58 protein-coding genes (2 of these 58 cut by a window edge) are annotated in these 57,671 nt (G+C 47.6%); 50 read left to right on the plus strand and 8 right to left on the minus strand.

What is annotated here, in order from left to right:
* Positions 1 to 595, plus strand: the 3' portion of a protein-coding gene (locus tag CPY98_RS08415) for a magnesium transporter (protein WP_025801717.1). Its footprint begins 419 nt before the window's first position; only the last 595 of its 1,014 coding nucleotides appear in the window; its start codon lies off the left edge, out of view; its stop codon occupies positions 593 to 595.
* A gap of 102 nt (positions 596 to 697) precedes the next feature.
* Here CPY98_RS08415 and CPY98_RS08420 read toward each other — a convergent pair whose 3' ends face one another.
* From CPY98_RS08420 to CPY98_RS08430, 3 genes are all read right to left on the minus strand, one after another.
* Complete coding sequence (locus CPY98_RS08420; RefSeq protein WP_025801718.1) at positions 698 to 1,132, minus strand: hypothetical protein; 435 nt, start codon at positions 1,130 to 1,132, stop codon at positions 698 to 700.
* A 162-nt stretch (positions 1,133 to 1,294) separates the two neighbouring features.
* The gene (locus CPY98_RS08425) at positions 1,295 to 2,284 is read right to left on the minus strand and encodes an aldo/keto reductase (protein ID WP_025801719.1); all 990 of its coding nucleotides are present in this window, start codon (positions 2,282 to 2,284) and stop codon (positions 1,295 to 1,297) included.
* 65 nt (positions 2,285 to 2,349) lie between these two features.
* Positions 2,350 to 3,201, minus strand: a complete 852-nt coding sequence (locus CPY98_RS08430) for an aldo/keto reductase (protein WP_096387298.1) — start codon at positions 3,199 to 3,201, stop codon at positions 2,350 to 2,352.
* 456 nt (positions 3,202 to 3,657) lie between these two features.
* Here CPY98_RS08430 and mqo point away from each other — a divergent pair, with 456 nt between their 5' ends.
* From mqo to CPY98_RS08550, 23 genes are all read left to right on the plus strand, one after another.
* Entirely contained in the window at positions 3,658 to 5,310 is a 1,653-nt protein-coding gene (mqo, locus tag CPY98_RS08435) for a malate dehydrogenase (quinone) (protein WP_096387301.1), read from the plus strand.
* A 190-nt stretch (positions 5,311 to 5,500) separates the two neighbouring features.
* Complete coding sequence (locus CPY98_RS08440) at positions 5,501 to 6,814, plus strand: serine hydrolase (RefSeq protein WP_096387304.1); 1,314 nt, start codon at positions 5,501 to 5,503, stop codon at positions 6,812 to 6,814.
* Between the two features lie 610 nt (positions 6,815 to 7,424).
* Positions 7,425 to 8,015, plus strand: a complete 591-nt coding sequence (locus CPY98_RS08445) for a transcriptional regulator (protein ID WP_096387306.1) — start codon at positions 7,425 to 7,427, stop codon at positions 8,013 to 8,015.
* A 173-nt stretch (positions 8,016 to 8,188) separates the two neighbouring features.
* A complete protein-coding gene (locus tag CPY98_RS08450) occupies positions 8,189 to 8,425 on the plus strand; it encodes a Flp family type IVb pilin (RefSeq protein ID WP_025801724.1) in 237 nt (78 codons plus the stop codon).
* Between the two features lie 84 nt (positions 8,426 to 8,509).
* Positions 8,510 to 9,016, plus strand: coding sequence for a prepilin peptidase (locus CPY98_RS08455; RefSeq protein WP_226929952.1), 507 nt, complete (start codon positions 8,510 to 8,512; stop codon positions 9,014 to 9,016).
* A 19-nt stretch (positions 9,017 to 9,035) separates the two neighbouring features.
* Positions 9,036 to 9,857, plus strand: coding sequence for a pilus assembly protein CpaB (locus tag CPY98_RS08460; protein WP_096387310.1), 822 nt, complete (start codon positions 9,036 to 9,038; stop codon positions 9,855 to 9,857).
* 83 nt (positions 9,858 to 9,940) lie between these two features.
* The gene (locus CPY98_RS08465) at positions 9,941 to 11,263 is read left to right on the plus strand and encodes a type II and III secretion system protein family protein (protein ID WP_369828318.1); all 1,323 of its coding nucleotides are present in this window, start codon (positions 9,941 to 9,943) and stop codon (positions 11,261 to 11,263) included.
* Complete coding sequence (locus tag CPY98_RS08470) at positions 11,260 to 11,754, plus strand: hypothetical protein (RefSeq protein WP_172863839.1); 495 nt, start codon at positions 11,260 to 11,262, stop codon at positions 11,752 to 11,754. Before CPY98_RS08465 ends, CPY98_RS08470 begins: the two co-directional genes overlap by 4 nt.
* A gap of 12 nt (positions 11,755 to 11,766) precedes the next feature.
* Positions 11,767 to 12,894 carry a tight adherance operon protein gene (locus tag CPY98_RS08475; protein WP_043492864.1) on the plus strand — a complete coding sequence of 376 codons (1,128 nt, stop codon included), beginning with the start codon at positions 11,767 to 11,769 and terminating at the stop codon, positions 12,892 to 12,894.
* Positions 12,895 to 14,175 carry a CpaF family protein gene (locus CPY98_RS08480; protein WP_025801730.1) on the plus strand — a complete coding sequence of 427 codons (1,281 nt, stop codon included), beginning with the start codon at positions 12,895 to 12,897 and terminating at the stop codon, positions 14,173 to 14,175. It begins immediately after the preceding gene.
* Positions 14,176 to 14,178: 3 nt separating this feature from the next.
* Positions 14,179 to 15,051, plus strand: coding sequence for a type II secretion system F family protein (locus tag CPY98_RS08485; protein WP_043492866.1), 873 nt, complete (start codon positions 14,179 to 14,181; stop codon positions 15,049 to 15,051).
* Positions 15,051 to 15,890, plus strand: coding sequence for a type II secretion system F family protein (locus CPY98_RS08490; RefSeq protein ID WP_096387313.1), 840 nt, complete (start codon positions 15,051 to 15,053; stop codon positions 15,888 to 15,890). The genes CPY98_RS08485 and CPY98_RS08490 overlap by 1 nt, the downstream gene beginning before the upstream one ends.
* Complete coding sequence (locus CPY98_RS08495; RefSeq protein ID WP_025801733.1) at positions 15,877 to 16,614, plus strand: lipopolysaccharide assembly protein LapB; 738 nt, start codon at positions 15,877 to 15,879, stop codon at positions 16,612 to 16,614. The genes CPY98_RS08490 and CPY98_RS08495 overlap by 14 nt, the downstream gene beginning before the upstream one ends.
* Positions 16,614 to 17,105: a TadE/TadG family type IV pilus assembly protein gene (locus tag CPY98_RS08500; protein ID WP_096387316.1), complete on the plus strand. Its 492-nt coding sequence runs from the start codon at positions 16,614 to 16,616 to the stop codon at positions 17,103 to 17,105. The genes CPY98_RS08495 and CPY98_RS08500 overlap by 1 nt, the downstream gene beginning before the upstream one ends.
* Positions 17,068 to 17,655 (plus strand): tight adherence pilus pseudopilin TadF, encoded by a 588-nt coding sequence (tadF, locus tag CPY98_RS08505; protein ID WP_043492871.1) that lies wholly within the window; start codon positions 17,068 to 17,070, stop codon positions 17,653 to 17,655. Before CPY98_RS08500 ends, tadF begins: the two co-directional genes overlap by 38 nt.
* 347 nt (positions 17,656 to 18,002) lie before the next feature.
* A complete protein-coding gene (locus CPY98_RS08515) occupies positions 18,003 to 19,253 on the plus strand; it encodes a TadE/TadG family type IV pilus assembly protein (RefSeq protein ID WP_096387319.1) in 1,251 nt (416 codons plus the stop codon).
* Between the two features lie 357 nt (positions 19,254 to 19,610).
* Positions 19,611 to 20,153 (plus strand): hypothetical protein, encoded by a 543-nt coding sequence (locus CPY98_RS08520; protein ID WP_025801741.1) that lies wholly within the window; start codon positions 19,611 to 19,613, stop codon positions 20,151 to 20,153.
* Positions 20,154 to 20,206: 53 nt separating this feature from the next.
* A complete protein-coding gene (locus CPY98_RS08525; RefSeq protein WP_043492881.1) occupies positions 20,207 to 20,722 on the plus strand; it encodes a hypothetical protein in 516 nt (171 codons plus the stop codon).
* Positions 20,723 to 20,738: 16 nt separating this feature from the next.
* Positions 20,739 to 23,303 carry a TcfC E-set like domain-containing protein gene (locus CPY98_RS08530; RefSeq protein ID WP_096387322.1) on the plus strand — a complete coding sequence of 855 codons (2,565 nt, stop codon included), beginning with the start codon at positions 20,739 to 20,741 and terminating at the stop codon, positions 23,301 to 23,303.
* Positions 23,290 to 24,003 carry a hypothetical protein gene (locus CPY98_RS08535; protein WP_043492888.1) on the plus strand — a complete coding sequence of 238 codons (714 nt, stop codon included), beginning with the start codon at positions 23,290 to 23,292 and terminating at the stop codon, positions 24,001 to 24,003. Before CPY98_RS08530 ends, CPY98_RS08535 begins: the two co-directional genes overlap by 14 nt.
* A gap of 3 nt (positions 24,004 to 24,006) precedes the next feature.
* Complete coding sequence (locus CPY98_RS08540; protein ID WP_096387325.1) at positions 24,007 to 24,900, plus strand: hypothetical protein; 894 nt, start codon at positions 24,007 to 24,009, stop codon at positions 24,898 to 24,900.
* A 12-nt stretch (positions 24,901 to 24,912) separates the two neighbouring features.
* On the plus strand, positions 24,913 to 25,425 hold the full coding sequence (locus CPY98_RS08545) for a hypothetical protein (protein ID WP_025801751.1): 513 nt from the start codon (positions 24,913 to 24,915) through the stop codon (positions 25,423 to 25,425).
* Positions 25,426 to 25,569: 144 nt separating this feature from the next.
* The gene (locus tag CPY98_RS08550) at positions 25,570 to 26,205 is read left to right on the plus strand and encodes a LuxR family transcriptional regulator (protein WP_043492895.1); all 636 of its coding nucleotides are present in this window, start codon (positions 25,570 to 25,572) and stop codon (positions 26,203 to 26,205) included.
* Between the two features lie 63 nt (positions 26,206 to 26,268).
* On the opposite strand, the gene CPY98_RS08555 is transcribed toward CPY98_RS08550, so the two are convergent.
* The 3 genes from CPY98_RS08555 to CPY98_RS08565 form a co-directional block, all read right to left on the minus strand.
* Positions 26,269 to 26,769 carry a YbjP/YqhG family protein gene (locus CPY98_RS08555; protein WP_096387328.1) on the minus strand — a complete coding sequence of 167 codons (501 nt, stop codon included), beginning with the start codon at positions 26,767 to 26,769 and terminating at the stop codon, positions 26,269 to 26,271.
* Positions 26,769 to 27,137, minus strand: coding sequence for an NlpC/P60 family protein (locus CPY98_RS08560; RefSeq protein ID WP_025801757.1), 369 nt, complete (start codon positions 27,135 to 27,137; stop codon positions 26,769 to 26,771). The genes CPY98_RS08555 and CPY98_RS08560 overlap by 1 nt, the downstream gene beginning before the upstream one ends.
* A 235-nt stretch (positions 27,138 to 27,372) precedes the next feature.
* Positions 27,373 to 28,707, minus strand: a complete 1,335-nt coding sequence (locus CPY98_RS08565) for an AppA family phytase/histidine-type acid phosphatase (protein ID WP_046449965.1) — start codon at positions 28,705 to 28,707, stop codon at positions 27,373 to 27,375.
* A 395-nt stretch (positions 28,708 to 29,102) separates the two neighbouring features.
* Here CPY98_RS08565 and eutS point away from each other — a divergent pair, with 395 nt between their 5' ends.
* From eutS to CPY98_RS08675, 22 genes are all read left to right on the plus strand, one after another.
* Positions 29,103 to 29,438, plus strand: coding sequence for an ethanolamine utilization microcompartment protein EutS (gene eutS / locus CPY98_RS08570; RefSeq protein WP_025801761.1), 336 nt, complete (start codon positions 29,103 to 29,105; stop codon positions 29,436 to 29,438).
* Positions 29,439 to 29,440: 2 nt separating this feature from the next.
* On the plus strand, positions 29,441 to 29,902 hold the full coding sequence (gene eutP, locus CPY98_RS08575) for a EutP/PduV family microcompartment system protein (RefSeq protein WP_046449964.1): 462 nt from the start codon (positions 29,441 to 29,443) through the stop codon (positions 29,900 to 29,902).
* Positions 29,902 to 30,654, plus strand: a complete 753-nt coding sequence (gene eutQ / locus CPY98_RS08580) for an ethanolamine utilization acetate kinase EutQ (RefSeq protein WP_096387331.1) — start codon at positions 29,902 to 29,904, stop codon at positions 30,652 to 30,654. The genes eutP and eutQ overlap by 1 nt, the downstream gene beginning before the upstream one ends.
* Before the next feature lie 37 nt (positions 30,655 to 30,691).
* Positions 30,692 to 31,546, plus strand: coding sequence for an ethanolamine utilization cob(I)yrinic acid a,c-diamide adenosyltransferase EutT (eutT, locus tag CPY98_RS08585; RefSeq protein ID WP_096387334.1), 855 nt, complete (start codon positions 30,692 to 30,694; stop codon positions 31,544 to 31,546).
* Entirely contained in the window at positions 31,536 to 32,591 is a 1,056-nt protein-coding gene (gene pta / locus CPY98_RS08590; protein ID WP_051874126.1) for a phosphate acetyltransferase, read from the plus strand. Before eutT ends, pta begins: the two co-directional genes overlap by 11 nt.
* Positions 32,592 to 32,665: 74 nt before the next feature.
* A complete protein-coding gene (gene eutM / locus CPY98_RS08595; protein WP_005189879.1) occupies positions 32,666 to 32,959 on the plus strand; it encodes an ethanolamine utilization microcompartment protein EutM in 294 nt (97 codons plus the stop codon).
* A 136-nt stretch (positions 32,960 to 33,095) separates the two neighbouring features.
* Entirely contained in the window at positions 33,096 to 33,383 is a 288-nt protein-coding gene (eutN, locus tag CPY98_RS08600) for an ethanolamine utilization microcompartment protein EutN (protein WP_025801770.1), read from the plus strand.
* A 58-nt stretch (positions 33,384 to 33,441) separates the two neighbouring features.
* Positions 33,442 to 34,869 (plus strand): aldehyde dehydrogenase family protein, encoded by a 1,428-nt coding sequence (locus CPY98_RS08605; protein ID WP_046358977.1) that lies wholly within the window; start codon positions 33,442 to 33,444, stop codon positions 34,867 to 34,869.
* A gap of 11 nt (positions 34,870 to 34,880) precedes the next feature.
* The gene (gene eutJ, locus CPY98_RS08610) at positions 34,881 to 35,723 is read left to right on the plus strand and encodes an ethanolamine utilization protein EutJ (RefSeq protein WP_096387337.1); all 843 of its coding nucleotides are present in this window, start codon (positions 34,881 to 34,883) and stop codon (positions 35,721 to 35,723) included.
* Positions 35,716 to 36,930: an iron-containing alcohol dehydrogenase gene (locus tag CPY98_RS08615; RefSeq protein ID WP_096387340.1), complete on the plus strand. Its 1,215-nt coding sequence runs from the start codon at positions 35,716 to 35,718 to the stop codon at positions 36,928 to 36,930. Before eutJ ends, CPY98_RS08615 begins: the two co-directional genes overlap by 8 nt.
* Positions 36,931 to 36,964: 34 nt before the next feature.
* Positions 36,965 to 38,212 carry an ethanolamine utilization protein EutH gene (gene eutH / locus CPY98_RS08620; protein WP_025801779.1) on the plus strand — a complete coding sequence of 416 codons (1,248 nt, stop codon included), beginning with the start codon at positions 36,965 to 36,967 and terminating at the stop codon, positions 38,210 to 38,212.
* Position 38,213: 1 nt separating this feature from the next.
* On the plus strand, positions 38,214 to 39,626 hold the full coding sequence (gene eutA / locus CPY98_RS08625; RefSeq protein WP_096387344.1) for an ethanolamine ammonia-lyase reactivating factor EutA: 1,413 nt from the start codon (positions 38,214 to 38,216) through the stop codon (positions 39,624 to 39,626).
* A gap of 12 nt (positions 39,627 to 39,638) precedes the next feature.
* Positions 39,639 to 41,000 (plus strand): ethanolamine ammonia-lyase subunit EutB, encoded by a 1,362-nt coding sequence (locus CPY98_RS08630; protein WP_096387347.1) that lies wholly within the window; start codon positions 39,639 to 39,641, stop codon positions 40,998 to 41,000.
* 18 nt (positions 41,001 to 41,018) lie between these two features.
* The gene (eutC, locus tag CPY98_RS08635; RefSeq protein WP_096387350.1) at positions 41,019 to 41,900 is read left to right on the plus strand and encodes an ethanolamine ammonia-lyase subunit EutC; all 882 of its coding nucleotides are present in this window, start codon (positions 41,019 to 41,021) and stop codon (positions 41,898 to 41,900) included.
* 11 nt (positions 41,901 to 41,911) lie between these two features.
* Positions 41,912 to 42,571: an ethanolamine utilization microcompartment protein EutL gene (gene eutL / locus CPY98_RS08640; RefSeq protein ID WP_025801786.1), complete on the plus strand. Its 660-nt coding sequence runs from the start codon at positions 41,912 to 41,914 to the stop codon at positions 42,569 to 42,571.
* A 12-nt stretch (positions 42,572 to 42,583) separates the two neighbouring features.
* Positions 42,584 to 43,150 (plus strand): BMC domain-containing protein, encoded by a 567-nt coding sequence (locus tag CPY98_RS08645; RefSeq protein ID WP_096387353.1) that lies wholly within the window; start codon positions 42,584 to 42,586, stop codon positions 43,148 to 43,150.
* A complete protein-coding gene (locus CPY98_RS08650; protein ID WP_046449956.1) occupies positions 43,143 to 44,495 on the plus strand; it encodes a 4Fe-4S dicluster domain-containing protein in 1,353 nt (450 codons plus the stop codon). The genes CPY98_RS08645 and CPY98_RS08650 overlap by 8 nt, the downstream gene beginning before the upstream one ends.
* Positions 44,496 to 44,501: 6 nt before the next feature.
* Positions 44,502 to 45,089 carry a BMC domain-containing protein gene (locus tag CPY98_RS08655; protein ID WP_046449955.1) on the plus strand — a complete coding sequence of 196 codons (588 nt, stop codon included), beginning with the start codon at positions 44,502 to 44,504 and terminating at the stop codon, positions 45,087 to 45,089.
* A gap of 26 nt (positions 45,090 to 45,115) precedes the next feature.
* Complete coding sequence (gene eutR / locus CPY98_RS08660; RefSeq protein WP_046449954.1) at positions 45,116 to 46,165, plus strand: HTH-type transcriptional regulator EutR; 1,050 nt, start codon at positions 45,116 to 45,118, stop codon at positions 46,163 to 46,165.
* Positions 46,166 to 46,337: 172 nt separating this feature from the next.
* Positions 46,338 to 46,811, plus strand: a complete 474-nt coding sequence (locus CPY98_RS08665) for an adhesin (RefSeq protein ID WP_096387356.1) — start codon at positions 46,338 to 46,340, stop codon at positions 46,809 to 46,811.
* 106 nt (positions 46,812 to 46,917) lie between these two features.
* Complete coding sequence (locus tag CPY98_RS08670; RefSeq protein ID WP_369828319.1) at positions 46,918 to 47,319, plus strand: formylglycine-generating enzyme family protein; 402 nt, start codon at positions 46,918 to 46,920, stop codon at positions 47,317 to 47,319.
* A gap of 496 nt (positions 47,320 to 47,815) precedes the next feature.
* Positions 47,816 to 49,039 (plus strand): hypothetical protein, encoded by a 1,224-nt coding sequence (locus tag CPY98_RS08675; RefSeq protein WP_096387362.1) that lies wholly within the window; start codon positions 47,816 to 47,818, stop codon positions 49,037 to 49,039.
* Positions 49,040 to 49,345: 306 nt separating this feature from the next.
* Here the strand turns inward: CPY98_RS08675 and CPY98_RS08680 are convergent, their stop codons facing one another.
* Both CPY98_RS08680 and CPY98_RS08685 read right to left on the minus strand, forming a co-directional pair.
* Positions 49,346 to 50,665, minus strand: coding sequence for an HdeD family acid-resistance protein (locus CPY98_RS08680; RefSeq protein WP_043492921.1), 1,320 nt, complete (start codon positions 50,663 to 50,665; stop codon positions 49,346 to 49,348).
* Between the two features lie 38 nt (positions 50,666 to 50,703).
* Entirely contained in the window at positions 50,704 to 51,972 is a 1,269-nt protein-coding gene (locus CPY98_RS08685) for an MASE1 domain-containing protein (RefSeq protein ID WP_096387365.1), read from the minus strand.
* A 235-nt stretch (positions 51,973 to 52,207) separates the two neighbouring features.
* Between CPY98_RS08685 and CPY98_RS08690 the strand changes: the two genes are divergently transcribed.
* From CPY98_RS08690 to CPY98_RS08705, 4 genes are all read left to right on the plus strand, one after another.
* A complete protein-coding gene (locus CPY98_RS08690; RefSeq protein WP_025801799.1) occupies positions 52,208 to 52,543 on the plus strand; it encodes a multidrug efflux SMR transporter in 336 nt (111 codons plus the stop codon).
* A 978-nt stretch (positions 52,544 to 53,521) separates the two neighbouring features.
* Positions 53,522 to 55,801 (plus strand): FdhF/YdeP family oxidoreductase, encoded by a 2,280-nt coding sequence (locus CPY98_RS08695; protein WP_096387368.1) that lies wholly within the window; start codon positions 53,522 to 53,524, stop codon positions 55,799 to 55,801.
* Positions 55,802 to 56,020: 219 nt separating this feature from the next.
* Positions 56,021 to 56,776, plus strand: a complete 756-nt coding sequence (locus CPY98_RS08700; RefSeq protein ID WP_051874128.1) for a helix-turn-helix domain-containing protein — start codon at positions 56,021 to 56,023, stop codon at positions 56,774 to 56,776.
* Positions 56,777 to 57,009: 233 nt separating this feature from the next.
* On the plus strand, positions 57,010 to 57,671 hold the 5' portion of the coding sequence (locus tag CPY98_RS08705; RefSeq protein ID WP_096387371.1) for an EmrA/EmrK family multidrug efflux transporter periplasmic adaptor subunit. The gene runs 490 nt beyond the window's last position; the window shows 662 of its 1,152 coding nt (coding positions 1–662); its start codon is at positions 57,010 to 57,012; its stop codon lies off the right edge, out of view.

Genomic DNA, 57,671 nt, shown 5'->3' on the forward strand with positions numbered 1-57,671 from the left:
TGAAGTGACTGAGGATGCGCAGCGTCAGGGTGCCAGTTTGCCATTGGAAAAACCGTATCTAGAAACCAGCCCAATAACGCTGTGGAAGAAGCGTTCGGTGTGGTTGTTACTGCTGTTTGTTGCCGAAGCTTACACCAGCAGCGTGATCCAACATTTTGAAGAGGCGCTGGAATCTGCCATTGCGCTGGCTTTCTTTATTCCGTTGCTTATTGGCACGGGAGGAAACAGTGGTACACAGATAACTTCAACCTTGGTGCGTTCGATGGCGCTAGGTGAGGTACGGTTACGCGATCTGGGCAAAATTATCCGTAAAGAGATGACGACGTCGTTGATGATCGCGGCGACCTTAGGGCTTGCGGGGTGTGTTCGCGCATGGATGATGGGGATCGGCCCCGAAATTACGCTGATTGTTAGTTTAACGCTGGTTTGTATTACGCTGTGGAGCGCCGTAGTTTCTTCCGTTATTCCGATGGTATTGAAGCGCGTGGGCATTGACCCCGCGGTAGTATCTGCACCGTTTATTGCCACGTTTATCGATGGAACCGGCTTGATTATTTATTTCAAAATTGCGCAGTACACCTTGGGAATCAATTAAAGGCGAACCCGCTGTAGATTAAACGAAGTTCGAAAGAGAGTGACGGTTACAAATATCCCTTCCCGTAGGGGAAGGGATAGTCATTAGGTTATGCAGGCGAGATTAGGAACAGAATGAACCGAATCTACCGACCGGGCACGGTAGCATATTGATATGAACCGAGTCGGGATGCAGGTTATACATGCCGCCCCAAAAAGGATCGATCAGCCAGCCTGCACCTAATGTGGTTAAGTTACCGAATATATACCAGGCATTAGGGCGCGTTTTGAGCGGCATGATAACAGGCTGGAAGTCAGCCCTGGAAAAAGTAATCTGATAGTTCAGCCATCCCAAATAAGTGCCATCAGATTTCGGCAGCGTAACCGTTGAGGGCGTGGTTCCTGTGGCGGCAATTCGTCCGTAATTATCAGAAATAACGAACAGAGCCTGAGACGGGGAGCTGTCTACATAAACAGTTTGAGCTTCATCACCAACGATGGCGGCACATCCCGTCAGTGATAATACGGAGCCTAAGGCGAGAGCGGATAATTTTTTCATGTCAGGGCTTATTATCAAGTGGGTACTGAACTAAGAGCGACACATTGCGTGGCAAACTTTAAATGTTCAGACCGCAGGTTTTACCCGACATAATCAAATGGCGTGAATGATTGGAATATTGAATGAAGGCAGGCAGCTCAATGGCCGCCTGCCATTAATCCCTTATCGACCGACGCGCGCCATCAATGAAGCAGGGTAGCGATCGCCCACGATTTTCACGGTTTCGAGAGCGTTGGCGATTTTACGCAAATCTTCAGCGTTCAGCACCAGATCGGCTGCGCCCAAGTTTTCTGTTAAACGATGAAGTTTGGTGGTGCCAGGAATTGGCACAATCCACGGTTTCTGCGCTAACAGCCACGCCAGTGCGATTTGTGCTGGTGTGACATTTTTCTCTGCGGCTAACGCAGCAAGCAGAGACACGAGTTTTTCGTTGGCTTCTATGGCTTCGGCGGCAAAACGCGGCACTTTACTTCTAAAATCGTCAGCTCCAAAGGTGGTTTGTGCGTTTATTGCGCCAGTCAAGAAACCTTTGCCCAGAGGGCTAAAGGGAACAAAACCAATGCCCAATTCCTCTAACAACGGCATGATTTCTTGCTCAGGTTCACGCCACCACATGGAGTATTCACTTTGTAGCGCCGTAACGGGCTGAACGGCGTGTGCGCGGCGAATAGTTTGAACCCCGGCTTCAGATAATCCAAAGTGCTTAACTTTACCTTCTGCAATCAAATCCTTCACGGTTCCAGCCACATCTTCAATAGGCACTTCGGGATCAACGCGGTGCTGGTATAGCAGGTCAATCACGTCTGTTTTTAACCGGCTCAGAGAGCCTTCAACGGCGGCACGAATATGCTCAGGACGACTGTTTAAAATTTGCTGCTTATTATCATCACCGAAGGTAAAACCAAATTTCGTGGCAATAACCACGCGGTCACGGAAAGGCGCAAGTGCTTCGCCAAGCAGCGATTCATTTAAATAAGGGCCGTAGACTTCAGCGGTGTCAAAAAAGGTCACACCTTGTTCAACGGCGGTGCGGATCAGTTCTATCGCTTGTTTGGTGTCGGTGGCAGGGCCATAACCGAAGCTCAGCCCCATGCAGCCCAGACCCAGTGCTGACACTTCTAGCCCAGACTTACCGAGAATACGTTTTTGCATTTTAATAGCCTTATTATTGAGGTCATTATTTTATTAAGGTAATTGTTGCTGACAAATGAGCGGGATTACACGTCAAGTTTGCGCTGGGTGAGCCACTCCACCATCGCCGGATCGCGATGAGAAAAAAAGGCGCTGGTCGCGGTGTCTAACGCGGCGATCTGCGTCATGTCCGCATCAGAAAGTGCAAAATCCAGAATATTGATATTTTCTTCCATTCGCGCTTTGCGAACGGATTTCGCCAACGACACAATGCCTCGCTGATATAGCCAACGCAGTACCACCTGTCCGACGGTTTTGCCATACTGGTTGGCGATAGCCGTCAGCGCCGGATGTTGAAACAGACCATTTTTGCCCTCGGCAAAAGGTGCCCAAGCCTCTGGCTGAATATGGCGGCTGTTCATCCATGGCACGGCGTGAAGCTGTTGGTTAAAGGGATTGACCTCTACCTGATTTACCGCTGGCACAACACGGTTAAACGCCATTAGATCGGCAAGTCTATCGGGGTGAAAATTACTTACGCCAATGGCACGAATTTTCCCCGCCAGCTGCAACTCCTCCATCGCCCGCCACGCACCGTGTACGTCGCCATATGGCTGATGAATTAAATAAAGGTCAACATAATCAAGCTGTAGGCGATTGAGTGAACGCTCGAACTGCGCTTTTGCACCTTCATAATGTGTATCTTGCAGCCAAAGTTTGGTAGTTACGAAAAGCTCATCGCGAGCAATCCCGCTTTGCCTCAGGGCATTCCCCACCTGAGTTTCGTTTTGATAAGAGGCCGCGGTATCGATGAGACGATAGCCCGTTTCGATAGCGTCAATCACCGCACGTTCGCATTCGGCTGCGTCCGTCATCTGAAAGACGCCAAAGCCGAGTAAAGGCATTTCAATACCGTTGTTGAGTGTGACCGTTTGCATGATGCAGTCCTCCGTTTGTTGCGATGGAGGAAGCATAACGCAAACAGGTTTATTCGATTAGATACCTAAATCCGCTAACCTTTATGAGTTTAATTCATTAATTGAAGGTGATGTGATTGACGTGAGACGGGCAAGGATAACAGCCTGTTGTTAGGGGGCTTTATTCATAATATCTGCAAGCAAGGGAGTGAAATAGGAAACCCATTTGCTTTATCTCCTCAAAGATATATATCCAGAGCAGCGATGCTCAATAAGAGAAAACTGTACGTACAGCTCGGTGGTTGATTTATACCCTTATTAAGATTGCTACATTTATCAATGAGCCTTTATTTCGTGAGTTTAAAAACGTGTAGAAACCCTATGGGTAAATAGAAATGTGAATGCAATTTTAAATTAAGGTAAAAATGGAGTAGCATGTGTTCACTGAATATATCTTAGAAATGTAAAATTATTATTATGCCTGCACTAAATAAGACTATTGTTTCTCTAACCGCGGTCGCGCTGTTTGTCAGCACGGCTACCTGGGCGAAAGACGATGCGACGCAAAAGACCGATTTTCTCCTGATCGGCGGCGGCATCATGAGTGCTTCACTGGGCACTTGGCTACAAGAGCTACAGCCTGAATGGAAACAGGTGATGGTTGAGAAACTCGACGGCGTTGCGCTTGAATCTTCTAACGGCTGGAATAATGCCGGAACGGGTCACTCAGCTAATATGGAGCTGAACTACACGCCGGAGCGCGCAGATGGCACCATTGATGTCAGCAAGGCGTTGGATATAAACGAACAGTTTATGATTTCTCGCCAATTCTGGTCTGCTCAGGTTAAGCGCGGTATTTTGAAAGATCCTCACGCTTTTATTAATTCTACGCCGCATATGAGTTTCGTTTGGGGTGATAAAAACGTTAATTATCTGCAAAAGCGCTACGATGCCTTACAGCAAACCACGCTATTCCAAGGCATGAAATTCTCGACCGATCACGCACAGATCCAGCAATGGGCACCGCTAGTGATGAACGGCCGCGATGCCAACCAAAAAGTGGCTGCGACTTGGACTCCGGTGGGAACCGATGTTAACTACGGTGAAATCACTCGCCAGCTGATCGGCAGCCTAAAGAAAAACAGTAACTTCTCTCTGCAAACCTCGGCAGAAGTGACCGAATTCAAGCGCAATGAGGACAATTCATGGCATGTCACGATCAAGGATATCAACAACGGCAGTGAACATGCGATTGACGCTAAATATGTATTTATCGGTGCGGGCGGTGGTGCACTAAAACTGCTGCAAAAGACGGGGATTTCTGAAGCGGAAAACTATGCCGGTTTCCCTGTCGGGGGCTCTTTCTTGATGACGGAAAATCCTGAGGTTACCAAGCAGCATTTAGAAAAAGTGTATGGTCAGGCATCAGTCGGCGCACCGCCGATGTCAGTACCGCATTTAGATGCTCGCTTTATTGATGGTAAACGCGTGGTATTGTTTGGGCCATTTGCGACGTTCTCGACTAAATTCCTGAAAAATGGCTCCATCTTTGACCTGCTGAGCACCACCACAACCAGCAACTTTATCCCAATGACGGATGTCGGGTTAGATAATTTTGATTTGGTGAAATACCTCATTAGTCAGGTCATGCTGAGTGATGATGATCGCTTTGCTTCGCTGAAAGAGTACTACCCACTGGCGCAAAAAGCCGATTGGAAACTCATTCAAGCGGGTCAGCGTGTACAGATCATCAAAAAAGATCCTGAGAAAGGCGGCGTACTGAAACTGGGTACGGAAGTGGTCGTCGATAAACAAAGAACGATCTCTGCGTTATTGGGCGCTTCACCTGGTGCCTCGACTGCCGCACCAATCACGTTGAATGTGATTAAGCAAATGTTCCCAGAACAGTTCAATTCCCCAGAGTGGCAGAGCAAAATTCGCGATATCGTACCTAGCTATGGTCAGAAGTTAAACGGTAACGCGGCTTTAACGCAGAAAACATGGGATGACACCGCGGCAGCGTTGCAATTAACGAAACCACCGGTGATTCAAATGAACGATCATGGCCACATGGCGATAGAGGCGGAAGAAAAACGCCAAAATTCGCCACAGCACGATATGGCGCTGTAAATCGAGATGCCCCCGGTGCTAGCCGGGGGCGTTTATCTGCAAAAAATCTCACTCTATTCCTTTCCAAACCTCATCGAATTCAAATACGTTTTTGTGTGGGGTTTCCCCTCACTATCCGCCTCGGTACATTCCTGAACTCGTCATAAAGTGGTCTTACAAACAAGACCATGACCGAAACTAAGGGAACACCATGACGAAAATTAAAACCGGTATTTGCCTGCTGGCACTATGTTTGGGAGCTGCGCTACAGGTGAATGCTGCGCCAGCGGCTAACGACTGCCATAGCTTGAAACTCGCGGTTTGCCCTGCACCGACAGACACACAGCTCCCCGATGTTAAAAACATGCTGACGTGGGATCAACACCAGCGGGTCGTCGGATTTCGTAACGACTACCGCTCCTATGAAGGTGACGTTTTCAAAGCCGGAAAAGCGATGCCCATACCGCGTGCGGCTCAGGATTTATCCGGTGTCACTTATCAATATCACGGCGTGAACATTGCGCTGAAAGATTACCTCAAGCGCAACAGCGTTACGGGCATGATGGTGATTAAAGATGGCAAAATAGTGTGGGATTATTACGGTCAGGGGAATACGCCGACCACGCTGTGGACATCGCGCTCGGTGGGGAAATCCGTGGTATCAACGCTGGTGGGAGTAGCGCTGAAAGAAGGAAAAATCACCTCGTTAGACGATGAGGTGGTTAAATACAATCCTGATGTACGCGGTACGGCGTGGGAACATGTTACGATCCGCCAGCTGTTACAGCACACTTCGGGCGTTACCTGGGGCGAGGATTACACCAATCCTAAATCTGACTTTGCGCAACTCACCCAGTGTGAAGCCAACAGTGACACTTACCATTGCGTCAATAAATTGGTGAAAGATCCACAGCGTAAAGCTTACGCCAAACCGGGACAGGCATGGTCATACTCGTCTGGTGGGGCATGGCTGCTGGGCGATACGCTAGAAAAGGCGACCGGAAAATCGCTGGCACAGAACCTTCAGGACAAAATATGGCAGCCCGATGGAATGGTCCACGACGGTGTCTGGCACAGTTATCAAGTGGGCAAGCACGATGTTGGCGCGCATGGATTCAACGCCACGCTGGAAGATTGGGGTAAGTTTGGCCTGTTTATCATGAACGACGGCGTTCTGCCTGACGGAACTAAAATGTTACCCGATCATTGGGTTGCGGATGCGCGAGCATGGAATCGAGCAGAGAAATCGGTGACCGCAGCTCATCCTGATGGCAGCTACGGTTACGAGTGGTGGAATAATAGCGTACCAGCGAATGCCGTTAACGTAGGGCCGAAACATGGGTTGGAAAGCCAAGATACCCTGTGGGCCTTGGGCATTTTTGGTCAGATGATCGTTGTGAATCAAAAAGAGAAGCTGGTTATCGTGCAGTGGTCTACATGGCCACAGGCGGAACCGTCCTTCAGTGCACAGCCACTTGAGGCTTCGCTGATGTTTAATGCTATCGCGAATCATTTAGCCAAATAGTCAAACACATGTTTAGATGTTTAAACCACGCCTCGGCGTGGTTTTTTTATACTTATAACCCTTTGTATTTGAGCCGTGGGAGTGGGCTAGAGACGCGGAGTAAGGGCTTCAGAACGTCGCTAAACCTCGCAGGCAGATATCAATAACTCTCAGTAAATAATTATAAATCTCGCAAAGTTCAGTATTTTCTTATTAATAAGTTTTTTCTAAGCGTATAGGTTATGCCTGATGGTAAAACAATCCCTCTGAAATTAATAACTCTATTTAAATTCCTAAGAAATATTATTATTTATAATGGTTATATTTTTTATCAACATGAGGTTATTTATGGTTATTTTAAAACAGTACTAATGATTAATCTTTCTTTTGTATTTCTCGCGATCTGACATCCTTTAAAAAAAGGCGTAACGGTATAATATCCGCTATATTATTCTTAATTTTTATGAATGAGATCAAATGAGGTATATAGGGTTTATTCGATTATTTCTCTCTTGTATAATTCAATCTTAAATAGGCTATTCGATAAGATAGATGAGGATAATGAGATTCTATTTTTAACTGCGAAGGCTAATAATAGTGAAGATTGAAGTCACACTGGAGCTTACGGCTAATGAATGATGTAAGTAAGGATGACACGATATTCATCCTTGGGGATGGCATTCGGTTTGAGCCTGAAAAGCGCTGTCTGATTAACGACTTTGGAACAGTGATTAACCTGCCAGAAAATAGCTATCGATTCTTACTTCTTTTATTAGAAGGGGAGACCGATAAACAAAATATTATCAATCAGGTATGGCATGAGCAGCGCGGTTCAGTGAGTGACAGTAGCTACTATGGCCAAATCTATATGTTGAGAAAGTCATTTGATCAGATTGGACTTTCAAGCGCATTTATAAAAACGATACCCAGAAAAGGGGTCAAGTATATGGGGAATGTGCTGCGTGAGAAAAAATATCTACCCGATAGTGGCCAAGAGGATAAAGTGCCAGCACTCTCTTTGGCGACAACGGTTGGAATGAATGAAGAGCTAGCGTCTCCCTTAGAGGCCATGGGATATGCTCACCACAAGGAGCCATCGAATAACGGAAAAGAGTGGTATCACTCACGTCGCTGGAATGTATTTATCTCGATATTATCGTTGCTAGCGGTGTGCTGGATATCAACACTTGTTGTGGTAGTCATTCTATTTTTTGCTAAATAATTCTCAGCGTTGTTTATCAATCATAAATTATAAAAACAAATATGACCTCAATAAGGACTCCTGAGGCGCAATAGATTCTAATGGCTCCGTCGTTACCTATGGGGCATCGGCAACAACAAGATGGTTATTAACACGCCACCGAAATGGCGGATTTAAATTTACAAGGAATATCGATGAACACTTTTTTAACTAAATGTTATGTGGCTGCTCATGTTCGTTTTCATGAGTTTGGTAAAGATCAACGCGGCGTGACTGCGATTGAATATGCATTAATCGGCGTCGCTATGGCGACTCTGTTGGCATTTATTCTTGGTGATCAGAACTCCGGCTTCTTGGGCGCATTGAAAGAAACGTTTGATAAAATTGCTGAAGCAATCAAAAGCGTTACTATCAGCAAGACTACGCCGTAACGGAATACACTACCGTAACGCGATAACAATAAGTTAGAACGTATTTATTGTAAGGCTCTCTGTTTAGCAGCAAGAACATCATGGATGATTTTCTTGCTGCATTTTGTTGTGCATTTTTCTAATAACCGAAGTGGAATAGGTGTGGAAATAGACATGGTGTGGTTAATCAAAGCTAATTTTATTGTCACCTGCATGATTTTGATTTTTATTATGTGGCAGGACATTTTTTTTAGAAGGATCACACACACGAGTCTTGTATTACTCGCCATATCGCTATTGTCATTGATTCTTTTACAATCACATCTGCCAAATATTTTGTTTGGTCTTATCGCCTTAGTGGGAGGATTTACCCTTTTTGTCGCCCGTCTATGGGGTGGCGGTGATGCCAAGCTAGTAACCGTATTAGCGCTCTCTTTTCAAAGCAACGCATTTTATGATTTCTTGTTTTTAACTGCGTTTATTGGCGGCATTGTCGCTATCGGCGGTCTTATTTTTTTTCGTAATAATTTACTAAGTCACGGCGTGCCATACGGTGTCGCTATCTCTTTGGCATTTATCCTTATTTACCCCGTGGCGTCTTTTTATTATTAATCCTGCTTAGGACATCTTAATGAACCATCGCATGCTTTTTTTTCTTTCAATAATCGTTATTGCAGTCGGCATCGCCGGCATTTTTGTGCAAAAGAAAACGCCAGAGGTTACTGAGGTAAAGCCTGTGCCTCAAGCAAGCCATACCATCATGGTTGCGGAAGCGATAAGGGAACTAAAACCTTATGACATCTTAAATCGTGATGATTACAAAATAACGTCGATTGAGATCTCCAAAGAAAGCAAAGATCGCCGTGATATTTCCTCATTAGATAACGGAGATCTTCAGGGATACTTAATTAGGCATAATATTTCAAAAGGCAGCATTATTTTACCTGAAATGGTGGAATCACCAACGAGTCCAACCTTCTCAGCTCATTCACTGAGAAGCAATGAGACGCCATACAGCTATAAAATTAAACCAGAGGATGAATATCTACTTTCCTCTCTTTCCATTGGGAATGAAGTTTCACTCTACATCCGATTAGTTGAGGTGGATAAAAGTAAAAAAAATAATGTCGGTCTGGTAACGGAAGGCAGTAATAGCCCTGACAAAAATATGAAGCGCTATGCGATTAGTCGCGTAATGGGGCCTATCTCTATCGTAGATATTAAAAAGGCGCCTAAAGCAGTGACTAAGAGTTATAGCGGTGATGATTCGGTGGGAACGGTGGTATTGAGATTAGACGCGCAGCAGTTGGCCGAACTCAAAGTCGTAGAAAAAGCTGGTGAAATCTTATTATTCCCGTTCGATCAGTATGAGGACGAGAACAACCAAAAAATAAGAATGGATGAAGTATTGCCCCAATTTAATTCCGTTAAAGAGTTGAGAGGTGGAGAGTGAGTTTTTGTTTAGCGAAGCAGCAAGGTCAGCGTCAAAAAATAGGGCGAGTCCGAGCCAATATCGGCGCGTTATGGCTACTGGGTATGACGGGATTATTTCTCTCTTATTATGTGCATGCTCAAGAAGTCTACATGGAAGCCGGGGAGTCACAGGTTATTCAGGTTGATGGAAATATTGACACTATTTTTATCTCTGCTCCCAAAGTAGCCGACTATGAAATTATTGGCGAGCGTGGCGTCATGGTTTATGCCAAAAGCGACGGCCAAACCGATCTCATTGCTTTTGACAAAAATGGTGACCAGCTCATTAAAACTACGCTGGTGGTTGATCCCGTTTTAAGCGCGGTGCAAAAAAAGGTGGGGCAGTTGGTGCCGGATAGCCAAATTTCGATTCAGAAAGTGGGTAAAACCTACATTCTAAGCGGAACCGTGCCCACAGAAGAAGACCGCGACCGTGTTTATCAAATTGTGGGTGAAGGCGTGGGCGCTAAACGCACGGCGAATAAAAAAGATGTGCCAAGCATGAGCGGTGGCAGCGGTGGTGGAGGTGAAAGCAACAATGCCTGGCTTGATGAGGTGGTGTATCAGGAAGTGATCAACAAGTTGAAGCTGCCGATCACAAATCAGGTCAACGTAAAGCTTTCGGTCGTTGAGGTGACCAAGACATTCAGCGACAACGTGGGCATTGATTGGGGAACCATCAGCGGCACCGGCGGCAATATTACGCCCGGCACGTTTCGCTTTGTGAAATTCAACGCCGACACGCTGAGCTCGCTGGTGCATGCCATCAGCAACGACTCGGTGGCTCGCGTGCTGGCTGAGCCGAATCTTTCCGTATTGTCGGGTGAGTCCGCTGAGTTTCTGGTCGGAGGCGAGGTTCCAGTGGTCACCAGCTCTGCCAATGGTTCCAATGTCCAATACAAGGATTTTGGTATCAAGCTGAACGTGGGCGCTAAAGTCAGCAGCAGCAAGCGCATCCGTGTAACGCTGGGGGAAGAGGTTAGCAACGTGGATAGCACTTACAGCACCAACGCCGGTGACTCGTTTCCTGCATTCCAAACGCGTCGTGCAAAAACCACCGTTGAGCTTGCCGACGGAGAAAGTTTCCTACTCGGCGGCCTTATTAGCAACAACGAGCGCGAAGATTTATCTCGCTTACCATTTATTGGGGATGTGCCGATTCTCGGGGCGCTGTTTAGAAATGCCAAAACCGAGCGTACGCGCGGCGAGCTGGTGGTGGTAGCCACTGTTAATCTCGTTAAACCCGTCACCATGCGCGATATCGTTTTGCCTGATTTTCAACGTACCTCAACGCTGGCTCGTTTTATGAATTTCGAGGGGATTAGCAATCTACGCGATCGAAAACTGGCTGAAGGATTTGTGGAGCAGGGAGGATTTATTAAATGAGGATCTCACATCTATTTCATGGCGTGCTTTTATTCATAACGCTGGCATCGTTTTCCGGTTGGGCTAGCCAATTAGAAAAGCACGGCTCACCACAAATAACCGAACAGATCATCGCACTGACTGCAAGCGATCAAATTTCTAAAGAAATTGCGATTGGGAAAATTTTTAATCAGGCCAGCGGTGGGTTTAACGGCTATATCCGCCTTGAATGGTTTGATGATGATTTTTCGGCTACGGCTAAGCAGGTGAGGCAAGACCTGATTGCCAAAGGCATCACGCCGGAGAGGATCACTTTATCCTATCAGGGCGGCGGCTATCGCACTCAAGAAACCTCGGGGATTCAGGTTCATATTCAAAAAATCATTCTGCGTTTACCCGAGTGTCGCTATATGACACAGAATTATAAGTTTGATCTTTATGACGATACGGGATGTGCCATTAACAACAATCTCGCTTCCTCATTGGTTAGCCCATACAAATATTATTTCTGAGGAAGAGCAAAAATGCTGTTATTCCCACAAAAGGACGATGCTAAATCAGCGCAAAATGAGAAGGCATTTTATGTTTTATCCTCGCGCAAGGTCATTAATGAAGAACTAAGCCAATTACTACGATTAGCCGGTTTTAATCAGGTCACCAGCGTCCTGCAAGATTTGGATTCGAGCCATAATCTTGCTATTTCTGAAAAAGACTATGGCATCGTTATTGATATAGGCCGCCAAGAATATATCGATAATATTGTGCCCGCTATTTTAGCCATGGTGCCGCGAGGCGTATGGTGCTGCGTAGTCGGTGACAGCGATTCAATCATGCTGGCACAAGCCTTCTTGCGTGATGGCATCCAATATTTCAATTTGAACTCTCAGCGTGAGCTTTTTGTTCAGTCGGCTATTTCGAGCACCAATCTGAAATCAACGCGCTGGGCGGTAAGCATTAGTATATTGGGCTGTAAAGGTGGGGTTGGAAATAGCTCTATTGCCTACCAGACCATCAGCAATATTGTGCAGGCCAAAGAAATGCCGTCGCTCTTTGTTCAGGGCGCGACCGGTTCGCGCGACCTTGATTTGCTTACCGGCAAAAAAATGGTGCAAGAAATTGTGGCTGGGCAAAAGAATCTTGATCTTATGAGCAGCAGTAGCTCGCTCTACCCCGATCTCTCGTTAGATGGCTTCCAAAAATATAACTTTGTGCTGTTTGAAGAGGCTATTAATACCGCCAACAAAGAGACGCTACGCCAGTTGGTTGAAAGCTCATCCTGTTTGGTTTTAGTTATGGATCGCTCAATGGCGTCAGTGCGGGTTGCGCGCGGCATGATTGAAGTGGTTGAGTCGCTTAATCGCTCTCAGCTCGCACCGCGTAGGCTATTTATATGCCTCAACGACAGCCGCCCATTCAGTATGAATATGCTGAGTATTGAAGATCTGCAATCGCTATTAGGGCGACCGTTGGATGTGGTATTTCCCTATAACAAACAAAAAGACGGTATCACGCGTTTCGTTGGGCTAAATCGAAAAATTGCGCCTATCGACCAGCTCACTCGCTTAATTCTCGGCGGGGCACCTATCCATAAGGGATCGCTCATCAATCGCTTGATGAAGAATGGGCGTTTGAAAAAAAATCAGGTGGCGTAAATGGATATCAGCGTTGAAATTCAAGAAGCGCTACGCGATGGCGTATTACAAAATATCGAAATTAACACGATTGAAGCATTAGTTGACGACCGTATTCAGCTATTAGCTGAAATGAATCGTGTATTAGAACGCGTGGCTGAACAGCAAAATATCTATTTAAATTCCCAAAACCAAAATAGTTTTGCTGAAATGATGGCGGATGAAATCTTAGGGTACGGCCCATTAAGACCTTTGCTTGAAGATGAAACCGTCAGTGATATTTTGGTTAATGGGCCGGAGAATATTTATATTGAGCGAGCCGGTAAGTTGGAGCTCACAAAATGCCGTTTTATTAATAATAATCAATTAACAGATATCGCCAAGCGTCTGGTGCAAAAAGTGGGCCGCCGTCTTGATGAAGGACGGCCGCTGGTGGATGCCAGATTACATGACGGTAGCCGTTTAAACGTCGCGATCCCGCCCATTGCGTTAGATGGAACTTCTATCTCCATCCGTAAGTTTGGTAAAAGCAATATTGAACTGTCAGACCTTATCCGCATGAATGCGATGAGCGGACAGATGGCTAATTTCCTGATCATTGCGGCGCGGTGTCGGGTCAATATTATCATTTCTGGCGGGACGGGCTCGGGGAAAACTACGCTGCTCAATGCACTGTCAAAGTATATCGATCCCAGCGAACGCATTATTACTATGGAAGATGCGGCAGAGCTACGCATGATGCAGCCGCATGTTTTAAGAATGGAAACGCGCTTGGCGGGTGTGGAAAACACCGGCCAAATTACCATGCGAGCATTACTGATTAACTCACTCCGAATGCGTCCTGACCGCATTATTGTTGGGGAGTGCCGTGGCGAAGAATCGTTTGAAATGCTTCAGGCTATGAATACCGGGCATGATGGGTCTATGTCAACGCTACATGCGAATAATCCTCGAGACGCAATTTCGCGTTTGGAAAATATGGTGATGATGGCAGGAATGAATATTCCTATGGAGTCAATTCGTCGAAATATTGTCTCGGCCATTAACATCGTTATTCAAGTATCGAGATTAAATGATGGTAGCCGAAAAGTAATGAACATTAGTGAGGTTATGGGGATTGAAGGCGATCGCGTAATTCTGCAGGATATTTTTACTTTTCAAAGCCAATCTGACCGTGATGAAAATGGAAAAATTAAAGGCGAGTTTATCAATCATGGCCTGTTAATGCGTTCAACGGTGATGCGCAATGCGGTGATGTTCAACGTGAGTGATGACCTAAAGCATATATTTGGTATGGAGTGAGAAATGTCGTTTCTGATTCTATTTATAGGTTTGGCGGTGTTTAGCCTTAATTTTTACAACTGGCGAAAGCTGACCAAGATAGCCTCTAAAAGTACGTTTAATCCCAGACAATCCCTTGTCTTTGGCTATATCAAAAATACGTGGCAAGAGTGGAAGCTCTATGCGCTGGGAGATTACAGCCTGAAAGGCATGAAGGGCGGCATCATAGCTGTTTCGCTACTGTTGGTATTGCTGTTTCTGAATGCTAATTGGCTGCAGTTTGACGTGGCCTTTTTTCTACCCGTGGCGCTAATTGTAATGTTTATTGCACAGCTGCGGATCGGACGCAGCCTGCATCGACGCTATTTCGAAGATCGTTTTCCTGAAGTGCTATCGGTGGTGAATGCGGCGGTATCGGCGGGAAATAGTATTCATCAGGCGCTGCACCGCTGTGGTGAAGGCATTGATGGCGACTTAGGCGCAACGTTTCATCGTATTGATCGGCGTTTAAATCTTGGAGAAGAACCCGAGCGTGTTTTTAATGATGCGTGGCAAAACTATCGCTATCGGGAGTTTTATTTCTTCGTGGTGGTGATGCTGGTGAGCCTGCAACACGGTGGGCAACTACGCACCTTAATTGGCCGATTATCTCGGATCGTGAATAACAGTAAAAATATGGCGCGGCGTAAATCAGCCATGACCTCAGAGGCCAGAACGTCGGCCAAAATAGTGGCATCTATTCCGTTGCTATTTTTCTGTGGCATGAAGTATTTCAGCCCGCAAAACTTTGATTTCGTGGTTCACGATCCCGTTGGTCGCCTGATCCTTTATTACGTCATTGCCAGTGAAGCCATTGGCATGATCATTATCTGGATCTTATTAAGAAGGGCGCTCTGATGACGATGTTTTATTTAACGATGCTACTTCTCGGTATTTTGCTGGTGCTGATGGCTATACGCCAGCAGCAGCACTGGAAGAAACAGCGAGACATCATTGAGCCAAAAAAAGAGGGCAAACAGCAGAATCAGTTTTCTACTATCGACTATCGTGCATTGATTATTAGTAACAGCCCTTGGCTGACATTTCTCAATGAATTAGAGAAAAGCCTTCCCCTCAAAGCGCGTATTTGTGGCGCAATTGGCGGCGTATTGCTGGTTCTTACGGTTATCGGTGTGCTTTCTATCAGCATGAAAGCCTTAGCCATGATTATGTTGTTCGTATTCATGATTGTTTTAGTGCTACCGGCCATGATGCTGAATCCGGCGATTAATACGCGTATCAAGCTAATGATGGATGCGCTGCCCTATTTTGTTGATTTGATCGCCGTTTGTGTTCAAGCAGGGATGACGGTGGAGAGTTCGGTGAAATTTATTGCCGAACGCTCGGATGATTTGGACAAAAATTTGGCTGATTTAATGTCGCATCTCGTCAGGCGAGCCGAGGTGAGCGGTTTAGAGGAGGGACTCATGGATCTTTACCGCTCAATGGACATGACTGAGATGCGTATGTTTTGTGCCACGTTGCAACAAAGTGTCCATTACGGAACCTCGTTGTATGAAAACCTGATGGAACTCTCTAAAGACATTCGTGATATGCAGCTGCTGAGCTCGGAAGAAAAAATAGGCAAGCTGTCAGCCAAGATGAGCGTACCTCTTATTCTTTTTATTATGTTCCCGATTACTATTTTAATTGCCGCACCAGGTATTCTAAGGATTATGCAAAATGCACATTTCTAAAAAAATCACGATGGGACTTCTGTGTGTCGCCTTATTAAGTGGATGTGTGCAACGAGCACCGACTTCTACCCGTGATATGAATTATCAAGAGGATATTTTACTTAAGGCAAAAAACTATAACGGCCTGATTAATCTTTATCGCAGTTCGCTGAAGAAAAAAGAAGATCCTGCCGCACGTCTAAAACTCGCCCGTTATTACTACCAGTCTGGCGATTACAAATCGTCGATCTATTTTATGCAGCCGCTATTTAAAACGCCGGACTTAAATGTTTATACCTTACAGGCTCAGAATATGATCGCCTTAGGCGATTACCCTCAGGCTATTCGCGTGACCGAAAAGATGTTACAGCGTGAGCCGCAGAGTGCAGAAGCTTATAACCTCAAAGGAATCGCACTGGCACAGTCAGGAAAGCTAACGGAAGGCCTCGCCGCTATTGAGAAATCACGTAGCTTATTCATTGCGGATGATGTTGCTATCAACAATATGGCGATGGTGGCCATATTAGACCACCGTTATCAGGATGCGGTGAGTTTGCTGCTGCCACAGTATTTACGCGGACGTAAGCAGTCTCAACTTCTGCATAATCTGGTTTTATCTTTGGTTAAGGTCGGCGATCGTCGTTATGCCAGAGATATTATTCAAAATGAGAGCTTATCAGAAAAAGGCGATGAATTAATTGATGCGTTGGCCATGATTAATCCCGCAGAAAAAGGATTAGGATAATGAAACGATGTAGACATTTTGTCAGAGATAATAAAGGCGTTGCCTCCATTGAGTTTTCTTTAACGGTCATATTGTTTATTGCCTTAGTGCTGTTTGTCGCCGAGATTGCGAGAATGGCCTATATCTCTTCCGTCATTGATTTGGCGGTTTCCGAAGCCGCGAAAGAATCTAAGAATGCATCAGCCTCCGATAATGGCGGCTATGACAGCCGCTTTCAGGCGCGGATCACACAACAAGGTGGCGCGATATGGGGATTTCTGACACGCCCTGATGCTGTGACCATGGATATTACCTATGCCGACTCAATTACCGACATGATTAATACCGGTGGCAGCGCAGGAAATTCTCGTTACAAGCCATTAGCACGTTATCACTTGGAATATAAATATACGCCAATGTTTTTCCCATTCCCCGGATTTTGGGTCAATAACTTATTAAATAGGGAGGTGATCTTTGTTCAAGAATATGAACGTTCCAAATTTATGGACTGATAAACGCGCTGCGGTTTCCGTCGAATTTGTTCTGATTTCCATTGCGCTGATCTTTTTTATTTTCTTTCTCACCGATCTGGTTGTCCGTCAGGCAACGGTCGGAAAATTAGACCGCGTATCGTATTCGGTTGCCGGTATTTTACGTGAAAGGATCCAACTGTTTGACGCGAGAGAAACGCTGAATCAGCAGGATGTGGATTCAGCTGCTGATTTGGCCAAGAAAATACTCACGGATATGAATAGCACCATCGATCTTTCTCAAATGAGTTTGCACGTTGAGGAGATGCATTTTGAAGACCCAATTCGTCTGGGTGATGATAGAAAGCAGATCAAACTGTATAAATCGTGGGACAGCGGCAGTGCTGGGCAATGTTTGCCACCGCAGCCGCTCAACCAACTTCAGCAGCTCACACCGCGCGGCAGTTATGGACGCTGGGTTCCGCTGTATCAGGTGACCGTATGTTTGCCGACCTTCAGCTGGTTCACGCGGTTAACGTCGACGGAAGAAACACCGATGATGTCTTCATTCGCCATCGTGATGCTGCGATAAATGAAGCGATACGGACTTTTATTTAGCTTGCTGCTGCTATTTCTTCCTGTTCACGCGGCAAAAAATCAGGCAGTTATTTTTATTGATTCATCCAAGGTAAATCAGCAGGCGTTAATTGGTGAAATAAACCAAATGCTTTTTTACAGCCCAACGCTGAGAGCCAAAATCAGTATTAATGTTTTTGATATAAACCCTGATGGGCCCGAGTTTATCGGTGAGATTAAATATATCCATGACCGAACTGGACGTGCTGTCGCGCAATATCGTCCGGGGCCGCTGCCTTTTTTAATTTGCCAAACGGGAAAGAAAGCCAGCAGTCGTGGAACCTTGAATACTAAGGAGCAACTATGTTTGTGTACCAACCATTGTTAGCCAGTATCCGACGCTTTAAACAGGATCGTAGTGGGGCATTTGCGATTAGTTTTGTCATGATGTCTGGCTTTTTACTCAGTATGGCGGCTTTTGGGCTGGAAGGATCGCGCTATATTACCGAACGTGCGCGTCTTTCCGACGCGATGGAGCAAGCTGCTCTGGCATTAACCGCAGAGGATAACGGCGACGGCGCGCAGCGAAATTATGATCTGTCGAGTGACTATTTTCGCGCCTATATGCGTCATGACGTTGACGTGTTTAAACCCAAGGTCATTGTGAAAAGTGGTATTTCATCCAATAACCAAAATCTGTCCTACGTAGAATATCGCGTCAGCGGGCAGACGTTGCAGGACTCTTGGTTTTCCTCTAGTTTTTTTCCTAGCTTTGACGATCAGGTCGTGATCGGCGACAACGGCGCTGCGCGTAAATTTCGTTCAAACATGGACGTGATTTTTGTCACTGACTTTTCAGGTTCAATGAATGAGGGATTTGGCGGCAGCACAAAGCTGACTGAGCTCAAACGAATTGTACTGAAACTCTCCGATGAACTCTTTTCCTACAATATTGACAATAAAGTGGGATTTGTTCCTTTTGGTTGGGGCGGCAAAGAGGGCGCAAACTGTGATTTTCCTTTTGTCAGTAATGGCCCAGTGCCATCAGATGTCCTTTCCGGGGGTAATTACAAAGCGTTAGAACGCTATGTGAATATTGCGGGCAGCGTCGCAGCCATTCCGAACCCAGTGCATGATATTCAAATCCCGCTTTCGGCCGTGAATGCCAGTACCTGTCTTCAGCAGAGCTCTTCGTGGAAAGTACCGCTGACCAGTAATCCAAGTGAAATAAACCAGATTAATAATATGACGGCCTTAGGTGGTACCTTGGTCAGCTCTGGTGTTCTGCTCGGGGTGCCTTATTTAGCCTCAGGGACAGCCTCAAGAAAAGTTATGGTGATTGTTTCTGATGGGACGGATGACCCCGGAGATATCTCTATTACACCAAACCTTATTCAAGCAGGTATGTGCGATAAAATCCGCCAGGTACTCAGTACGGATGAATCAGTGGGAAAAATTTCATTTATTGGGATTGCTTATTCTCCTACCGTAGATTGGAAAAGCTGCGTAGGTGATAAAAACTTCTATCTGCCTCAAACGATTAGCGAGCTGGAAGATGACTTGCGGCGCGCCGTATTTGAAGAGGTGGGGCATAATATTCTTAAAGATAATTAAATTTCATCTTAATTCATAGGTCTTACTTTTATCGCTTTAATTACTGCTAAAGCTTTGTGAGGAAAAGTGAGGTTTTTTTCAAGAATTAAACTGAGCTATTTCGTAAGCTTGCTTTCGTAATATAACGACGCCGATATGCGAAAAAAGTAAACGTGCAATAGGGACTATTGCATCGCAACGTTTAACTATTTATTTAACGATGCGTACTGCTTTTTTGTCAGCATTGTCGTCTGCCTATTACGCAATGAAACAGAATAGAACGGATAAATATTATTGCTGGAGAACTATTTATTTTCCTGCGTGATATTGCTCTATCTGTAAAAGATGCATTTTATATAACAAGGACTTAATTTTTAAATGAAAACCAAAACTATGTTGTCTGTATTGGCCGGTCTAGTGATGTCTGCTTCTGCAATGGCTTCTACGCCTGCCAGCTATGATACCAAGTTCAACGTTAGCGCCAACGTTCCTGATAGTGCAACTATCACCGATCCAGGTGGTCGTCCTATTACCGATATGGACGTAGAGCTGACGCCAGCGGCATCAGGCTACATGGAAGCACAAACCACAGCGTTGAAACTCTGGAACAACGACGTGACCAAGCTTGAAGTTGCTCTGACCATGGATGACAGCCAATCTGTTACCGGCGACGCGTTCACCCTGTATAGCACTCAGGGCGGCACGCTCAACGATATGACTTATAAAATCAGCAGTATCACTTCTGCCGGGAGCCAGGAGTTCGCTGCATCAGGTGATTCTAAAGACTTTACTCTGAATGCAAACGGTACTCATGGCGAACTGCCAGTGATGTTTAAATTTGTCTCAGATAAAACCTATGATTCATTGGGCCAAGGTCATTATACCGGCGTTGTCTACGCTAACGTAAATGCCAAGCCTTAATCCTCTTCATTAAATCAGGCCAGGGTCAGCATTATGCTGGCCCTGTTTAAAACATGATTAAAAATAACTGTGCCGCCGGAATTATTGCCGTGCTTTTGTTATGGAGTCAGGCAGCGTTTTCTGTACCCAATTCGCAGGTCGATTTGGATGTCTCTGCTGAGTCTATAGCAAGAATCGCCTTATATTATGAAGATAAACCACTGAGTGGTAAAGAGTTTGACTTCCCATTACCGATCAACGGTATTTCTCAAAAGTTTGAAAAAACGTCGAGTTTTTTTCACCTAGTGGGAAATGTGAAAAATGCTGAGATTGTATTTTTAGAGAAACAGTTTGTTCTTCCTCAGGTGTTTGGGGGCAATACGCATATTAATCTTGATGGCAGCTTTATTCATCAAGGAATAGAAACCGACGCCACTAAAAATCTACGCGTGCCTGTTTTAAAAGATATTAGTCAGGCCACCACGGCAAACGGCGTCAAAGTCAAATTTATTTCTGAATTGTTAGCCGGGAATTATACCAAGGGTAAATACGCAAATACCTTTACTTTAATTGTAATGCCTATTTTATAGATAGAGACAGAGAATAATGAATAATAAAATAACTGCCAGCATTGTTATTCTTGGTGTCGGTTTTGGCTGCGCATTAACTCCGCTGATGGCGTCTTCTATTCCGCTTCCCGCTGGCTTTGAAGACATTTTTAATGCCAAACAAAGCGGCGTACTTGATATTATTTATGCAGATTCATCCATTGGTTCTATTGGCGTGGAGTTCGACCAAAACGATGTTTTGTTGATGTCACCTCAGGTGATTGTTGATCAAATAACCGCCGTGGATATGCCCGCGCTCAGCGTGTCCGCCGCTGAGCTGCTCAAAAAACTTTCTGTTCCGTTACGCCGAGTGAATAAGCAAGGTTTTTCACAGGATGAAATTGTCGCAACGGTTAATGAATCGGATGCGTCAGTGCATCTGATATTTCCCGCCTCGTTGTTTAAAGCGGGCGATAAGGCCTATGACAAAACCTATATTCCACACCGCAGTCTTGCCGGCTTTGTTCATAGTCATAATCTGAACTATCTCTCTGATACCTATGGCGATAGTTTAAGTTTATCTTCCAACGATACCTTAAACCTTACCGGTAATAGCTATGTGAAAGGCGCCTGGAGTTATTCCAAAGAAATTGATTTTAATTTGGATGAATTAGCGCTGTATCTTGAGCATGAAAATACCCGTTTTAAAGCTGGGCGTCAGCGGTTAAGCGATAATTTGGTGTCCAGTACGCCTTCGGTCACCTACAGTTTTTTTAATCCCGTTAGCTTCGACGGTATTTCGCTGGGGTATATGACGGATAACTATTTAAACCCTGGTGACGGTGCGGCCTCGCCGGTGACCGTCTATTTGCCGCAGGCCGGTACGGTTGAGGTCTATCGCAACGGGCGTTTAATCGACCTACAGCAGTTTCCCGCCGGTTTGCAGCATTTAAAGACAGAAGGATGGCCGTCCGGCGGTTATGACGTTTTGCTGGTTTCTAAGCTAGTGAACGGCAGCCGTGAAGAGAAAATACAGCCTTTTCTCAAACGTAATGGCTCGTTTCGGTCCGGCGATTTGGAGTATGTGGTTCAGCTCGGGCGCTATGACGATCATCAGGGGAAATTTTCGTCGAATCGCTACTCTTGCCGACATTGTGACAAAGACGACAACGATCCTAATCAAAACGGTAGTCCGAGCCACTTCGCCGGAGTATCTATGGGATATACCACCAATTCTGTGATGTCTTTAGGCAGTGGATTCCTCCTTGATAACGAGGATGGTTATGCCAATGCTAGCCTAGATTTGCCGGTTAATAGCTGGTTTGCCGAACATCTTTATGCCGATGGCGTTATGGGCGTGGATGGCAGCACGGGCTATCAGGTTGGGCTAATGAAAAACCTGTATGCCTTAAGCATGAACTTGAGCTATCGCGATAACCGATTTAAAGGTGATGAGCAGGATTATCACCGCTATGGTTTGGTTCCTGCCTACGATTTTGAATATCTCCAGTTTGGTGCGAATACCTTTCTACCTTGGAATATTGGTCTAGGTGTTAACTTCGGCTTGAATACGCTGTATCAAGACTACGGACGGCAAAATAAAACCGAATTTGAAAGCTGGGATGTGAATTTAAATCGCGACTTTACGCTGTCGGATTACCTTAATTTACGCGTCGATCTGGGCTATCACCGAGGTATTAATGAGCTGGTTAACCGTTATTCTCATAACAGCGCCACGGAAGATAAAGTTTTTGCTCAGTTTACTCTCGGCATGCGTGAGCGCAGCTATAACCATTACCAGTCGCTTTATTTGCGCTCACGAATGAGCGATGAGGGCAGCAAACAAAATATCTACAGCGCCGATTATTCACTTAATTTAGACAACCCAGAGTTCGATCGTGGGGGGAAATATACGGTCAACGCCAGCGTCAATCATGGGCCAAACAGCGAGAATAATAGCGGTGCAGGTATCGTTATGGATAACGATTATGGCTATACCTCGGTTGGCGTATCTAAATCTTTTGGTAATAACAGCTATAGCCAACAATATCTTTCTCAACGCAGCGGGTTCGCTATTGGTGAGGGTGAGTTCGGATATGGCAAGGTCGACAATACCGCCGCGCTGATTGTAGATGCTAGCTCATTGCCTGAAGATCAATATTTTGAAGTGCGTAACCGGAGTAATGAGCCAGTTGTGGTTGAGGGCGGTAAAAAAACCACGCTCACGATTCAGCCATACCAAAAAATATCGCCAAAGGCTGAACAGGTTTATACCACCGACACTAACGCATTCTATAACCTTTCGACTCAATCATCTTCAACCTGGGCCATGCCGGGGCAGGTCTATCACGTCAAAGTGAACGCCACGAAAAATCAGACGGTCACCGGACGCTTATATCTCGACGGTGTGCCGTTAGCCAATGCTCGCGTGGTAGGTGGCAATGCCATGACCGATGCTGAAGGCTTATTTGTGGGTGACTTCACGTTAGATACCGACAGCCAGCTAGATAAGTTGAAGGTGAGTAAAGAGGGGCAAAATTATGTGTGCCCGCTAAATAGTTCAAACGTCAAAATGACTCAAGGCATTATGCAAATACGTGAGGTTAATTGTGAAACTGAGTAAATTGGCAATTCTGCCAGTGGGTATGGCTATGCTAATGACTGCGGGACTGTCGCAGGCCATTGAAGTTTTTCCTATCGTGAAAGAAATTAAACAAGAAACGCCGCGTGATAATTTTATTACCGTTAAATCAATGTATCGCGCGGTGGATAGCGTAGACGTTAATAAGTCAGAAAATAAGAGCTACGAATTTGTCACGCTGGAGCTATTCCATATTACTAATCCAGGCGACACCAAGGAAAATAAGGTGAAAGAACTCGGTGCTCAGGATCCGACGTTAGTTTTTTCACCCACCAAACTGATTATTCCCTTTGGCGAAGAACGCAAAGTGAGAATTATGCCGCTGAAGCCGGTTGAACGTGAAACCGTATATCGCCTGCGTATTCGGCCAAGTTATCCAGAGCAAGAAATGGATAAAGGCAAGGTGCGCTTTGCCATCGGCTATGACGTTTTGCTGCGTTATTTACCCGAAGGTAAGCGAAATCAGGGGCTGGCAGTGACCTGTAGCAGTAATCAGTGGACGTTGACGGCAACCGGTAACGTGCGTAGCGAAATGCGTGATTTAGTAATCGATGGGCGTAAGGACAAAACCATATTCAATGTGTACCCAGAGCATTCGCGTACGTTGGCGGTGCACAACAACTTGGCATTTAACATGGATGGCAAACTTTATACTTATGAAAAGTGCCAGCTTAAGGAGTAATTCATGAAATCTCCGGTGTTATTTGCTGCGTTGCTGCTACAGGCAAGCAGCGTGATGGCGGGTGCTTGGGTGATTCAGCCCCAGCCGAATGGCGCTATTCGTATGCTCCATGAGGGGATCAGCGATGCGAGCGGAGCAGATACGCTCACGATGCGGCAACCTGCGAATAAATCGCTGACTTTACTGGTTTCTCCCGCAGGCGGCGGACGCTGCGAGGGAGGCGATCTAGTGCTCGGTTCGCTCCGTTTCCCATTGCAGCTTTTTATGCAGGAACGTGCCGTCGTATGTGGCGATCTGGTGAAGTTTTCAGCTCAGCCGAATGAAACGCGGGTAGGGGTGCGGGCAGTAAATCGCAGCGTTAAAGGGGAGCGCTCATTCAGCGAGTTTGGTGCGTTTCCACGCGTTCAGGTAGGTAACGTTAGCTTTAACGTTGAGGGCGATAGCAGTGGTGAAAATTACCCTATCTATCTGGATCTCACCGCATTACAAACCGACGCGGTCACGATTCAGGCCTCTTTTGATAAGCCAGCACTATCGATGGGGTTAGTGGGCGAACTCAACGACGCGACGGCTAATGCACGCTTAAAGATAGCTAAAACGTTGCAGTCGGGCGATGAAGCATTGCCTTATCTTCTGACGTTCGAGTCTACCCAGCAGCATGATAATCACTACCAGCTGCGAGCGTCGAAAGGAGCCCTGTCGATCCCGTATCGAATAAGTATTGACGGCAAAGAGATAGTGCCTGGTTTTCAATATCGAGGAACGATCCCAAGCGGCACAGCAACGGTGGATTGGGTGGATATCCAATTTGCCCTGAGCGGTAAATCGACCCGTGGATTGGCCGCGGGAACACGGCTGATCGACACATTGACGGCTGTTATTACGCCAAATAGTTAAAGGAAAAGCGACATGAAATATTATTTAGCGCTCAGCCTCGCGGCAATGTCATTGATGACGGTAAGTAGCTCACAGGCTGCGATCTCGGTGAGAACCAGCATCGATGTACAGGCTGAAATTAGCACCAGCGTGCGGGTTTATGTGGCCGGAAACGATGTCACCAATGGTTCGATTAGTCTGAAGCTCAACGATAAAAATGGCTATATGTACGGTGTTACGCCCGCCTTTAATTTTGTGGGAAATGCCAGCGCGGTCTCTCTTTCATTGAATACGCCTGCGGGGAATCTGCTGATGGGGGATAACGGCGATACCATGCAGATAAATCCTGCGTGGATCCGCGTGAATGGCGGGGAGGTTTCAGCGTCATATCCGCTGAATAATCAGGTTGTTTATCCTACGGTTCAGGATATTCCCGATCCTTCTCAGGGGGTAAAAGTGCAGTTTACCTCGGCTAAACGCAGTGAAACTTATCCACTCGGCACCTACAGCGGAACGTACGAAGTTATTGTGACGCCATCCGTGTAATCCTATTAGGGCATTTAAGCGTGATTAAATGCCCTAATACCGGTAGTTAGATATTTATTATTGAATAGTAAAAGCGATAATACTCATTCGATCAAGGAGTTGATTGGAGGTGGATATTGCTTTTATTTTATCGGGGCTTAATGAGTGATAAACATCTTTTTTGATGATAAGAATGAATATTATAAATTTGGGCTGTTAGGGCTATTGCATGAGATTATAGAGCTCCATACCGATCAAAAAACACATCTCTTGGGATTACGGCAAAACTTATCGCGGGCGGATATTATTATTCGCGCTTATCCCGCAGGAGCAGAAACTTTATGTCACCCAGAGCTGATAGAACGTAAACCAGGGAGCTTATTGGTCGGAATTTATGAAGGGGATATACAGACGTTAAACTCATCATTAATGCCGTACTGCTTTGATAATGCAATTTTTATTCATCGAACAGAGCCGATAAAACGCTTGGTGAACCGAATTCTGTTTGCATGGATGCGTGCAAAAGTGAAAATTGATGGAAAAGCGGGCTGTCGGAAAGGGTGCCGTGACTGCAAATCGGTGGAGCTTTCGCTGCAAGAAATAAAGATCATTAGCTATATCTCTCATGGCTTCACTATTGCACGTATTGCGAATATTTTAGGGCTCAGCGTTAAAACTGTAAGTGCGCATAAACGCCGTGTAATGCGGAAGTTTAATATTAAAAACAACGTAGAATTAATTACGCTATGCAAAGTGACGCTGCAAATAACCAATCAGTCTAAAGTGTGTTTTATTCCTTAGTGCTCAGATGGCGATATAACCCTCCTTCTCCTAGCAAGTTAAGGAGGATTATTGCATAGAAGATCACTCGGCAGGCATAGTTGCGGCTAAGGCTTTTGCTGAAGCAATTGCTCGGTCGTCGAAAATGTATTGTTCCGTATTGCCTGAAACATTACGGACGCGGTAGATTTTCCAGTCTTTATCTTCTAGCCGGAGATAAACCTCAATTTTAATATGTTTCGTATCCTCGACGCCTAGCCAGACATCAACCACTTTGCCCCCCATGAAATCTCTCGCATGGCCAACCTTTAGCCGAGGTATCCATTCTGGAGCGTAATCCTGCGTGTAGGTGAAGTAGTCCGCCCCCGTTATTTCCTGCTCGGAAATTGCATGAATTTCCATGAGTCGCCGTGCGGTATCGGTGGCAATATACTTGCAAGAAACTGATGAATCGTCTTTGATCTCCGATGTGCCATCGGCATAAGCATGCAGGTATTGTTGATAAAAATCCTTCGTTCGCTGTTCAGCGCTTTGGTGCACACAACCCGAGATGAAAAAAATAAAAATCAGGATTAAGAGGCGCATTAGTCTTTCCTGTAAATTATATAAGGTGGTTTATGCGAGCGGTAGCCTGGGCCGCCCCACATATCTCGTTGCTGAAAGTCAGAGAACCAGTTGGTGCCATCGAATATGGCCATATGTCCCTCAGGCCTGCCTCCGGGATATGGCTGAATAACGACAACGTCACCTTCCTGCGGTGTTTCCCCTGAGCTTATAGAACGAAATCCTGCGCTTTCAAGCAGGCTACCATAATCTTTAGCTTCGCCGGTTCTGCCAATATTAAGGCCACCCGCTTCGATAGCATGTCGAACAAACATAGCGCAGTTATCACTAGAGCTAGAACCTGCATGCCAGCGTGCATAGCTTGAAGCTTTATTTTTATTCCATGACATAAGTAATCCTTTATTAATACAGGTAGCTAAATTTTGTTAATACATCATCAATTTTATGAAAATGATTTACATAAAATGCCATAGAAAATAATGAAATAAGGATGCAAGTAATATCTTTTTTTTATAAAGCATTAGGAATAAAAAGGGGGGGTTAATTTATATTATTTAAATATAACACAGTGTTTTTTCTGTGGTCCCTTCCCCTAATTGGGGGAAGGGTTCCAGTTGATTATAATTATTGACACTCCACCAGTTCGTTTTGTTTCGCCAGACGCGTGAAGGTATCTAGCGGACAATATCCTTCCGCGGTTTGATCGTCACATCCCGGTATTTTTAGCGCAACGCTGCCCGCGGGCTTATCCAGAGTGAGTGGGGTTTGATTACGCAGCTGTGCCAGCGTTTGATACATCATCTGCACGCTCACGTATTTTTTCCCTGCATTATCTGACCAACGTTCAAAAACTAAGGCACCGCCTGGAGGGGTGTTATCCGGCTGGCCGGGTAGCGTCCACGACATACCGAGCATGCCCGCGATATTGGCGATATTGGTATCATGCCCCGCAAGAAACAGGATCTTATTATCCGCTGATAAATCGGGCAAATCGCGCGCGCTAGTCTGTGATTTGATTGCGCTGACGATGGTTTGCAATAGCGGTGTGCCGTTATGTTTGGCGATGTAAGGCGTGCGCGACATCAAATCAAATTGCGCGTTGTGTAGCGTTAGCAAAGCGTTCCAGTCTTGCTCTGAATGGATTTTTCCCCACGCGGCATTTGGCATGCCCTGCGCATGTTCAAGCAGGAAAATTTCGGCCAGCGTTGATGACAAACCTACGGCTCCGTCAAGTGCCACTTTATTGCCATTGTCTTTGATGGAGAGCTCGCTTGGCATAGCTTGTGCGAAATCGCAGGTTTGGCCTGCGCTATGTTGCTGGCAGTACGTTGACTTTGGAAAGTTCAGCACGCTGCTCATCAGCGCCAGTGCAGGGCGGTAGTGCTGGTTTAGCTGAGCGATGGGCATACCGGCCTGTTGCTCGACGGCCTGCTGTACCTGCGTTTTCTCCATGGTACAGACACCGGCTTTCACCGGATGAAATAGCGGATCGGCCTGCTTAAGGTCTTGCTGATGATGAATACTCAGATGGCACTCAGGTGCGAGCCCCGCCAAAAACGCCTCGCCTGTTTTCCGAGTGCGCTGATCGACGTCTGCCCAAACATAGACATCATTCGCCGTTGGGCAACGATCTTTAGACAAGATCCCCAACTGCTGAAACTTCTGCCGATAGAATCCACCCATCAGGCTCACCAAGTGCTCGCCCCTCGGTGTGATATACCCCAGATTGACCGGCCACTCAGGCCATGCATTAGGCGTAACGTCACGCATGGTTTGTGTCATTTTGGTCGGTGCTCGAACGCCATGGCGGCTGAGAATAACGACCTTTTCAAGCTGATATCCGGAAGGTTCGGTTTCGCTGGCGTAGCTTGCCGTGGTTAGCATGCTGGCGGCGATGAAAGCCAGAGGCATACGCTTTAGCAACCGAGTCGGACTGTGTGCAAACAGAGAAATTGTCATTTATCGCCTCTTGATTTTCGAATTGTCATATCCGTGATTGCGGCGTGAAAACACGTATGTAGGAAGCCGATTCTGAGCATAGGCCGCATGCGAATCACTATACGCCAGAAGCGAAAGCGGGCGGAGTGCCTGCGACAATTTTACGCGTGACGGTGAGGGAATATTTAACTCTGCATCAAAATCCTCTGGCTAAAAACTCTCCGGCTGTGACCCACTTCAACCTTTCTGTTTGTGTGCCGATTTTTGTTATTCCCTTTTCTTTATTGCTGCGAGGATGACCTCAGATGAGTGGGCGCTGCCGTTAGGTTAGTCACCATAAGATGATTTCAATCACTTTATGGGGCTGAACGTAACCGTTGTAGCAGCGGGGATTGAGCTGAAAAACAGGGGACACAATGGAAAAGGAACGGATTATTCAAGAGTTTGTTCCCGGTAAGCAGGTGACTCTGGCTCATATCATCGCGCATCCCGGTGAGGATTTAGCCAAAAAGATAGGCGTTCCCGGTGCAGAAGCCATCGGCATTATGACGTTAACGCCGGGGGAAACCGCGATGATTGCCGGTGATTTGGCAACCAAAGCGGCGAACGTGCAAATCGGGTTTCTCGACCGCTTTACCGGTGCGTTAGTGGTTTATGGTTCGGTCGGTGCGGTGGAAGAGTCACTACAACAAACGGTCACGGGGCTGGGCAATTTGCTCAACTATGCCGTGTGTTCGTTAACGCGGAGCTAACGATGACGCGCGCTATTTTTGTGGGCGCGGTCGGCGCCGGGAAAACAACCTTATTTAATGCGTTACAGGGTGATTACTCGCTGGCCAGAAAAACGCAGGCCATTGAGTTTAATAACGAGGGCGATATTGATACCCCCGGAGAATATTTTAGTCACCCACGTCTCTATCACGCGTTAATCAATACGTTAGTTGAGTGCGAATTGCTGATTTATGTTCACGCGGCCAACGATCCTGAATGTCGTATTCCAACAGGATTACTGGATATTTATCCGCGCTTACAGCGCATTGCCGTGATCAGCAAAGCCGATTTGCCCGACGCAGATGTGGCAGGCGTAAAACAGATGCTGGCAGAGGCCGGATTCAAGCCTCCGATGTTCGTGGTGAACAGCCACTCGAGCGACAGCCTAGACGAATTTAAGGCATTTTTGACCGCCCAATACGGTCAGGACAAAAGGGTTAAGTGATGAAAAAACTGATCACGGCGAATGACATTCGCACCGCACAGGTTCAAGGCCAAAAGAGCATCAACATCGTTTTAGCCGACTACATCGTAACGCCAGAGGCGCGCGTGGTTGCCGAGCAGCTTGGGGTTGAAATCATTGAGCAATTAACGGCGGCACCGTCAACGCCCACATCTGCTGCAAACACGGTCACGGATGTTCAAACTGCTGTGCCGCAAGAGGGCAGCTCGGTCGCAGAGCGCCAGTGTATTCGTGAACACATCTTAGCCCAGTTGCCAGAGGGAAGCGTGACAGAAACATTGCTCGCGCAGCTTATCGAAAAGGTACAGCAAGAACAGCGCGCGCAGAAGCAGCCAGCGGCTGCATCAAATAGCAGCGCCCAGCCGAGCTTTCGCTCAGTGACGGGTAAAGGTGGGGTCAAGGTCGTGGATGGATCTTCCGTAACCTTTGGCCGCTTTGACGGGGCGAAAGAGCATCAGGTCGGGCTGACGGATCTGATCACCGCGCAGGACGGCAGCAGTATGGCCGCGGGATTCATGCAGTGGGAAAACGGTTTTTTCCCTTGGACGCTGAACTACGACGAAGTTGACATGATTTTGGAAGGTGAACTGCATATCCGTCACCAAGGTGAAACGCTGGTAGGCAAAGCGGGCGACGTGATGTTTATCCCGCGCGGTTCGAGCATCGAATTTGGTACCACCAGCCATGTGCGTTTTCTTTACGTGGCTTGGCCCGCTAATTGGCAGGAATGCTAAGAGCCTACTGGGATAGGCCCTAAGCAGGGGGACGATTATGACAACTTTTATCACTGAAGACTGGTTACGAGCCAATCATACCCTGAGCGAAGGGAGCGAAATTCGTTTGCCATCAGATAGTCGCATGACGCCATCGGCGCGTGAGCTGATAGAAGGGCGTCGTCTGTTGGTGAAATTTCAGGACGAGCAAGGGCGGTTATTTGTTGCTGCGTCGCTGGATGAAGATAAAGCGCTGCCCGACTTACAGCCGGTGCATGGGCTGACCAGCCAAGATCGCGCGGCGGCGGCAAGCTGTGAACTTTGCCATCAGGCCGTTGTGGATAAGCCCGATACGCTGACTCACCTTAATGCGCAGGTTATGGTCGCTAAAAACGATCCACGTTTGGCGTTTCGTGCCCGTTTGGATGCCAGCATCGCCACCGCCGTCTGGCTGCAAAGTGAACTGAGCGCGATGGCGTCGGCAGCCCACTGGCTGGCTGATATTCGCTCGCTGCTGGGCAACATTATGCGGGCTGATGCCTTGGATATTCCGTTGGCGGCTCAGGAGATTGCCGGGCTGACGGCAGATGAGCTGCATCGCTTATCACACCAGCCGCTCAAATTCCTCGGGCACGATCATATTGTTCCCGACGTAAATCAAGGGCGCGACGTTGCGCTGCTGAATTTGCTGCGCGCCTCGGTGCGAGAAACGGAGATCACGGCGGCCAAGGTGTTTATCGGTGCTGATTATCATGTGCAGAAAGCTGATTTGCTACAGGCGCTCAATCGCTTATCCAGCGCCGTATATGTGCTGATGATCCTGTGTGTGCGGCAAAATAGGCACCAAGGCGAATGGCCGAGCGCAGAACAGCTTAAACAATCGATCGCACGCGGAGGCGCTCATGCTCATTGATCGCTGCCGCCGCCTAGCGCAGAACCATCCGCGGCGGGTGGTGTTCCCCGATGCCTTGGATAAGCGGGTGCTTGAGGCCGCGCACTATCTATTACATCACGGTTTAGCTCAGCCCATTTTGCTCGCCAACCCTTTTGCCCTGCGCCATTTCGCGCTGAGTCACCGTTTTACGTTGGACGGCATAACGGTGATTGATCCGCACAATGCCGATGATTGGCACAGCGAGTTTTGCCAGCGTCTAACGCAGCGTTTGGGTGAGAAAACGCCCGCTGACTGCGCAGAGAAAATGCGTCAGCCGCTGTGGTTTGCCGCGGCGATGGTGACCGGGGGCAAAGCTGATTTATGCATTGCCGGAAATCTCTCATCAACGGCGGCGGTATTGCGTGCAGGACTGCGGGTTATAGGACTTCAAGCGGGAACACAAACGCTGTCCTCGCTCTTTTTAATGCTGCCGCCTCAGGGCGATCACACGCTGGGATTTGCTGATTGCAGCGTGGTTCCTCAGCCCACGTCGGCGCAGTTGGCGGATATTGCCATCAGCAGCGCGGACACCTATCACGCCATTACGGGCGAAGAACCTCGCGTGGCGATGCTGTCATTTTCCACCCGCGGCAGCGCCAAACATCCGGCGGTGGCTTCAGTACAACAGGCGACGGAGTTGGTTCGTCAGCGCGTACCGGCCTTAACGGTGGACGGCGAAATTCAGTTTGATGCGGCGTTTGTGCCCGATGTTGCACGGCAAAAAGCGCCAGATAGCGTATTAGAAGGGCATGCCAATGTGATGGTATTCCCTTCGCTTGAGGCAGGAAATATCGGCTACAAAATTGCTCAGCGTCTGGGCGGGTATCGTGCTTTAGGACCGTTGATCCAAGGACTTAATGCACCTATGCATGATTTGTCTCGCGGATGTAGCGCGCGTGAAATTATTGAACTGGTGCTGGTGGCGCAAACGCAGTGCACGCCGCCAATTGCGCCAGTCACAGCGAACAAATCGGTAACGCAGCGCCAGCCAGAAATGGCGGCATCTGCAAATGAATTGATGTAGCCCACGCTGCTGCATCAAGTGAAAACGTGGTTATAAAACCGGTCCCAACGGGATCTCATTGAGAGGTATATATCATGGAAGCATTAGGATTGATTGAAACCAAGGGTCTGGTCGCACTGATCGAAGCATCGGATGCCATGGTCAAGGCTGCACGCGTTAAATTGGTAGGCGTGAAGCAAATTGGCGGCGGTTTGGTGACCGCGATGGTGCGTGGCGATGTGGCAGCGTGTAAAGCGGCCACCGATGCGGGCGCTGCCGCGGCGCAGCGTATCGGCGAGCTGGTTTCTGTGCACGTTATTCCACGCCCGCATGGCGATCTGGAAGAAATTTTCCCTATCAAAATGTCTGGCGATAACCCGCTGGATTAATCGATGTTCGCGTGACGTCGTTATCTGACGTCACGCTATTTTAGCAACACATCATTTTTTGCTGCCTACGGGCGGTGCGGGACGCTTTTACCCTGCGTTTACCCAAAACGTTTTTAACAGAGCTAAGGAGTTAAACGTGAAACTGGCCGTCGTGATAGGACAGATCGTATGTACCGTGCGGCATCCCGGGCTTGAGCACGACAAGCTGTTGCTGGTTGAGACCATCAACCGACAGGGGGAACCAAGCGGGGAGTGTAGCGTCGCCACCGACAGTATTGGTGCAGGCAACGGTGAATGGGTGCTGGTGGTGGGGGGAAGTTCCGCCCGCCGCGCACAGCACAGCGAGGCGTCACCGGTCGATCTCAGCGTCATTGGCATTGTAGATGAAGCCGTGATGGAGAGTCAGGTGATTTTCCATAAGTAATTTCCCACAGTGAACCGCTTAAATTTAAGCAGCTATCAATTCGGGGCGAACAGTGAACATGGATCAGAAAGAAATCGAACAAGTGGTGAAGGCGGTACTCGCTGGAATAGCGTCAGCTCCTGCGGTAACGGCTTCGGCACCTAAAACACCCGATACGCACGTGTACGGCGCAGGCGTTTTCGCTTCGCTGGACGACGCCGTTTCAGCCGCCAAAACGGCCGTTGCGGGTCTTAAAACCGTGAGTATGCGCAAGATCGCGGTGGACGCTATTCGCCACGCGGCGGAAAAACATGCTCAGGTGTTGGCAGAAATGGCCGTGACCGAAACGGGCATGGGACGCGTTGAAGATAAATTCGCTAAAAACGTGGCTCAGGCACGCGGTACGCCGGGCGTGGAGTGTTTAGCGCCGCAGGTGCTGACCGGTGATAACGGTTTAACGCTGATTGAAAATGCGCCGTGGGGCGTGGTGGCATCCGTTACGCCATCCACCAATCCGGCAGCAACGGTGATCAACAACGCCATCAGCATGATCTCTGCGGGCAACAGCGTGGTTTTCGCGCCGCATCCGGCGGCAAAAAAAGTCTCACAGAAAACCATCTCGCTATTAAATGAAGCGGTGGTGGCCGCAGGCGGTCCAGCCAACCTGATGGTGACCGTTGCCAATCCAGACATTGACACCGCGCAGCGCCTGTTTAAATACCCGGGCATCGGTTTGCTGGTGGTGACCGGCGGCGAAGCCGTGGTGGAGTCGGCGCGCAAGCATACCAACAAACGTTTGATCGCCGCAGGCGCGGGTAATCCACCGGTCGTCGTAGACGAAACAGCCGATATTCCTCGTGCGGCACGCGCTATCGTGCACGGTGCTTCTTTTGATAACAACATCATCTGCGCCGATGAAAAAGTGCTGATCGTCGTCGACAGCGTGGCTGACCAGCTTTTGGCTGAAATGAAGCTTCAGCATGCGGTGTTACTCAGCTCGGCGCAGGTGGAACAGCTAATGCCTCTGCTGCTGAAAAATATCGATGAGCATGGCAAAGGAACGGTTTGTCGTGACTGGGTTGGCCGCGACGCTGCCAAAATTGCGGCCGCAATTGGGCTGGAAGTGGATGCCAAAACGCGTCTGCTGCTTGCCGAAACCTCGTCTTCGCATCCTTTTGCAGTAACAGAAATGATGATGCCAGTACTGCCTGTGATCCGCGTGGGCAACGTCGAACAGGCGATTGCGCTGGCGGTGAAATTGGAAGGTGGCTGCCACCACACGGCAGCGATGCATTCTCGTCACATTGAAAATCTCAACCAGATGGCCAATGCCATTGATACCAGCATTTTTGTCAAAAACGGGCCTTGTATCGCGGGGCTGGGTCTTGGCGGTGAAGGCTGGACGTCGATGACGATTACTACGCCAACCGGTGAAGGTGTGACTTCCGCCAGAACGTTTGTCCGTCTGCGCCGCTGCGTGCTGGTGGATACATTCCGCATCGTATAACGGAGGCGTCAATGACTCGAACCGCACAGGAATGGCTTCACCCGCGTTTGTTACGTGCCGCCGAACTGCAGCAAGGATCTGCCGCGCCCATTGAAACCGGCCAGCCACTTTGGTTAGGGATTGATTTGGGTACCTGCGACGTGGTGTCGATGGTGGTTGATGCGGACGCGGTTCCCGTCGCGGTGTGTCTGGACTGGGCGGATGTGGTGAGAGATGGCGTGGTATGGGACTTCTTTGGCGCCGTCAATATCGTGCGTCAGCACTTGAACACCTTAGAGGCGCAGTTTGGTCGGCGTTTTGAATGCGCGGCAACCTCATTTCCACCGGGTACCGATCCGCGTATTTCTATCAATGTGCTGGAAGCTGCGGGGCTCACCGTCACCAACGTGCTGGATGAACCTACCGCCGTGGCGGACATGATGGGTTTAACTCGTGCGGCAGTGGTGGATATCGGTGGCGGAACCACCGGTATTGCCGTGGTGGCGCAGGGCAAGGTGGTTTACTCCGGTGATGAGGCTACCGGCGGCCATCACATTTCTCTCACGCTAGCGGGAAACCAACGCATTTCGTTAGAAGAGGCTGAGCAAATAAAACGCCAGCGCGGCGCGGAGATTTGGCCTGCGGTGCGTCCGGTTTACGAAAAAATGGCGGATATCGTTGAGCAACATCTGCAAGGGCACCGCGTGGATGAGCTCTGGCTCGCGGGTGGTTCTTGTATGCAGCCAGGGGTTAAGGCGCTATTTGAACAGCGCTTTCCGCAACACCAAATCCATCTGCCACCGCAGTCGATCTTTATGACGCCGCTGGCGATTGCCGCCTGCGGGATCAGCGAAGGGGAAGGGTGCCATGCATAACGCATCATTACAGGAAACGTCACCGGGCGATTTAGTTCAGTCCGCGCTTTATCAGGCCTTGGACATGATGAATGCGCGTCAGGTGCGTGAGTTTGCGGTACCGCCTTCCACTCTAATGGGACCGGGGGCGGTCAGCCGTTGCGGTCAATCTCTGGTGGATCGCGGCATTGAACGCGTTTTTCTGATGGTCGACGGCGGTTTGCATCAGGCTGGCATGACGCAGGTTTTGCTGCGCAGCCTCGAGCAAAGCGGCGTGGCCTATGAGATTTGGGCGTGTCCTCCGGGCGAACCTATCGATACCGATGTTAACGCTGCGGTGACGCAACTGCTACAGGTGCAGTGCGACGGCGTGATTGCGCTGGGCGGCGGCTCGGTGCTGGATGCGGCGAAGGCCACTGCGTTACAGGCGGCTAATCCAACGCTGAATTTTGCCGAGCTTACCCCGTCTTTACGTCTTAAGCGTCGTCTGCCGCTGATCGCCATTCCAACCACCGCCGGAACGGGCTCAGAGGCGACCAACGTTTCAGTCATTATCGCCATGCCTCAGCACCGTAAGCAGGTTTTGGTTCACTCGCTGCTCATTCCTGATATGGCCATTATTGATGCCTGTTTAACGCTGGGCGTGCCGTCGCACGTGACGGCCGCGACCGGTATTGATGCGCTGACTCACGCCATTGAGGCTTATGTTGCTACCAACGTGACGGGGCTGACCCGGGCGCTGGCACATCGCGCAATTACGCTGATTGGTCAGGCATTACCGCAGGCGGTTGGGCAGGGGCAAGATCTGGCGGCGCGTGAGTCGCTGATGATGGCGTCTTACATGGCGGGAATGGCGTTTTCGAATGCGGGTTTGGGTCTGTGTCATGCCTGTGCGCATCAGATTGGCGCGGCGTATGGCATTGCGCACGGCGCGGCGAACGCCATCATGCTGCCGCAGGTGATGGATTTTAATCGCTTGGTGTGCAAAAGAACGTTTGCCGAAATTGGTCATGCCCTAACGCGGGAAACCTGCGACGCGGCAGGCACTATTCGTGCAATTGCGCAGTTGATTGAAGATGTGGGATTGGGCGGCAATCTGGCGAGCTATGGTGGGCAGGAATCTGACTACGCCGAATTCGCCCGTGCAGCATTACAAGACGTGTGCATTCAAAGTAATCCACGCACCGTCACTGAGGCTCAAATTGTGGCGCTGTATCGGGGCTCGTGAGCTGACTTAAACAGGCTTTGAAGGAGAACAGGCTATGGGCATTAACGAAATTATCATGTACATCATGATGATCTTCATGCTGATTGCGGCAGTGGATCGCATATTTACCCAGTTTGGCGGCTCGGAGCAGATTTTAGGCAAAATTGGCCTTGGCTCGGTGGGAAAGAGTATTTCTGGCTCGGGCGGCCAATTCGAAGAAGGCTTTATGGCGATGGGCGCCTTGGGCTTGGCGATGGTGGGGATGACCGCGCTGGCACCGGTGCTAGCGTATTTGCTCGGGCCTATCATTATTCCTCTGTATGAAATGTTGGGGGCGAACCCTTCCATGTTTGCAGGCACTTTGCTGGCCTGTGATATGGGCGGCTTCTTCCTCGCCAAAGAGCTGGCGGGCGGAGACATTGCCGCCTGGCTTTACTCTGGATTGATTCTCGGTTCCATGATGGGGCCAACCATCGTGTTCTCTATCCCCGTGGCGTTGGGGATTATTGAAAAATCCGATCGTCGTTATTTGGCGCTAGGCGTGTTGGCGGGCATTGTCACCATTCCGATTGGCTGTATTGCGGGCGGCTTGGTAGCGATGTATTCCGGCGTGGAAGTGAACGGTCAGCCGGTGGTCTTCACGCTGAGTCTGATCCTGATGAACATGATCCCCGTTCTCATCGTGGCGGCGCTGGTCGCGTTGGGTCTGAAGCTGATCCCCGAAAAAATGATCAACGGTTTCCAGATTTTCGCCAAAATCTTGGTGGCAATTATCACCGTGGGTTTGGCCGCCGCGGTGGCTAAGTTTGCCGTGGGCTGGACGATCATTCCTGGCCTAGACCCTATCTTTATGACCGAAGGCGATAAGCCCGGTCAGGTGATGCGCGCGATTGAAGTGATCGGCTCTATCTCCTGTGTGCTGCTCGGTGCCTATCCAATGGTATTGCTGTTAACCCGTTGGTTTGAAAAACCGTTAATGCGCGTTGGGGGCGTTTTGCGGATTAACAATATGGCCGCCGGTGGCATGGTTGCCACGCTGGCTAACAACATCCCGATGTTTGGCATGATGAAACAAATGGATGCGCGCGGCAAAGTGATCAACTGTGCGTTTGCGGTATCCGCCGCCTTTGCGCTGGGCGACCACCTCGGTTTTGCCGCAGCGAATATGCCTAGCATGATTTTCCCGATGATCGTCGGCAAGTTAGTCGGTGGGGTGACGGCTATCGGCGTTGCCATGATGCTGGTGCCGAAAGGGGAAGACGTCGCCGTTAACGCTGAGCAACCTGTGTCTGAGGAGGCCTAGCGTGAAAACTCTCGAACTGCTTAGCGTTGGTATTGATATTGGCACCACTACCACACAGGTGATCTTCTCGCGCCTGTCGTTGGTGAACCGTGCGTCTATTTCTCAGGTGCCTCGCTATGAGTTCGTGAAGCGCGAGATTATCTGGCAAAGCCCGGTGTTGTTTACCCCGGTTGATTTTGCCGGTTTTCTGCGGGAAGAAGAGCTGCTGGCTCTGGTGCTCGCCCAGTATCAGGCCGCAGGTATTGCGCCTGAAACCATAGACTCGGGTGCCATTATCATCACTGGAGAAACGGCCAAAACCCGTAATGCACGTCCGGCGATTGTGTCGCTTTCTCAGCGGCTAGGCGATTTTGTGGTGGCCACCGCGGGGCCGCATTTAGAGTCGATCATTGCCGGTTTTGGCTCGGGGGCGCAGGCCTTATCAGAGCAAAAAATGGCGCGGGTTTTAAACATTGATATCGGCGGTGGCACGGCAAACTACGCGCTGTTTGAAGCGGGGCGGGTAGTCAGCTCCGCCTGCTTAAACGTGGGTGGGCGGTTGATTGAAACCAGCACCGACGGTCGCGTACTGCGTGCCCATCCGGCGGGGCAATGGATCGCGGATTCTCTGTTTGGCGAAGGGGTTAACGTAACGAGCCTGACGCGAGCACAGCTTGAACAGGTTGCCGCCCGCATGGCGCAACTGTTGTTAGAAGTTTTCAATGGCGCACCTTCTCAGTTAGCGCAACGCTTACTGATGACCGATGCGCTCCCCGCCTGTGATTCGCTGTATGCCTTAACGCTTTCGGGCGGGGTGGGCGAGTGTTTTCGCACGGACGACAACAGCAATCCATTCCGGTTTGGCGATATCGGCCCGCTGCTGGCGCAGGCTATTCATCTCGATGCGGGATTTGCCGCGCTGCCGGTGCAGGTACCGAATCAAACCGTGCGTGCCACTGTCATTGGCGCTGGCGCACACACGCTTTCTCTTTCTGGCAGCACCATCTGGCTGGATGGCCTGTCTCTACCCATTCGCAATATTCCGGTTGTTCATCCTGACGCCAGTCATGCGGCCTCGCTGGTAGAGGCGTGGTTGCAGGCGCTCACTCAAATGGATTTGCAGCCGCAGCACGATCTCTATGCATTGGCGTTGCCTACCGAGCTGCCTGTGAACTACGCCTCGGTACAGCACTGTATCGACGCCTTGCAGGAATTCAGTACCCGCTTTTCGAATCCGCACCCGCTGTTGGTCGTTGCCTGTCAAGATTTCGGCAAGGCTTTGGGCATGCTGCTGCGGCCGATGATGGCACAACGTCAGCTGGCGGTGATCGATGAAGTGATCACACGAACCGGCGATTACATCGATATCGGCACACCGCTTTTTGGCGGCGCAGTGGTGCCGGTCACCGTCAAGTCACTGGCTTTTCCTTCTTAAGGGAATTTGTTTATGAAACTAAAAACACAGCTATTCGGTAAGTCGTATCAGTTCAAGGATGTGAAGCAGGTCTTGGCAAAAGCCAATGAACTGCGTTCGGGGGATGTGTTAGCTGGCGTGGTGGCGGAGAGTTCGCAAGAGCGCGTCGCGGCCAAGCAGGTGCTGTCAGAGATGACGATTGCGGATATCCGCATGAATCCGGTGATCCCGTATGAAGAAGACTGCGTTACGCGCATTATTCAAGATGACATCAATGAAACCGCTTATTCCCGAGTGAAAAACTGGAGCATCAGCGAGCTGCGCGAATACATTTTGGATGATGAAACCAGCGTGGATGATATCGCTTTTCTACGCAAAGGGATCAGCTCCGAAGTGGTGGCTGCGGTGGCTAAAATTTGCTCCAACGCCGATTTAATCTACGGTGCTAAAAAGATGCCGGTGATTAAGAAAGCCAATACCACCATCGGTATTCCCGGTACTTTTAGCGCGCGTTTGCAACCGAACGATACGCGCGACGATGTGCAGAGCATTGTGGCGCAGATTTATGAAGGGCTCTCATTTGGGCTGGGCGATGCGGTGATCGGGGTGAACCCCGTGACCGACGACGTCGATAACCTGAGCCGCGTGCTAGACACCATTTACGGCGTCATCGATAAGTTTTCTATTCCAACCCAAGGCTGCGTGCTGGCGCATGTAACGACGCAAATCGAAGCGATCAAACGCGGTGCGCCGGGTGGCCTGATTTTCCAAAGTATCTGCGGCAGCGAAAAAGGGCTGAAAGAATTTGGCGTTGAGCTGGCGATGCTCGATGAAGCGCGCGCAGTCGGCGCGGAATATAACCGGATTGCCGGTAGCAACTGTCTCTATTTTGAAACCGGACAAGGCTCAGCGCTGTCGGCGGGTGCTAACTTCGGTGCCGATCAGGTCACGATGGAAGCGCGTAACTACGGTTTAGCGCATCACTACGATCCGTTCATTGTGAATACCGTGGTGGGTTTTATCGGGCCAGAGTATTTGTACAACGATCGCCAGATTATTCGTGCCGGTTTGGAAGACCACTTCATGGGCAAACTGAGCGGAATCTCTATGGGTTGCGACTGCTGCTACACCAACCATGCGGATGCCGATCAGAACCTGAACGAAAACCTGATGATCCTGCTGGCGACCGCCGGATGTAACTACATCATGGGGATGCCGTTGGGGGACGACATCATGCTCAACTACCAGACTACGGCATTCCACGACACGGCGACGGTGCGTCAGCTGTTGAACCTGCGTCCATCGCCGGAGTTTGAGCGTTGGCTCGAAACCATGGGGCTGATGGCGAATGGCCGTTTGACCGCCCGCGCCGGTGATCCGTCGCTCTTTTTCTGATTTCTGAGGTAAATCATCATGGATCAAAAACAAATAGAAGAGATTGTGCGCAGCGTGATGTCGCGTATGGCGCAGCCAGAAGCTGCTGCGCAACCGGCTACGGCTGGGGCAATAACGGGCGCGGAGAGCGGCGAATGTTGTTCGGTCGATCTCGGTTCTGACGAGGCCAAACAGTGGATCGGCGTTAAAAACCCGCATCGCTTAGACGTGCTGCAAGAGCTGCGAGGGAGCACCGCGGCACGCGTGTGTACCGGTCGTGCAGGCCCTCGACCACGTACTCAGGCGCTGCTGCGTTTTCTGGCTGACCATTCACGCTCCAAAGATACGGTACTCAAAGAGGTGCCGCCGGAGTGGGTACAAAAGCATGGTTTGTTGGAAGTGCAGTCGGAGATCAGCGACAAAAATCTGTATCTCACCCGTCCCGATATGGGGCGACGCCTTAGCGCGAATGCCATTGAAACATTGAAAACCCAGTGCAAAGCCAATCCAGATGTTCAGGTGGTGATTTCTGACGGTTTATCGACCGATGCGATTACCGCTAACTATGACGAGATCCTTCCTCCGCTGCTGAAAGGATTAGAGCTGGCAGGGATGAACGTGGGTACGCCGTTCTTTGTGCGCTACGGGCGCGTGAAAATAGAAGATCAGATTGGCGAGTTACTGGGTGCAAAAGTGGTGATTTTGCTGGTGGGGGAACGTCCTGGCTTGGGGCAGTCAGAAAGCCTGTCCTGCTATGCGGTCTATTCACCACGCATGGCTACCACGGTAGAAGCCGATCGTACCTGCATTTCAAATATCCATCGTGGCGGCACACCTCCGGTTGAAGCAGCAGCGGTGATTGTGGATTTGGCCAAACGGATGCTGGAGCAGAAAGCCTCTGGTATTTCGATGACGCGTTAAGGAGTAAACACATGCCAGCATTAGATTTGATTAAACCGAGCGTCAAAGCAATGAGGGTGATTGCCGCGCTGCAGGAAGATTTCCGCCGTGAGCTGAAGCTGCCGTCGCATATCCGCAGCCTTGGCCTGATGACCGTGGACTCTGACGATGTGGCCTATATTGCCGCCGATGAAGCCACCAAACAGGCTCAGGTTGAAGTTGTTTATGGCCGTTCTTTGTACGCGGGTGCCGCGCACTCTCCGTCACCATCGTCGGGTGAGGTGATTATTATGCTCGGCGGGCCAAACCCTGCCGAGGTGCGCGCTGGTTTAGATGCGATGTTTGCGATGATCGAACAAGGACCGGCGTTTCAGTGGGCCAGCGATGCCGAAGATACGGCGTTTCTGGCGCACGTGGTTTCGCGCACCGGTTCTTATCTGTCGGGTTCTTCCGGCATTCGGTTGGGCGATCCGTTGGCGTATTTGGTTGCACCGCCGCTAGAAGCCACCTTTGGCATTGATGCGGCGCTGAAAGCCGCCGATGTGCAACTGGTGACCTATGTTGCACCGCCGTCAGAAACCAACTATTCCGCCGCGTTTTTAAGCGGCAGTCAGGCGGCGTGTAAAGCGGCGTGTAATGCGTTTAGCGAAGCGGTATTGGAAATAGCACGCTGTCCTATTCAGCGCGCTTAACGGAGGATGGCCATGATCAACGCGCTAGCGTTACTGGAAGTTTCAGGTTTGGTGGCGGGCATTGACGCCGCTGACGCCATGCTGAAAGCGGCTCAGGTTCGGGTTCTCAATCATGAAGTGGTTGATCCGGGGCTGGTGACGCTGGTTATTGAAGGCGATCTGGCGGCTTGCCGTGCGGCATTGGATGCTGGCGCGGCGGCAGCCAGCCGAACCGGCATGGTGATTAGTCGCAAAGAGATTGGCCGTCCCGATCCTGATACTGAATGGTTAATTTTAGGGCTAAGAGGCTTAGCGCCAACATCATCCCCTGCGCCTGAAGCTGCACCAGCAGCGGAAATAGCGCCGCCAGTGCTGACTGAAACCGAGTCTTCTGACGATGAGAGTGTGTCTATAGAAGCCTGGCTTGCGGAGATCGCCAGCCATGCCCAAGGTATGACCGCGGGTGAAATGGCCGCTCGCTTTCAACTGAGCTTGAAGCAGACAAGACATACGCTAGAAGCGCTACTGCGGGAAGGCAAATTGCGTAAGCGAGGGAGTCGCTATCGTATAAAAGTGGCGAAGGAGGAGGGGCATGAATAACCCGAGCCAAATGCGCATGACGTTAATGCCCGAGGAGATCCGTGCTCGGGTGGCAGCGGCGGGTGTGGTGGGATCGGGCGGAGCTGGCTTTCCGACTCACGTTAAACTTCAGGCGCAGGCGGAGATTTATTTAGTTAACGCCGCGGAATGTGAGCCGCTGTTACAGGTCGATCAGCAACTGGTTGCTCAGTCGGCGGCACGTTTGCTGCGTGGTCTGCAATATGCCATGTGTGCCACGGGGGCCTCCGAGGGCATCGTGGCGATTAAGCGTAAATATCACGCTGCCATCGAGGCGTTAACGCCGCTGCTGCCGACCGGAATTCGTTTGCATATCTTGCCGGATGTCTATCCAGCAGGTGATGAAGTGATCACTATTTGGCTGGCAACCGGACGACGCGTTCCGCCTGCGTCGCTGCCGCTGTCGGTTGGCGTGGTGGTGAACAATGTGCAAACGCTGCTGAACGTTGCCGCGGCGGTGGAAACACAGACGCCGGTGACTCAACGTACTTTAACCATCAACGGCGCGGTGGCCGAACCGATAACGCTCACGCTGCCGTTGGGAACGTCACTTCGCGAAGCACTGGCGTTGGCTGGTGGTGCAACCGTTGCCAATCCTGCCTTTATCAACGGCGGCCCGATGATGGGGCGTTTGTTAGCATCGCTGGATGAACCGATCACGAAAACCACCGGTGGATTGCTGGTTCTCCCGAACGATCATCTATTGATAGAACGCCGAATGCGCAGTGAGCGGACGGTGCTTAATCAAGCGAAAACGGTATGTGAACAGTGTGGAATGTGCACCGAACTGTGTCCTCGCCATCTAATTGGTCATGAACTGCCGCCGCATTTGATTGTGCGTTCGGTGAGCTATGGGCATATCGCTTCGCTGTCGTCTGTAACGGCGGCGTTAACCTGCTCGGAGTGCGGCGTTTGTGAGGCGTGGTCATGTCCGGTAGAGATCTCCCCGATGCGAATTAATCAATTACTTAAGGCTGAGCTGCGTGCCAACGGCGTTCGCTATCAAGGTGAATTAGGCCCGGTTTCGCCGATGGCAGAATATCGGCTGTTGCCAGTGAAACGGCTGGTGGCGCGTTTGGGGCTGACGCCATTTATGCATAAAGCGCCGATGCAAGAGATAGCGTGGCAGCCTGAACGGGTTGAACTGATGCTTAATCAGCATATTGGCGCGCCAGCCTCACCTTGTGTCGAGCTGGGTCAGCGCGTTGCGCAAGGTGAGTGCATTGCGCAGATGCAGAATGGGGCATTGGGTGCAGCGCTGCACGCCAGTATTGCCGGCGTGGTTAGCCAAGTGGGATCACGCAGTATCACGTTGGTGAGGGAGTAGCGAGAGATGGTATCGCAGAGCAGGACTATCACAGGGGTTAAAACCTATAACGCTATCGGGATGGTTGAGTTGTCGAGCATTGCTAAGGGGATGCAGGTGACGGACTTCATGCTGAAAAGTGCCAACGTCGGTTTGTTAATGGCCAAGACCGTTTGCCCCGGAAAATATGTGGTGATGGTGGGAGGGGATGTTGCTGCCGTGACGCAGGCGATAAATACCGGTGAACAGCAGGGCGGTACGTTGCTGGTGGACAGCTTTTTGCTGGCGAATGTACACCCTGACGTCTTGCCCGCGATCAGCGGCGTGACTGACATGCCCGACAAACAGGCGGTGGGTGTGGTGGAAACCTTCAGCGTGGCGGCCTGTATTGAAGCGGCTGATTGTGCAGTTAAAACCGCAAACATCACACTAATTCGTCTGCATATGGCGTACGGTATTGGCGGGAAATGTTATGTGGTGATGAGTGGCGATGTGGCTGACGTTACCACGGCCACGCAGTCGGCAAGTGAATCAGCAGGAGAAAAAGGCGCGCTGGTATACAGCATGGTGGTGCCTAACCCACATCCAGAATTCTGGCAGCAACTGATGAGTTAACGCGTGGTTGCCGTCGAGGAGCGCATATGAAAAAGAAGCCAGATCTTAATTTGCACCATCTTTTTTCTGGGGACATTGACCCTGTTAATTGTAAACCGCTGGTTGAGCGTGAAAATGTTCATCAGCGCGAGTCGCAAGATGTGTATGAACACGCCTGTACCATCACGGCATGGCAGCAACTTTATGATCAGCTCCGCCCCGGCAAGTTTAAAGGCGAGCTCACCGAAATCCTGTTCGATGGCGTGCAGATTTTCCGTGAGTACACCAATCTGACGCTGCGTCAATCTTGCATGGTATGGCCGAATGCGTTCTGGTTTGGCATCCCTGATGTGCGCGGTGAGCACGGTTTTATCGGCTCACAGCCGTTGGATTCACAAGAAATTGCGGTTCGCCCAGGCGGCAGAGAGTTTGAACTCAGCACGCCGGATGATTACACCATTCTCGGCGTGGTGGTTTCTTATGATGTGTTGTTTAGCCACGCGTCGTCGCTTATCGATCCAGATCGTCTATTGCAACTGCTCAACAACAACCCTGCGCTTGAAGTGAATGCGTATCAAAAAGAAGCGCTGTGGTATTTCATCCATCAGGCGCTCTCGCACGGCAGCGTTGACCCGCAATCGATGCAACGGGCAAACGTGCGCAAAGTGCTATGCCATAACCTGCTCACGGCGATGACTCATTTACTCGAAGACGCACAGCCTGTCTCAACCCGCCAAGTGTATAGCCGTATTAACTATCAGCACTTAGTGTCACAGGCGCGGGAATATTTACTGAGTCAAACGTCTGAACCCGTGACGGTGCTCGATTTATGCCGCGAACTACACGTTAGCCGCCGAACGCTACAAAACGCATTTCATCTGGTGCTGGGCATCGGGCCGAATGCGTGGCTAAAAGCACTACGCCTGAATGCGGTACGTCGCGAACTGGTCAGCCCCTATTCCGAGTGTCATACCGTGAAGGATGCTGCCATGCAGTGGGGGTTCTGGCATTTAAGCCAGTTTGCTACAGATTATCAGCGTCTGTTTAACGAGAAGCCTTCAGCTTCGCTAGCGGCGCGTGGGGCGAGGTTTATATAATATAGCCTCCTGATTTGTGGGTGAAGGCGGGGTAAAGATCGAAACACGGATTAGCTTATTGCTAAGGTAGGTATGCTTTGAGAAGATATTTATTGAAACAGATCTCTAGCATCTCGTTTCATATATAGAGAAATATTATTACTAATGCACTGGCATTCAAGGATGAATATAGATGTTTAAGAATATAGTGCTTTTTTTTGTTCTTATGTCGTCGGGTATTAGTGTTTGCGCTGCTACAGACATAGATACTATTTCACGAAGCAGCATTATCACGGAGAGTTTTGATGCGCGTGTGATCGCTGATTTAGCGTATCCCGTCTGCACATGGAATTTGGAAGATAATAGGAACGAGAATTTTTATCACTTTGTTGAAGGTGAAATTTGTCCTGCTGGTGGGGAACAGTGCACATACTCTGGCATCATGAAATTGGATGGAAAGATAGCTGTTTTGAAACAAGTATCATCAGATAGCGGTATTAGTGTGTTTAAAAATAATAATGCAACTATCACTACAAAGTTGACTCCGATTAAAAAACCCAAAATAGATTTAGACAATGAAGAAGAGAGCTACTTTAGCGCCGTTGTTGTTATTAAAACAAAACATGGCGAAAAGAAACTTGAAATGACGGGGTTCTGTAGTATCTAAAATATAAGAAATTTCTTGGACATAACCCTTTACGTGTTCGAGGTAAGTAAGACCTAATGGACCCCGGTCCTACTGACTTGGCAGGGAGCACCAATGGTTGGGGAAAGTGTCAGGGAAGAAAATGGATTCACCAACCGAACAACAGTGGGAATATGCGGCTCGCAATCGAGGTCAATTTATTCTTTACCCAACTGATAGCGGTATTGTTGAGCCCGGTAGAAATGTGCCGCAGGATACCGATAAAGAGCGTACAGACTCAGCGCTGCAATATAAGATGATGCCTGTTGGGATGTTCCCTCCTAATCCCCTCGGACTCTATGACTTGGCTAGCAACGGCTGGGAATGGACACGAGATGTTTATAAGGAGTGGACTAATAATGATAAATACAAAGACGACAGAGTTGTACGTTCCCAATCCATAGGGGAGTCCGGTGGTGCACCAACGGTTTCACGAATCCGTGATAACAAAAACGATAGAAATACAGCTCGTTGCGTTATGGCACTATGAATGCGTGGATTTTATACGTTTCTTGCCTTTATGAGATTCAGTGGAACCTCATAAAGGCATTAGAGGAAAGCTAGACGTTAAATCGTGAGTTTTTAATCATGCTATTGTTTTATTTTATTTAAATTTGTTTTTATTTGTATATTATAGATGTCCTCATTTTGAAGTTGAGCCGTATTTGTCCTCCTTGAAGATGCTGGATACCACGGGATAGGTGAAAATAAGGAATTATCTACTGAATATAGCGTGTCATTACTTTGCCACCATACGGCTCCAGTCTGAATCCGATAGAAGGGCAGTGGAAAACGATGAGTAAGCGTGCGGGTAACACGTCAGTTCTTCAGAGATAAATTATAGGCACTCTGTCGTGTTGTATTAACGTAAATTTCCAGAACCAGATACTGATAAATGTGGCTTTAAATTAATCAGGCATTATATTTTATAGATACCGTTTTGAACAAACGGCTAAATGCGAGAAGACAATAGGCTGAATTAGGATATGACAAACAATACGGATGTGACGGTGAAAGCGCAGAATACTGGGCCAGGCCTCTGCTTTTTGGTGTTATTAGTTGTTTGGGCTGGCGTGTTTTTCATACCGGAAGCTGTTTTTCTCGTTGTTCCCGGGATGATTGGCTTTTCACTTCTGTTTTTTATTTACTATCTGGCATCTGAAGGACACCTTGCCGGTATTCTAGGTGGGATCGTTGCCAGCGTTATTTTGATGGCGATCGCCGCTGCGATCCCCGTTATTGGCTGGATAATCCTAATATGCTGGATACTGTACAATATCGCGAGGGCATTTGAGAGCATTCAAAATTTGCTGCCGGATGCTCTGCTGAGTGCTGCGCTGTATGCTAGCCTCTTAATTCCTGTCATCTATCAGTTTAATCATTACGGCGACAGCAATATGCTGCTGACAATTGGATGTGGAATTGTCTACTTTTTCGTGGCAGCGGCATGTATCGGGCGTATCAGCGAACGTTCGGATACACCAAAACATAGTCTGTTTCTCTTCTCCATTACGTTGCTATCTGTACCAATGATTGTGCTGTTGCTTGTGTCTATTGTTGCCTCATTGCGTGCTGCATTCCAGACGAGCTTAGTAAAAACGACCGCGAAACTTCCCCAGTCGGTGAGCGGATACACCACTGCGCGAGGAACGGTCGTTGCCGACTACACGCGCAACGTTACCCAAACGGTGGTCAACTCCACGATCGTTCCTGGTAGTGGAGCCGTGGGCGCATCATTAACCGGTTCACTGGCGGAATTAAGCACTCCTGCTGCTGAACAGCCTGTCAACCGGTTGAACAATGAAAAAGAACAGCGCTACGTGACGCACAAAGATCATAATTTTTATCGTTACGACGAGCTGAATGATAAAAAAATCGGTAATTTTATTCAGGCTGTTGCCGCAGCGGGAATATTGCCGCCTCTTAAGAAAGAGGATGTCCTTTTTTACTTTGATGAAACGCTGATAGGAAAAGGAGATCGTGGTGTAGTGTTAACCGATGAGGCCATTTATTGTTTGCCGGGCATGTTTGAGGATGAAGATAAATTCTTCACACGGTTCAGTAATATTGAGAAGGTCACATTCTCAGGTGCTTTGAATAAACAAATCACGCTCTGGTTGAAAGAAGGAATAAAACAGAAAATCACGTTGACGCAATCCAACGCCGGAGCGAAAAAAATCTTCGAGATGATTGAGCTGGCGATAGCTTGAGAAATAGGTTCAGTGCTAGTGATTTTTTTGCGACTATCGATATCTGCCAGCGCCTGTTTAACGAAAAACCTTCGGCTTCGCTAGCGGCGCGTGGGGCGAGGTTTATATAGACGTTACAAATACAGAGAGGTGCGATTGTATTGACCTCTCTGTATTAAACCCTACCAACAATTCTCGCTATAACCTCAAAATAAATTGCCCATGTGATAGGCAAAAACCCAACTATCATTGGAGAAGAAGGCCAACTCAAAAACGAAAAATGTGAATGTGCAGCCCAACCTGCACCAGAAATTAAGGTAGCTACGGCTACTTTCTACTATTTGAACGCTCACGCCATTTAATTGATAAACGTTGGTACCAAGGTTCTGGAACTGGATGAACAATACTTCGTAGAGCACGGGCATAATCCATAACCAATCCCGGAGTCCAAGCCATTGAGAGCGCCCGTTTCCGCACCTGAGCCGCTATCCATAGCTCTGGCATAAATAGCGTTCGTAGGGTAGAGCCCCAATTTTTGCTTTGCTCAGAAAGTACACCTTCTAGCGACGCTTCTAATGCGTATGCAACGCTGCTTGAACAGTTGCGGTAAGTCAGGTTATAGGTCGTCGTCATCCGATAACCTTTCCAATAACGCAATAATGCCATCCCGTTGTATTGATTGAAATAAATCTTGCGATCTGACTCACACCAGTTTGCCGCTTCAGTGGCATAATCAGGCTGGAAAACACCCGGTACATTATTATCTTGAGTTGCTTTTAGAATATTCAGAAACTCAGAGGGCGATCGGTCAATATCTGATTCGGGATAGAGGCTGATATAGATATCCGGTGATAGTTCCAGCGCAGCATGACCGGTTGAAATCACGCCGTCAGTATCAACCGCAGCGATGTAGCGGTTAATCACTGGGCGGGGTATCGGCGATGTATTTGCTGTCCCGACAGGTGTCCAAATATGAACGGTAAGCGGTCCGATGAAATCAGCATTTGAACTGTCGCTAGTAAGAGAGACAGGGTGTTTCGTCAGGTCATTCTGAATATTGGAAGGTGCTAGCAGATCAAAAATTGAAACCCCTTCGCTTATTTGTCTCGCCCTGAGCGCCAAGCGCGCTGTATTGATACCGCTAATCAGCATGAGTGTGCCAAGAAAGATGGGAACGGTGGCCTTATAGTGCGTCGGATAAGGGCTAAACATGAAAAATGCAAATATTATCTGTGCGATACCACCGAGCATCGCATTTTTCCAGTGAGGGTATCTCACTACCCACGCTGAAGAAATAATAAACAGCCCTATCACGAAGAACGCAAAACCAAAAACGATAGCCAATAAAAGATTGCTGTAGGCTCTATTAAACAGAATGAGAATAGATACTGAACAAAAAATAGCGCCTTTGAAATAAAGGACAGCCTTTTGTGCTCCAACACCACTGGACGCAATACTTAAAGTGACTAAACTTTCGACAAACAATAATGTGCCGAATACGCGTAATGGAAAATAGGTTACGCCGTCTAGGCCATCGATGAAAATACTAACGCCAAGCACCCCCCACAAAATACCGACCAACATGAGGTATTTTGCTTTCGTCTGGACGAATTCGACGCCGAATAATAAAAGAACAATTTGGATCACAAGCTTTAGTCTCCGATATCTAGTAATCGTGGTCGCATTTAGAGGGCAAGGTGATAGCGGCTAGCCTGCCAGTTACCTACGATAATATCTTCACCGTCCAACACTATGTGCACACTGCCTTTATCGACTAAGGTGATCCATTGGTCGTTGAATGTTTGGATACGGAAAATCATGGAGCCACGTTTATCCTGCGAGCAAGCAAGCCAGTGGGAACGAAGCTTTTCTTTGTCACGTGGATGAACACGTTGTAATACTTCTTCCAGATTGTCTAACGCTCCATCTGTCATGTTGCCAAGCAGTATTGAGAGATCGTTTTCCCAAATAAATGAACCTGACGATGTATTAAGTCGATAGAACACACCATTACCGACAATACGTCCGGTTTCAGGATCATGGTTTCTGGTCGAGCGCCTCAAGACTCTAATGAACACAACCAATAACGTGGTGGCGGACAAATAGGTCAGGGCTAAAAATAATGATTCGGTATAGGTTAGGCTTTTCAGAAAGAAGGGGCCTTGGTGCTGGTCGGTAAAATAGATAACGATAGCGCCTAGCGTTAGCAGGGCAACAGAACCGCCAAGGTTTCCCCAGAAAACAGAAATTATCATTACTATCGCGATAGGCAGGCAAGCCAGACCAAAGTAGAGCGCAGTGGCATGCTTGGCGACCCAAGGTAATTCATGACCAAAGACAACCCCCGCCGTTGCACAAAGCAGTAGCCATAGTGCGAAGCCGATTGATTTTGATACACAGCTGCTTGCTGAAGAAGACTCATTCTTATTAATGAATCCCATGACTATCGGCGTTGCGAAGAATATTCCTGTGATGTCGGCGATAAATCCTTGTGAGAAGAGTTCAAGGAATGGCTGGTCGTGTACTAGAGCAAATCCGCCAACGACCACCAACGAATCCACTGCGCTGATAACAAGTGTCGCCACGATCCAAACAAGGATGATATGAAGATCGTCATTTAGGCGTGCAAAGCGACGCACAACCCAAGCGATGATGACGGTCGACGGAATCGACAAAAATGAATACAGCATCGAAACAGCAAATGTGACTGGGCTTCTCCAATCCTCATCTAACAAAACGTTAGCCAGTGTAAAAATGACGATTAGGCTTGGGTAATCTCTCCAGCGGGCACTTAGAAAAGCAGCAACTGCAACCCCTGCCGGAAACCAAATAATAGCAATTGATGAGTCTGGGTCATCGAATTTCAGCGACGTTAATCCGGCTAAATAGAAAATTAGCCCCCACATGAGGAGGATAGATAACTGCTGAAGCCACGTAGGAAAATACGCTTTCATTGCGGCTGAATTCCTCCTAGTTAGAGTATGTACTAAGCTATTTAAATATAGCGCTAACACGGCTGATACAATGGCCCCAATGCTAACAATCATTGACTGGAAAACAAAGCAACATGAGTCTTAGAGTCTATGAATTATGGGGCAGTTCTATGGTGGGGGCTGTTGCGCTGTGGTTGACACATAGATTCTTCAGACTTGTATAATGACCAGCACATTACAGTATGAAGAGAATCCTATGCCAAACACTTATATTATCCTTGCGATTTCCATTTGCGCTGAAACGCTGGCAACCACGATGATGAAAGCGTCTGAGGGCTTTAGCCGCTTGCTACCAAGCGCAATTGTGATCATCGGCTATGCAATTTCATTTTATGGTCTGTCTCAGGTTGTAAAAACGATGAATATCGGTATCGCTTATGCCATATGGGCTGGCATGGGAATCTTTTTAGTATCGATTATGTCGTTCTTCATTTATAAACAAAAACTCGATCTGCCGGCGATTGCTGGAATGGTGCTTATAGCGCTTGGGATTATGGTTATCCAATTGTTTTCAAAATCAGTAACGCACTAATCCTTACAATATATTGAGGGCACTAGCAGGCCCTACTTATTGTTTTTTCATGTTTATTTTAAATTGAATGATTCAGAACGACTGTTCTGAAAGCTGCTCAGAAGTTGACTCAAAAGATAGGAGGCAAACTATTTTTTCATCATATTACACTACAAATAACTACGTGTAGCATGTCGTTAAGCTACTCGCCACAAACGTATATTCGGAAGGGGAGAAAGCTTAGTAAGGTCTGTAACAGCAGGGTGAATATATTGTCAGCATTCTGATAAAATCGATGCTGGCATAAGTGTGCAATTCAAATCCCATATAAATTCATATGATAATTAAAACGGTAGGCTAAACTTAAAATTAAAGGAAAAATTCCATCCTTTTTTTGCACTGTTTTTTTGAATCTTACACATTAGCAGTGAAATATTTTAGGCTTTACTGCATACCTAAGTGTATTTATACACAAAATTTTGAATAGTATACGAATCAGAATATTCGCAGCCTAAGAATATTTTCTCTTCATTTCTTATATCGTCTTCGTCAACTAAGTCATTATCATCAGCATTTGACATCTCCACAAATTGATTAGCTGTTAATTTTATTTTATGACTTAGTAGGAATAATCCGTCATAAGGCCATGTTTTTGTGGATGAAATGTCGATTTCGCTATGTGCTGGCGATACCAGTAATATAGATATAAATAACAAGAAAAATAGGTTAGTTGGCAATTTGATGATTTCCATATTTGATGTGAATTATATTTTATAAGTTAAAGACTAAAACCTAAATATTGATTAAATAGAAATTTAAAACTTACTTTATTGGTAGAGGGCCATTCGTGATTGTTTTATTATTAATTAATAAACTGTGTTATTAAATTATTGGAAATATTAACATCGTTTATAAAGTATTTAATGTTAGTCATCTTAAAATTCACCGACTTATTTATTTATAAATATTAACTAAATTTTATCCTAGAGAGGAAGCATCGTGACAGCAAAGATTAAACCATATAATGGAGCAGCTGCCGGTTGGGGGGCTGTCAGAGCGGTGGTGAGCTCAATTCGACATGAGATGGATGTTCAACATGGTCTAATTGCACTTTTTCACATGAATAAAGTCGACGGATTCGACTGTCCAGGATGTGCGTGGCCGGATCCAAAACATACATCATCTTTCGATGTGTGTGAAAATGGTGCTAAAGCTGTTTCCTGGGAGGCGACAGAAAAACGAGCGGATGCTGAATTTTTCAAAACCAATACCGTAAGTGAATTGCTGGGATGGGAACCTCGTGCACTCGAACAGACTGGCAGGCTTACAACGCCTCTTAAATATGAACCCTCTACTGATAAGTATTTACCCATCGAATGGGAAGTAGCTTTTGCTGAAATCGGTCAAAAACTTAAGTCTTTCAATGACCCTGATGTTGTAGAGTTTTATACCTCAGGGAGGACCTCCAATGAAGCAGCATTCCTGTATCAACTCTTTGCAAGAATGTATGGCACAAATAATTTCCCAGACTGCTCAAACATGTGTCATGAGCCAACCAGTGTTGGACTCATGGAGAGTATTGGAGTAGGCAAGGGAACGGTAAAATTAGAGGACTTTGACCACTGCGACCTAGTTATTTGTATTGGCCATAATCCTGGAACAAACCATCCAAGAATGCTGACTTCTTTACGAAAAGTAGCGCTGAGAGGGGCGAAAATTATTGCAATAAATCCAATGCAAGAAGTCGGACTTACGAGCTTTATTGCCCCACAAAACCCTTATGAGATGCTAACCGACAAAGGTACCCATTTAGCTAGTGAGTATTACCATGTTCGCGTCGGAGGAGATATTGCTTTGATGAAGGGCGTAATGAGATGTCTAATCGAATTACATGAAAAGTCCTTATCTCAAGGTAAAGAAGGGATCTTAGACATTGAATTTGTCCAAAATCACACGAATGGATACAGGGAACTTCGTACAGATGTGCTTAATACAGCGTGGGAACATATCATTGAGAGCAGTGGCATCAGTCAAGAAGATATACACCACCTAGCCGCAAGCTATGCATCTGCAAAAAAAACCATAATTTGCTATGGCATGGGGATAACACAGCACGAACATGGAACCCAAAATGTGCAGCAATTAGTCAACTTACTTCTCTTAAAGGGAAATATAGGGAGAGAAGGGGCTGGTATCTGTCCTCTACGTGGTCATTCCAATGTTCAAGGTGATAGAACAGTAGGGATTACGGAAAAACCGAATAGCGAGTTACTCCATAATCTGAATAAACGATTCGGGTTCATACCGCCAAAAAAATTTGGGCATTCTGCCGTTGAAAGTATGAAAGCTATCTGCAGTGGAAAATCAAAGGCATTAATCTGTCTTGGTGGGAATTTTGCAGCAGCGATGCCAGAAAGTACAACTACATATCCGATGTTTAAAGAATTAGAGCTAACGGTACACTTAGCAACGAAGCTAAATACCTCACATTTATTAGTCTCTAAAAACAGCTATGTCTTCCCTGTCTTAGGTAGAACAGAAAAAGATGTGCAAAATGGCAATTATCAGTTTGTTAGCGTTGAGGACTCAATGTCAGTAGTTCACTCCTCCTGTGGAGTCCTAACACCTGCGAGTGAAAATCTGAAATCAGAGTGTGAAATTATTGCGGGGTTAGCTAAAGCAACTTTAGGGCAGGAAAAGGTTAACTGGGATGAATTGAAGAGTAACTACGATTTAATTCGAGATCACATAGAAAAAGTGTTTCCCGATTTTAGTCATTATAATGAACGAGTGAGAAAACCAGGAGGCTTTACATTAACAAATTCTGCTTCTGAAAGGCGATGGCTCACAGCGTCAGGACGAGCTAATTTCGTGACTTTTACGAGTCTATTAGAAGATCCAAAAATCCCGAATAACATAGGGATCATATTGGCAACCGTACGCAGTCACGATCAATACAATACAACAATCTATGGGATGGATGATCGTTATCGTGGGGTATATGGACAAAGAGACGTATTGTTTATAAGCAAAGAAACAGCTCGCAGCATTTCTGTTAATGACGGTGAACGAGTGAACATAATTGCGCTGAATCCTGATGGGACTCGTAGTGATAGAAGGATGAATCAACTTAAAGTAGTCATTTATAAAATGGCAGATAAAACGGCGGTTACATATTTTCCAGAGTCTAATCACATGATTACCTTGGATCAGCATGATAAAAAAAGCGGCATCCCAGCCTATAAAAACATTCCAATAGAAATAGAGATTTGCAACTAGCCATCATGTTTAGTTTATATTTATACATTTATCAAGATTTAAGTGTAGGATATTTATCTTGAGTTGGATGAAATTAAAATTCAACGTTGCTTAAACGAAATAAAGTGGATTTAACTCTACAGAGTAAATACATCTATTTCAATTAGCACTAGGTGTTCTAGTATTTATAAAGAATGAATCTTATAAATATTTAATTTATTCTATATAGGCTAATCAATAATGTGCAACCATAGTTTTAATGATACTAATGCCTGTTATCTTCTTCTTAGCTGTGACGCAGATTTTTCATTTAAATCTGAAGTTGGTTATGAGCTCATTGGCTCTAGCACGATGGTGTTAACCAATAGTGAGAATAGGAAGTATTTTCCATATCAGAATATACATGAAATAGCTATCAAGCAAAATTTACTGCATGAGTTGATAAGCTTTTTATCTGCGAAGCAGTTAAAGTTAGGAAATAGAAAAAAAGTCTCTGACTACTATTGTGCACATTTCGATGTGCATGATGTTTTTTTCAAAACGGTTGAGTTATCGCTATTACAAGCTCAGTCTGAACAAGAAGAATCTAAGTACGTAACCCATTTGTTAATGCTGTTATCCTACTTCTTTGAACAGTCTCAATTATTAAGTTATTTACTACGCGCAGTAAGGCATATTACATGCCTACAAGTAGAGGCAATTATTGAAAGTTGTCCCTCTAGAAACTGGAAACTCAATGATATAGCTAATGAACTATGCATGAGCGCTAGTGGATTAAAAAGAAGATTGCGAGAAGAGGGAACTTGCTATAAAAAAATATTAATTAAAAGCCGTTTGAAGTTAGCAAAGTTTTTACTAGAGTCAAAAAATATTTCGATACTTGATGTCGCTAGTAAATGTGGCTTTTCTAACGCATCTTATTTTATTGCAGTATTCAAGAAGCATTACTTAATAACACCATCTTGTTATTCCAAGGGCATATATTGTTGCGTGTAGCTACTGTAGTAGCTAGTGGATAAATTTCATGAATCCATCGTATGTGTTGTTCAATGAGGCTTTTTGTGAAACTGATGGCTTTGATGTTAGCAATGTCTGCGAGTTTTATTGTTGGGACGTTTATGTTAATAACCCTGATGATAAAGATGTGGGATCACATTATCATAATATAGTGTTGCTGTATTTTTGTTGTTGTCTTCGTTACCTAAATAGTATCATGCTTGGGAAATAAAATGAGTTTAAGTAAACTATCAAAAGATAAGGTAAACCTCACTAGAAATAAACTGATATTATCGGTTTTTATTGTTTTTTTTCTATGTGTATCTGTTTTTTCAGTCTACTGGTTTTTAGAACTAAGAGAGTTGCAGACAACTGATGATGCTTATGTATCAGGTAACAAGATATCAATATCTTCCCAGGTAGCATCTAGCGTCGTAAGTATAAATTATACTAATACAGACCTTGTTAAAAAGGGGGATGTACTGGTTCAGCTTGATAGTACGGATGCAACATTAGCTTATAATAAAGCCAAAAGCAATTTATCAGAAACAGTTCGAAAAGTTAGGCAACTATATATAAATAGCTCGCTTGATAGAGATAATATTGAGAAGGCAAGAATAGCATATGAACAATCACTGACTGATTTGAATCGGTACTCAAGGCTCACTGGTGTAGCCGCGGTGCCTCATGAAACTCTTCAGCATGCGAAAAATTTAGTCGCAAGTAATAAAATCAGTCTCAATATCGCTTTGCAAGAATACAAAAGCAACCAAGCTCTATTGCGTGATACAAATTTTGCCAATCAGCCATCGATTCAAACTGCAGCTGATGCTGTGCGCGAGGCTTGGCTAACACTCCAGCGAACAAAAATTAAAAGTCCAGTCACGGGCTATGT

This window comes from Hafnia sp. CBA7124, assembly GCF_002355555.1.
GTDB classification, from domain to species: domain Bacteria; phylum Pseudomonadota; class Gammaproteobacteria; order Enterobacterales; family Enterobacteriaceae; genus Hafnia; species Hafnia alvei.

Bases quoted from the DNA above. Each gene is read 5' to 3' on its own strand.
- CPY98_RS08690 (WP_025801799.1), top strand. From the start codon at position 52,208: ATGCCAAACACTTATATTATCCTTGCGATTTCCATTTGCGCTGAAACG.
- CPY98_RS08645 (WP_096387353.1), top strand. From the start codon at position 42,584: ATGATCAACGCGCTAGCGTTACTGGAAGTTTCAGGTTTGGTGGCGGGC.
- CPY98_RS08520 (WP_025801741.1), top strand. From the start codon at position 19,611: ATGAAAACCAAAACTATGTTGTCTGTATTGGCCGGTCTAGTGATGTCT.
- CPY98_RS08545 (WP_025801751.1), top strand. From the start codon at position 24,913: ATGAAATATTATTTAGCGCTCAGCCTCGCGGCAATGTCATTGATGACG.
- CPY98_RS08605 (WP_046358977.1), top strand. From the start codon at position 33,442: ATGGATCAGAAAGAAATCGAACAAGTGGTGAAGGCGGTACTCGCTGGA.
- CPY98_RS08560 (WP_025801757.1), bottom strand. From the start codon at position 27,137: ATGTCATGGAATAAAAATAAAGCTTCAAGCTATGCACGCTGGCATGCA.
- CPY98_RS08445 (WP_096387306.1), top strand. From the start codon at position 7,425: ATGAATGATGTAAGTAAGGATGACACGATATTCATCCTTGGGGATGGC.
- CPY98_RS08500 (WP_096387316.1), top strand. From the start codon at position 16,614: ATGAAACGATGTAGACATTTTGTCAGAGATAATAAAGGCGTTGCCTCC.
- CPY98_RS08675 (WP_096387362.1), top strand. From the start codon at position 47,816: ATGACAAACAATACGGATGTGACGGTGAAAGCGCAGAATACTGGGCCA.
- eutH (WP_025801779.1), top strand. From the start codon at position 36,965: ATGGGCATTAACGAAATTATCATGTACATCATGATGATCTTCATGCTG.
- CPY98_RS08450 (WP_025801724.1), top strand. From the start codon at position 8,189: ATGAACACTTTTTTAACTAAATGTTATGTGGCTGCTCATGTTCGTTTT.
- CPY98_RS08650 (WP_046449956.1), top strand. From the start codon at position 43,143: ATGAATAACCCGAGCCAAATGCGCATGACGTTAATGCCCGAGGAGATC.
- CPY98_RS08700 (WP_051874128.1), top strand. From the start codon at position 56,021: ATGTGCAACCATAGTTTTAATGATACTAATGCCTGTTATCTTCTTCTT.
- CPY98_RS08490 (WP_096387313.1), top strand. From the start codon at position 15,051: ATGACGATGTTTTATTTAACGATGCTACTTCTCGGTATTTTGCTGGTG.
- mqo (WP_096387301.1), top strand. From the start codon at position 3,658: ATGCCTGCACTAAATAAGACTATTGTTTCTCTAACCGCGGTCGCGCTG.
- CPY98_RS08440 (WP_096387304.1), top strand. From the start codon at position 5,501: ATGACGAAAATTAAAACCGGTATTTGCCTGCTGGCACTATGTTTGGGA.
- pta (WP_051874126.1), top strand. From the start codon at position 31,536: ATGCTCATTGATCGCTGCCGCCGCCTAGCGCAGAACCATCCGCGGCGG.
- CPY98_RS08665 (WP_096387356.1), top strand. From the start codon at position 46,338: ATGTTTAAGAATATAGTGCTTTTTTTTGTTCTTATGTCGTCGGGTATT.
- eutS (WP_025801761.1), top strand. From the start codon at position 29,103: ATGGAAAAGGAACGGATTATTCAAGAGTTTGTTCCCGGTAAGCAGGTG.
- CPY98_RS08430 (WP_096387298.1), bottom strand. From the start codon at position 3,201: ATGCAAACGGTCACACTCAACAACGGTATTGAAATGCCTTTACTCGGC.
- CPY98_RS08630 (WP_096387347.1), top strand. From the start codon at position 39,639: ATGAAACTAAAAACACAGCTATTCGGTAAGTCGTATCAGTTCAAGGAT.
- CPY98_RS08515 (WP_096387319.1), top strand. From the start codon at position 18,003: ATGTTTGTGTACCAACCATTGTTAGCCAGTATCCGACGCTTTAAACAG.
- eutL (WP_025801786.1), top strand. From the start codon at position 41,912: ATGCCAGCATTAGATTTGATTAAACCGAGCGTCAAAGCAATGAGGGTG.
- CPY98_RS08615 (WP_096387340.1), top strand. From the start codon at position 35,716: ATGCATAACGCATCATTACAGGAAACGTCACCGGGCGATTTAGTTCAG.
- eutJ (WP_096387337.1), top strand. From the start codon at position 34,881: ATGACTCGAACCGCACAGGAATGGCTTCACCCGCGTTTGTTACGTGCC.
- CPY98_RS08525 (WP_043492881.1), top strand. From the start codon at position 20,207: ATGATTAAAAATAACTGTGCCGCCGGAATTATTGCCGTGCTTTTGTTA.
- CPY98_RS08565 (WP_046449965.1), bottom strand. From the start codon at position 28,707: ATGACAATTTCTCTGTTTGCACACAGTCCGACTCGGTTGCTAAAGCGT.
- eutT (WP_096387334.1), top strand. From the start codon at position 30,692: ATGACAACTTTTATCACTGAAGACTGGTTACGAGCCAATCATACCCTG.
- CPY98_RS08555 (WP_096387328.1), bottom strand. From the start codon at position 26,769: ATGCGCCTCTTAATCCTGATTTTTATTTTTTTCATCTCGGGTTGTGTG.
- CPY98_RS08420 (WP_025801718.1), bottom strand. From the start codon at position 1,132: ATGAAAAAATTATCCGCTCTCGCCTTAGGCTCCGTATTATCACTGACG.
- CPY98_RS08655 (WP_046449955.1), top strand. From the start codon at position 44,502: ATGGTATCGCAGAGCAGGACTATCACAGGGGTTAAAACCTATAACGCT.
- eutP (WP_046449964.1), top strand. From the start codon at position 29,441: ATGACGCGCGCTATTTTTGTGGGCGCGGTCGGCGCCGGGAAAACAACC.
- CPY98_RS08465 (WP_369828318.1), top strand. From the start codon at position 9,941: ATGACGGGATTATTTCTCTCTTATTATGTGCATGCTCAAGAAGTCTAC.
- CPY98_RS08485 (WP_043492866.1), top strand. From the start codon at position 14,179: ATGTCGTTTCTGATTCTATTTATAGGTTTGGCGGTGTTTAGCCTTAAT.
- CPY98_RS08495 (WP_025801733.1), top strand. From the start codon at position 15,877: ATGCACATTTCTAAAAAAATCACGATGGGACTTCTGTGTGTCGCCTTA.
- CPY98_RS08685 (WP_096387365.1), bottom strand. From the start codon at position 51,972: ATGAAAGCGTATTTTCCTACGTGGCTTCAGCAGTTATCTATCCTCCTC.
- eutM (WP_005189879.1), top strand. From the start codon at position 32,666: ATGGAAGCATTAGGATTGATTGAAACCAAGGGTCTGGTCGCACTGATC.
- eutR (WP_046449954.1), top strand. From the start codon at position 45,116: ATGAAAAAGAAGCCAGATCTTAATTTGCACCATCTTTTTTCTGGGGAC.
- eutC (WP_096387350.1), top strand. From the start codon at position 41,019: ATGGATCAAAAACAAATAGAAGAGATTGTGCGCAGCGTGATGTCGCGT.
- CPY98_RS08470 (WP_172863839.1), top strand. From the start codon at position 11,260: ATGAGGATCTCACATCTATTTCATGGCGTGCTTTTATTCATAACGCTG.
- CPY98_RS08425 (WP_025801719.1), bottom strand. From the start codon at position 2,284: ATGCAAAAACGTATTCTCGGTAAGTCTGGGCTAGAAGTGTCAGCACTG.
- CPY98_RS08480 (WP_025801730.1), top strand. From the start codon at position 12,895: ATGGATATCAGCGTTGAAATTCAAGAAGCGCTACGCGATGGCGTATTA.
- CPY98_RS08475 (WP_043492864.1), top strand. From the start codon at position 11,767: ATGCTGTTATTCCCACAAAAGGACGATGCTAAATCAGCGCAAAATGAG.
- CPY98_RS08460 (WP_096387310.1), top strand. From the start codon at position 9,036: ATGAACCATCGCATGCTTTTTTTTCTTTCAATAATCGTTATTGCAGTC.
- eutQ (WP_096387331.1), top strand. From the start codon at position 29,902: ATGAAAAAACTGATCACGGCGAATGACATTCGCACCGCACAGGTTCAA.
- CPY98_RS08455 (WP_226929952.1), top strand. From the start codon at position 8,510: ATGATTTTCTTGCTGCATTTTGTTGTGCATTTTTCTAATAACCGAAGT.
- CPY98_RS08530 (WP_096387322.1), top strand. From the start codon at position 20,739: ATGAATAATAAAATAACTGCCAGCATTGTTATTCTTGGTGTCGGTTTT.
- CPY98_RS08540 (WP_096387325.1), top strand. From the start codon at position 24,007: ATGAAATCTCCGGTGTTATTTGCTGCGTTGCTGCTACAGGCAAGCAGC.